General features: G+C 56.1%; 55 protein-coding genes, 3 tRNA genes, 1 pseudogene and 1 other annotated feature (2 of these 60 only partly in view). Of the genes and pseudogenes, 40 read left to right on the plus strand and 19 right to left on the minus strand.

Annotated elements, in window-relative coordinates:
• Both LBF07_RS14255 and LBF07_RS14260 read left to right on the plus strand, forming a co-directional pair.
• Positions 1-275, plus strand: a protein-coding gene (locus tag LBF07_RS14255) for an IS1-like element IS1B family transposase (protein ID WP_103178130.1); it begins 423 nt to the left of the window's first position. Within the gene, positions 1-275 belong to an annotated coding region that runs on past the window's edge; the region does not span the whole gene.
• Positions 276-290: 15 nt separating this feature from the next.
• Positions 291-533 (plus strand): annotated as a pseudogene (locus LBF07_RS14260) (LuxR C-terminal-related transcriptional regulator); the annotation flags it as partial.
• Positions 534-571: 38 nt separating this feature from the next.
• Here LBF07_RS14260 and LBF07_RS14265 read toward each other — a convergent pair.
• The gene (locus LBF07_RS14265) at positions 572-1,030 is read right to left on the minus strand and encodes a YbaK/EbsC family protein (RefSeq protein WP_008502085.1); all 459 of its coding nucleotides are present in this window, start codon (positions 1,028-1,030) and stop codon (positions 572-574) included.
• Between the two features lie 328 nt (positions 1,031-1,358).
• Between LBF07_RS14265 and LBF07_RS14270 the strand changes: the two genes are divergently transcribed.
• Positions 1,359-2,705 carry a PTS sugar transporter subunit IIC gene (locus LBF07_RS14270; RefSeq protein ID WP_094935759.1) on the plus strand — a complete coding sequence of 449 codons (1,347 nt, stop codon included), beginning with the start codon at positions 1,359-1,361 and terminating at the stop codon, positions 2,703-2,705.
• Between the two features lie 95 nt (positions 2,706-2,800).
• Here LBF07_RS14270 and fhuF read toward each other — a convergent pair whose 3' ends face one another.
• Both fhuF and LBF07_RS14280 read right to left on the minus strand, forming a co-directional pair.
• Positions 2,801-3,589 (minus strand): siderophore-iron reductase FhuF, encoded by a 789-nt coding sequence (gene fhuF / locus LBF07_RS14275; protein WP_033144570.1) that lies wholly within the window; start codon positions 3,587-3,589, stop codon positions 2,801-2,803.
• A 95-nt stretch (positions 3,590-3,684) separates the two neighbouring features.
• Positions 3,685-4,749: a diguanylate cyclase gene (locus LBF07_RS14280; RefSeq protein WP_047060227.1), complete on the minus strand. Its 1,065-nt coding sequence runs from the start codon at positions 4,747-4,749 to the stop codon at positions 3,685-3,687.
• 215 nt (positions 4,750-4,964) lie between these two features.
• Between LBF07_RS14280 and LBF07_RS14285 the strand changes: the two genes are divergently transcribed.
• Positions 4,965-5,234, plus strand: coding sequence for a DUF1435 domain-containing protein (locus LBF07_RS14285; protein ID WP_176690109.1), 270 nt, complete (start codon positions 4,965-4,967; stop codon positions 5,232-5,234).
• Positions 5,235-5,275: 41 nt separating this feature from the next.
• Here LBF07_RS14285 and LBF07_RS14290 read toward each other — a convergent pair.
• From LBF07_RS14290 to rsmC, 4 genes are all read right to left on the minus strand, one after another.
• Positions 5,276-5,361: transfer RNA gene (locus LBF07_RS14290), tRNA-Leu, on the minus strand.
• 33 nt (positions 5,362-5,394) lie between these two features.
• Positions 5,395-5,481, minus strand: a tRNA-Leu gene (locus LBF07_RS14295).
• Between the two features lie 28 nt (positions 5,482-5,509).
• Positions 5,510-5,596: transfer RNA gene (locus tag LBF07_RS14300), tRNA-Leu, on the minus strand.
• Between the two features lie 172 nt (positions 5,597-5,768).
• Positions 5,769-6,797 (minus strand): 16S rRNA (guanine(1207)-N(2))-methyltransferase RsmC, encoded by a 1,029-nt coding sequence (gene rsmC / locus LBF07_RS14305; RefSeq protein ID WP_094935758.1) that lies wholly within the window; start codon positions 6,795-6,797, stop codon positions 5,769-5,771.
• Between the two features lie 102 nt (positions 6,798-6,899).
• Here rsmC and LBF07_RS14310 point away from each other — a divergent pair, with 102 nt between their 5' ends.
• From LBF07_RS14310 to LBF07_RS14345, 8 genes are all read left to right on the plus strand, one after another.
• Complete coding sequence (locus LBF07_RS14310; protein WP_033144572.1) at positions 6,900-7,313, plus strand: DNA polymerase III subunit psi; 414 nt, start codon at positions 6,900-6,902, stop codon at positions 7,311-7,313.
• A complete protein-coding gene (gene rimI / locus LBF07_RS14315) occupies positions 7,282-7,725 on the plus strand; it encodes a ribosomal protein S18-alanine N-acetyltransferase (protein WP_033144573.1) in 444 nt (147 codons plus the stop codon). Before LBF07_RS14310 ends, rimI begins: the two co-directional genes overlap by 32 nt.
• A 19-nt stretch (positions 7,726-7,744) precedes the next feature.
• Positions 7,745-8,422, plus strand: a complete 678-nt coding sequence (yjjG, locus tag LBF07_RS14320) for a pyrimidine 5'-nucleotidase (protein ID WP_039260913.1) — start codon at positions 7,745-7,747, stop codon at positions 8,420-8,422.
• 91 nt (positions 8,423-8,513) lie between these two features.
• Positions 8,514-10,103, plus strand: a complete 1,590-nt coding sequence (gene prfC / locus LBF07_RS14325) for a peptide chain release factor 3 (protein ID WP_112778043.1) — start codon at positions 8,514-8,516, stop codon at positions 10,101-10,103.
• A gap of 299 nt (positions 10,104-10,402) precedes the next feature.
• Positions 10,403-11,020, plus strand: coding sequence for a molecular chaperone OsmY (gene osmY, locus LBF07_RS14330; protein WP_028015434.1), 618 nt, complete (start codon positions 10,403-10,405; stop codon positions 11,018-11,020).
• A gap of 127 nt (positions 11,021-11,147) precedes the next feature.
• Positions 11,148-11,309, plus strand: a complete 162-nt coding sequence (locus LBF07_RS14335; RefSeq protein ID WP_003856556.1) for a DUF1328 domain-containing protein — start codon at positions 11,148-11,150, stop codon at positions 11,307-11,309.
• 120 nt (positions 11,310-11,429) lie between these two features.
• Complete coding sequence (locus LBF07_RS14340; RefSeq protein ID WP_064673199.1) at positions 11,430-12,482, plus strand: patatin family protein; 1,053 nt, start codon at positions 11,430-11,432, stop codon at positions 12,480-12,482.
• Positions 12,479-13,261 carry a TatD family hydrolase gene (locus tag LBF07_RS14345; protein ID WP_039260898.1) on the plus strand — a complete coding sequence of 261 codons (783 nt, stop codon included), beginning with the start codon at positions 12,479-12,481 and terminating at the stop codon, positions 13,259-13,261. Before LBF07_RS14340 ends, LBF07_RS14345 begins: the two co-directional genes overlap by 4 nt.
• On the opposite strand, the gene LBF07_RS14350 is transcribed toward LBF07_RS14345, so the two are convergent.
• Complete coding sequence (locus tag LBF07_RS14350; protein ID WP_094934488.1) at positions 13,256-14,116, minus strand: YjjW family glycine radical enzyme activase; 861 nt, start codon at positions 14,114-14,116, stop codon at positions 13,256-13,258. The genes LBF07_RS14345 and LBF07_RS14350 overlap by 6 nt on opposite strands.
• The gene (locus LBF07_RS14355) at positions 14,091-15,638 is read right to left on the minus strand and encodes a YjjI family glycine radical enzyme (RefSeq protein ID WP_094934489.1); all 1,548 of its coding nucleotides are present in this window, start codon (positions 15,636-15,638) and stop codon (positions 14,091-14,093) included. Before LBF07_RS14355 ends, LBF07_RS14350 begins: the two co-directional genes overlap by 26 nt.
• Before the next feature lie 262 nt (positions 15,639-15,900).
• Here LBF07_RS14355 and deoC point away from each other — a divergent pair, with 262 nt between their 5' ends.
• From deoC to deoD, 4 genes are all read left to right on the plus strand, one after another.
• Positions 15,901-16,680, plus strand: coding sequence for a deoxyribose-phosphate aldolase (gene deoC, locus LBF07_RS14360; RefSeq protein WP_048975088.1), 780 nt, complete (start codon positions 15,901-15,903; stop codon positions 16,678-16,680).
• 109 nt (positions 16,681-16,789) lie between these two features.
• Positions 16,790-18,112 (plus strand): thymidine phosphorylase, encoded by a 1,323-nt coding sequence (deoA, locus tag LBF07_RS14365; RefSeq protein WP_033144578.1) that lies wholly within the window; start codon positions 16,790-16,792, stop codon positions 18,110-18,112.
• A 53-nt stretch (positions 18,113-18,165) separates the two neighbouring features.
• Positions 18,166-19,389 carry a phosphopentomutase gene (gene deoB / locus LBF07_RS14370; RefSeq protein WP_033144579.1) on the plus strand — a complete coding sequence of 408 codons (1,224 nt, stop codon included), beginning with the start codon at positions 18,166-18,168 and terminating at the stop codon, positions 19,387-19,389.
• Between the two features lie 125 nt (positions 19,390-19,514).
• Entirely contained in the window at positions 19,515-20,237 is a 723-nt protein-coding gene (deoD, locus tag LBF07_RS14375) for a purine-nucleoside phosphorylase (protein WP_010427122.1), read from the plus strand.
• 61 nt (positions 20,238-20,298) lie between these two features.
• On the opposite strand, the gene lplA is transcribed toward deoD, so the two are convergent.
• Positions 20,299-21,315, minus strand: a complete 1,017-nt coding sequence (lplA, locus tag LBF07_RS14380; RefSeq protein WP_094934490.1) for a lipoate--protein ligase LplA — start codon at positions 21,313-21,315, stop codon at positions 20,299-20,301.
• Between the two features lie 39 nt (positions 21,316-21,354).
• Positions 21,355-21,999, minus strand: a complete 645-nt coding sequence (locus LBF07_RS14385; protein WP_033144581.1) for a YtjB family periplasmic protein — start codon at positions 21,997-21,999, stop codon at positions 21,355-21,357.
• Positions 22,000-22,116: 117 nt separating this feature from the next.
• On the opposite strand from LBF07_RS14385, the gene serB reads away from it, so the two are divergent.
• The 3 genes from serB (at position 22,117) to nadR (ending at position 25,815) form a co-directional block, all read left to right on the plus strand.
• Positions 22,117-23,085 (plus strand): phosphoserine phosphatase, encoded by a 969-nt coding sequence (gene serB, locus LBF07_RS14390; protein WP_023310325.1) that lies wholly within the window; start codon positions 22,117-22,119, stop codon positions 23,083-23,085.
• A gap of 74 nt (positions 23,086-23,159) precedes the next feature.
• Complete coding sequence (gene radA, locus LBF07_RS14395) at positions 23,160-24,545, plus strand: DNA repair protein RadA (RefSeq protein WP_014068810.1); 1,386 nt, start codon at positions 23,160-23,162, stop codon at positions 24,543-24,545.
• 37 nt (positions 24,546-24,582) lie between these two features.
• The gene (nadR, locus tag LBF07_RS14400; protein WP_015572616.1) at positions 24,583-25,815 is read left to right on the plus strand and encodes a multifunctional transcriptional regulator/nicotinamide-nucleotide adenylyltransferase/ribosylnicotinamide kinase NadR; all 1,233 of its coding nucleotides are present in this window, start codon (positions 24,583-24,585) and stop codon (positions 25,813-25,815) included.
• Between the two features lie 96 nt (positions 25,816-25,911).
• Here nadR and LBF07_RS14405 read toward each other — a convergent pair whose 3' ends face one another.
• Positions 25,912-26,913 carry a zinc-binding alcohol dehydrogenase family protein gene (locus LBF07_RS14405; protein WP_112778042.1) on the minus strand — a complete coding sequence of 334 codons (1,002 nt, stop codon included), beginning with the start codon at positions 26,911-26,913 and terminating at the stop codon, positions 25,912-25,914.
• A 108-nt stretch (positions 26,914-27,021) separates the two neighbouring features.
• Here LBF07_RS14405 and LBF07_RS14410 point away from each other — a divergent pair, with 108 nt between their 5' ends.
• Positions 27,022-27,921, plus strand: a complete 900-nt coding sequence (locus tag LBF07_RS14410) for a LysR family transcriptional regulator (RefSeq protein ID WP_094934492.1) — start codon at positions 27,022-27,024, stop codon at positions 27,919-27,921.
• Positions 27,922-28,050: 129 nt separating this feature from the next.
• Here the strand turns inward: LBF07_RS14410 and ettA are convergent, their stop codons facing one another.
• A complete protein-coding gene (gene ettA / locus LBF07_RS14415; RefSeq protein WP_047060206.1) occupies positions 28,051-29,718 on the minus strand; it encodes an energy-dependent translational throttle protein EttA in 1,668 nt (555 codons plus the stop codon).
• 227 nt (positions 29,719-29,945) lie between these two features.
• On the opposite strand from ettA, the gene sltY reads away from it, so the two are divergent.
• Together sltY and trpR are read left to right on the plus strand one after the other, a co-directional pair.
• The gene (sltY, locus tag LBF07_RS14420) at positions 29,946-31,883 is read left to right on the plus strand and encodes a murein transglycosylase (protein WP_094934493.1); all 1,938 of its coding nucleotides are present in this window, start codon (positions 29,946-29,948) and stop codon (positions 31,881-31,883) included.
• Between the two features lie 55 nt (positions 31,884-31,938).
• Positions 31,939-32,268, plus strand: a complete 330-nt coding sequence (gene trpR / locus LBF07_RS14425) for a trp operon repressor (RefSeq protein ID WP_039260875.1) — start codon at positions 31,939-31,941, stop codon at positions 32,266-32,268.
• A 27-nt stretch (positions 32,269-32,295) separates the two neighbouring features.
• Here trpR and yjjX read toward each other — a convergent pair whose 3' ends face one another.
• A complete protein-coding gene (gene yjjX, locus LBF07_RS14430) occupies positions 32,296-32,811 on the minus strand; it encodes an inosine/xanthosine triphosphatase (protein WP_023334447.1) in 516 nt (171 codons plus the stop codon).
• Between the two features lie 50 nt (positions 32,812-32,861).
• On the opposite strand from yjjX, the gene gpmB reads away from it, so the two are divergent.
• The gene (gene gpmB / locus LBF07_RS14435) at positions 32,862-33,509 is read left to right on the plus strand and encodes a 2,3-diphosphoglycerate-dependent phosphoglycerate mutase GpmB (protein WP_023310332.1); all 648 of its coding nucleotides are present in this window, start codon (positions 32,862-32,864) and stop codon (positions 33,507-33,509) included.
• On the opposite strand, the gene robA is transcribed toward gpmB, so the two are convergent.
• Positions 33,506-34,375, minus strand: coding sequence for an MDR efflux pump AcrAB transcriptional activator RobA (gene robA / locus LBF07_RS14440; RefSeq protein WP_033144587.1), 870 nt, complete (start codon positions 34,373-34,375; stop codon positions 33,506-33,508). The two genes, gpmB and robA, sit on opposite strands and share 4 nt — an antisense overlap.
• Positions 34,376-34,586: 211 nt before the next feature.
• Between robA and creA the strand changes: the two genes are divergently transcribed.
• The 4 genes from creA to creD are packed head-to-tail and all read left to right on the plus strand — an operon-like array spanning position 34,587 to position 38,594.
• Positions 34,587-35,057 carry a protein CreA gene (gene creA, locus LBF07_RS14445; protein ID WP_023334448.1) on the plus strand — a complete coding sequence of 157 codons (471 nt, stop codon included), beginning with the start codon at positions 34,587-34,589 and terminating at the stop codon, positions 35,055-35,057.
• 14 nt (positions 35,058-35,071) lie between these two features.
• A complete protein-coding gene (gene creB / locus LBF07_RS14450; protein ID WP_112778041.1) occupies positions 35,072-35,761 on the plus strand; it encodes a two-component system response regulator CreB in 690 nt (229 codons plus the stop codon).
• Positions 35,761-37,185, plus strand: a complete 1,425-nt coding sequence (gene creC, locus LBF07_RS14455; protein WP_094934495.1) for a two-component system sensor histidine kinase CreC — start codon at positions 35,761-35,763, stop codon at positions 37,183-37,185. The genes creB and creC overlap by 1 nt, the downstream gene beginning before the upstream one ends.
• Positions 37,186-37,241: 56 nt before the next feature.
• On the plus strand, positions 37,242-38,594 hold the full coding sequence (creD, locus tag LBF07_RS14460) for a cell envelope integrity protein CreD (protein ID WP_094934496.1): 1,353 nt from the start codon (positions 37,242-37,244) through the stop codon (positions 38,592-38,594).
• Between the two features lie 45 nt (positions 38,595-38,639).
• On the opposite strand, the gene arcA is transcribed toward creD, so the two are convergent.
• Complete coding sequence (gene arcA / locus LBF07_RS14465) at positions 38,640-39,356, minus strand: two-component system response regulator ArcA (RefSeq protein WP_003856501.1); 717 nt, start codon at positions 39,354-39,356, stop codon at positions 38,640-38,642.
• Between the two features lie 95 nt (positions 39,357-39,451).
• Between arcA and yjjY the strand changes: the two genes are divergently transcribed.
• The 7 genes from yjjY to LBF07_RS14500 all read left to right on the plus strand — a co-directional run bounded on the left by yjjY (position 39,452) and on the right by LBF07_RS14500 (position 46,280).
• Positions 39,452-39,592, plus strand: coding sequence for a protein YjjY (gene yjjY, locus LBF07_RS14470; protein ID WP_085928893.1), 141 nt, complete (start codon positions 39,452-39,454; stop codon positions 39,590-39,592).
• A 399-nt stretch (positions 39,593-39,991) separates the two neighbouring features.
• On the plus strand, positions 39,992-40,678 hold the full coding sequence (locus LBF07_RS14475) for a tRNA/rRNA methyltransferase (RefSeq protein ID WP_033144591.1): 687 nt from the start codon (positions 39,992-39,994) through the stop codon (positions 40,676-40,678).
• Between the two features lie 211 nt (positions 40,679-40,889).
• A complete protein-coding gene (thrL, locus tag LBF07_RS14480) occupies positions 40,890-40,958 on the plus strand; it encodes a thr operon leader peptide (protein ID WP_015572623.1) in 69 nt (22 codons plus the stop codon).
• Positions 40,897-41,013, plus strand: a sequence feature (Thr leader region). (Overlaps the previous gene by 62 nt.)
• Before the next feature lie 24 nt (positions 41,014-41,037).
• Positions 41,038-43,500, plus strand: a complete 2,463-nt coding sequence (gene thrA, locus LBF07_RS14485) for a bifunctional aspartate kinase/homoserine dehydrogenase I (protein WP_039260867.1) — start codon at positions 41,038-41,040, stop codon at positions 43,498-43,500.
• A 1-nt stretch (position 43,501) separates the two neighbouring features.
• Entirely contained in the window at positions 43,502-44,431 is a 930-nt protein-coding gene (thrB, locus tag LBF07_RS14490; RefSeq protein WP_032660770.1) for a homoserine kinase, read from the plus strand.
• A gap of 3 nt (positions 44,432-44,434) precedes the next feature.
• Positions 44,435-45,721: a threonine synthase gene (gene thrC / locus LBF07_RS14495; RefSeq protein ID WP_064673211.1), complete on the plus strand. Its 1,287-nt coding sequence runs from the start codon at positions 44,435-44,437 to the stop codon at positions 45,719-45,721.
• A gap of 256 nt (positions 45,722-45,977) precedes the next feature.
• On the plus strand, positions 45,978-46,280 hold the full coding sequence (locus LBF07_RS14500) for a DUF2502 domain-containing protein (RefSeq protein ID WP_039260862.1): 303 nt from the start codon (positions 45,978-45,980) through the stop codon (positions 46,278-46,280).
• 31 nt (positions 46,281-46,311) lie between these two features.
• Here LBF07_RS14500 and yaaA read toward each other — a convergent pair whose 3' ends face one another.
• Both yaaA and LBF07_RS14510 read right to left on the minus strand, forming a co-directional pair.
• Positions 46,312-47,085 carry a peroxide stress protein YaaA gene (yaaA, locus tag LBF07_RS14505; RefSeq protein ID WP_039260860.1) on the minus strand — a complete coding sequence of 258 codons (774 nt, stop codon included), beginning with the start codon at positions 47,083-47,085 and terminating at the stop codon, positions 46,312-46,314.
• 66 nt (positions 47,086-47,151) lie between these two features.
• Positions 47,152-48,582, minus strand: coding sequence for a sodium:alanine symporter family protein (locus tag LBF07_RS14510; protein WP_094934498.1), 1,431 nt, complete (start codon positions 48,580-48,582; stop codon positions 47,152-47,154).
• Between the two features lie 262 nt (positions 48,583-48,844).
• Here LBF07_RS14510 and tal point away from each other — a divergent pair, with 262 nt between their 5' ends.
• The 3 genes from tal to LBF07_RS14525 all read left to right on the plus strand — a co-directional run bounded on the left by tal (position 48,845) and on the right by LBF07_RS14525 (position 51,941).
• The gene (gene tal / locus LBF07_RS14515; protein WP_023310342.1) at positions 48,845-49,798 is read left to right on the plus strand and encodes a transaldolase; all 954 of its coding nucleotides are present in this window, start codon (positions 48,845-48,847) and stop codon (positions 49,796-49,798) included.
• A gap of 110 nt (positions 49,799-49,908) precedes the next feature.
• Positions 49,909-50,496, plus strand: a complete 588-nt coding sequence (gene mog / locus LBF07_RS14520; RefSeq protein ID WP_094934499.1) for a molybdopterin adenylyltransferase — start codon at positions 49,909-49,911, stop codon at positions 50,494-50,496.
• Between the two features lie 122 nt (positions 50,497-50,618).
• A complete protein-coding gene (locus tag LBF07_RS14525) occupies positions 50,619-51,941 on the plus strand; it encodes an MFS transporter (protein ID WP_048975063.1) in 1,323 nt (440 codons plus the stop codon).
• Here the strand turns inward: LBF07_RS14525 and satP are convergent.
• Positions 51,918-52,484, minus strand: coding sequence for an acetate uptake transporter (gene satP / locus LBF07_RS14530; protein ID WP_023334461.1), 567 nt, complete (start codon positions 52,482-52,484; stop codon positions 51,918-51,920). The two genes, LBF07_RS14525 and satP, sit on opposite strands and share 24 nt — an antisense overlap.
• 296 nt (positions 52,485-52,780) lie before the next feature.
• Between satP and dnaK the strand changes: the two genes are divergently transcribed.
• From dnaK to nhaA, 3 genes are all read left to right on the plus strand, one after another.
• Positions 52,781-54,694, plus strand: coding sequence for a molecular chaperone DnaK (gene dnaK / locus LBF07_RS14535; RefSeq protein WP_023310346.1), 1,914 nt, complete (start codon positions 52,781-52,783; stop codon positions 54,692-54,694).
• 87 nt (positions 54,695-54,781) lie between these two features.
• Positions 54,782-55,927: a molecular chaperone DnaJ gene (gene dnaJ / locus LBF07_RS14540; RefSeq protein WP_094934501.1), complete on the plus strand. Its 1,146-nt coding sequence runs from the start codon at positions 54,782-54,784 to the stop codon at positions 55,925-55,927.
• Positions 55,928-56,099: 172 nt separating this feature from the next.
• A protein-coding gene (gene nhaA, locus LBF07_RS14545; RefSeq protein WP_039260856.1) for a Na+/H+ antiporter NhaA crosses the window boundary here: on the plus strand, positions 56,100-57,099 show its 5' portion. Its footprint extends 176 nt past the window's final position; the window shows 1,000 of its 1,176 coding nt (coding positions 1-1,000); its start codon is at positions 56,100-56,102; its stop codon lies off the right edge, out of view.

Consider the following 57,099-nt stretch of genomic DNA (forward strand, 5'->3'; position numbering starts at 1 on the left):
AACGCACTATGGCGACGCTGGGGCGTCTTATGAGCCTGCTGTCACCCTTTGACGTGGTGATATGGATGACGGATGGCTGGCCGCTGTATGAATCCCGCCTGAAGGGAAAGCTGCACGTAATCAGCAAGCGATATACGCAGCGAATTGAGCGGCATAACCTGAATCTGAGGCAGCACCTGGCACGGCTGGGACGGAAGTCGCTGTCGTTCTCAAAATCGGTGGAGCTGCATGACAAAGTCATCGGGCATTATCTGAACATAAAACACTATCAATAAGTTGGAGTCATTACCAGCAGAATGTTAAGCCCAACGGAACGGGCAATATTGCGTTATATGTCTTGTGGCTATTCCATTCCTCAAATCGCGGCACAGCTTGAACGCAATATTAAGACCATCCGGGCGCATAAGTTTAATGCGATGGTCAAGCTGGGGGTGAACTCTGACGTAGGGCTGCTCGATGCGGCGGATATTATTACCCATCTTTCAGCAAGAGAACCGCGAAGTTCGATACTCAGCAAGCCGACTTTTTTATAACCTGTCTGTTGCGCGCCAGACAGGTTCTGGCGCATCAATCAGATGCAAACATCAACCCATTTTGCGGAAGTTAACTCTGCCATTCTGTCAGGTGAAATACGCACGGCACTATGAATTGCGCCTGCTGCGGGCAGAACTTCGGCGTACTGCTTTAATGAGATATCGCAGTAAACCGCGAGCGGGTTTTCAAGGCCGAACGGGCACACGCCGCCAACGGGGTGACCTGTGATGGTCACCACTTCATCACTGCTGAGCATGCGCGCTTTTGCACCAAACGTATCTTTCAGCTTTTTGTTATCCAGGCGCGCATCGCCTTTCGCCACCACCAGTATCACCTCATTTTTCACCTTTAATGACAAGGTCTTGGCGATTTGCCCCGGTTCAACACGATGGGCGGCAGCAGCCAACGCAACGGTAGCGGTACTCTGACTAAGTTCAATGACGTCTATATCCGGCGCGTTGTCGGCAAAAAACTGCTGTACAGACTGCAAACTCATTGTTTCCTCCTGACAAATATCCTGCGTAATCTGTCATAAGAATTTATGCTCTGTAAATATCTCTTCAGTAACAAATATCCCGAACGGCTGATTTCTGGATCCTCTTCACAATCACGGAAACCGGTTACAGTAACCGGTTGCAGAGCGAGATGCGTCGATTAATACTGAGTACGTAACGTCCCCTGTATCCAATAATAAGAGCAAATTATGAAACCATTCCGTCTGAGCAGTACTACTGGTCCACAAGCCAGCAAGGTTGTGAAGGTGATTTATGGAACAACGTGCGGCGCAAATGTGCCCGTAACAAACGTCTGACAGGAGATCTGCCATGTCTGCCAACCATGCTGCGTTTAACCTGATATTCCGTTTTGTTGAAAATTACGTGAGCCCGATTGCCGGGCGGATCTCTTCCCAGCGTCATGTCATGGCTATCCGTGATGGGTTTATCTCTGCGATGCCATTTATGATTGTGGGTTCGTTTCTGTTAGTGTTCGCATACCCACCGTTTTCGCCGGATACCACCTGGGGTTTCGCCCGAGCCTGGCTGGATATGGCGAAGCAGTTTGAAGGCCAGATCCTGACGCCGTTTGATATGACGATGGGCATTATGTCCATCTATATCTGTGCGGCCATCGCCTATAACCTTGGCAAACATTATGTCAAATCACACCAGTTAGACCCGTTTATGTGCGCCATGCTGTCGCTGATGGCGTTTCTGCTGGTCGCGGCACCGAAAACCAAAGGCACGCTGCCTGTCGATAGCCTGGGTGGGACGGGCATTTTTACCGCGATTCTGGTGGCGATCTACTGCGTTGAGATGATGCGTTTTCTCAAGGCGCATAACATCGGTATTCGCCTGCCAGACCAGGTTCCTCCGATGATCAAAAACTCGTTTGATCTGCTGATTCCGGTACTGGTAGTGGTGTTAACGCTCTATCCTCTCAGCCTGTTCATTCAGTCTCAGTTCGGCATGCTGATCCCGCAGGCCATTATGTCGGTCTTTAAACCTCTGGTTTCCGCAGCGGATTCCCTGCCTGCGATCCTGCTGGCCGTGTTGATTGGCCATCTGCTGTGGTTCGCCGGTATCCACGGCGCCGCCATCGTCTCCGGGATGCTGCAGATGTTCTGGCTGACCAACCTGGGTGCGAACCAGACCGCGCTGGCCGCCAGCCAGCCTCTGCCGCATATTTTTATGGAGGCGTTCTGGACGTTCTTTATCGTGATTGGCGGGTCGGGCGCCACGATGGGGCTGGTGATTTGCTATCTGCGTAGCCGTTCAGCGCATTTACGCTCTATCGGACGTTTGAGCGTGGTACCCAGCTTCTTCAACATCAATGAACCCGTTATCTTCGGTACGCCAATCGTGATGAACCCGGTGTTCTTTATTCCGTTCCTGCTGGCACCGATGGTAAATGCCGTGCTGGCCTGGGCGGCGATGACGTTTGACCTGATTGGCCGCGTCATCTCAGTGGTTCCCTGGACGGCACCGGCGCCAATAGGCGCAGCGTGGGCTCTGGGCTGGGATTTCCGCGCGGCTATTCTGGTTGTGGTCCTGGCCTGCGTATCGGCAATCATCTACTTCCCGTTCTTCAAAGTGTACGAGAAACAGCTGCTGGAGCAGGAAGCGGAAGAAGCACAGCGTAACGCGGAAGAGGACAATCAGCAGGTGGCTTAGGTTAAAGCAAAACGGCAACTCAGGTTGCCGTTTTTAGTGTTTGTTCCCTCTCCCTGTGGGAGAGGGGCAGGGTGAGGGCATCAGGCCGTGGCCGATTATTTCAGCGTGCAATCCCCGCACTGCTTAACGTCCGGCAGGCGATAGCGCTGGCAGCAGGTGCGGCGAACCAGAAGCCCATCACGGAGCACGACGGTACGGAATAACGGGTTGTCACGGCCATCGGAAAGCTGTTTTGCAAAGAAACAGGACTGACGCAGGGCATCAACGTTCTCATCACCAAGCAGAGGCTTCATTTCCGTTAAATACCAGTGGATTAAATAGCCCGTATTGCTCCAGATAAGCTTCGCGTTAATTTCTCCCGTCGCTTCAAGCGCGTCCACGACCGGGATCAGGGCCTGGGTGATAAGCTGCTCCATGCGTTCCTGAGCCGTCAGGCGTTCCGCGTTCTGATCTTCGTGCAGATCAATCCAGAAACAGGCTGCGCGCCCGGTTTCGTGAAACTCGACGTGGAAATTATCCGGCGAAAGTTCCAGCATGCTCTTCTGGGTTAACAGCGCCAGCATGAGGGGAGGCACCATCAGCCCGATATACCACTGCGCCCAAAGAGAGAGCAGTGGTTTATTTTCCCGCGTAAGAGTGGGCTGATTGCGATAGATATGGTCGGAATAGGTGGCCAGCAGCGACTGCAGTTTTGTCGGTTGACGCCACTCTGAGAGCGTCATGGCGTGGTTCGGGTGCGCTTCATCAAGGCGGATAAAGTCCAGCAGGTGGGCGCGCGTCTCCGCAATCTTATCCCGTATGGCATCCGCAAGCGAAGCATTCCCGCTGGTGAGGGGCGCTCGCCAGAGGAGGGGTTCGACGATGTGTGCGGTATGCGTAGCCATAGTATAGATAGAAATCTAAATGATAATGATTGCTAATCCTAACTATTGCTCATATCAATGGCAAGACTTTTGTCTTTAAGACACCGCCGTGATGTTTATGCCGTCTGCAGCTCTTCACTCAACAGAATGTTATTGCGCCCCATATGCTTTGCTTCGTAGAGGGCTTTGTCCGCTTTTTCCAGCGCGCCTTCCACGTCTTCATCCTCGAAAATAGCAATACCAATGCTGATGGTGACGTTTGTCGCGACGCTCTCGTTAAACAGATGCGGGATTTTCAAATCGTAGACTTTCTGACGGATCCGCTCGGCCGTCTGGCGAGCATGTTCGAGTGAAATATTGGTCAGCAGCACCATAAACTCTTCTCCGCCAAAACGCGCCACAATATCGCGAGAACGCACGGCGTCGCGAATTGCCGCAGAGACGCGCTTCAGCGCCTGGTCGCCCATCATATGGCCATAGTGGTCGTTATAGGCTTTGAAGTGATCGATATCCATCAGCAGGACAAAGTGCTCGCCATTTTCTACCGTCGGCAGGTTCTCCAGACGGCTTTGCAGACCGCGACGATTATAGAGCCCGGTAAGCGGGTCCATCATGCTGAGATCGGTAAGGGTTTCTCGCTCTTCCAACAGGCGCGAGAGCAATTCCTGAGCGAAACGGTCGTTACGCGTTTGCAAAATGTTATGAATAGCAATTGCCACCACAGGAAGTGCGAAAGAATAGGTCATTCTCAGCCATATATCGTGATCGCTTAGCCACAGGCAGACAATAAAGGTGGGCAATGAGTGCAGCGTAAATGCTTTGATATTACTCGCGAATGCCAGCGTTCCGATAAAAAGTACCGTTAATAGAGCGATTAACAAATACGTCGCGTGGTCGTGGGTAATTAAGGCGAATTTAGACTCAATTTGCCAGGCCCACAAAATACCGAAGATCCCTGAAACAACGGGAATATTTATCTTCCGCGCGCGCTTTCTCCAGTGCCAGACGAACAGGCCGGTGCTGATGGAGAAAATAGCAATAAGTGGGGCAGATAACAGGCGTACAGAATTGAGCGGATTTGTTACCGAGAACACTGCCGAGGTTGCGTTCAGAAATAAAAATAAACGTAACGACAATTGATATTTTCTGTGAACCAAAGACCGCCAGGATTGTGATGTCATAGTCGTGCGTTTTTATTAAAATTTAATTAAAACAAATAAGTAGGTGCCGTTTCGCAATAAAACATGCAAAAAACTCAAAGAGTAATTATCAGAAAATCTTTAGATGTTGTTAACAGGTGTGCAATTTATCACCTTAGGCAATTCCTGTCATTACGGGAAAGGTAAAGGTCGATGGATTTTGATTCATTCAGCTGACAAATGATAATGTATGTCATATGATAGTGGTTATCATTATCGTTGTGAGAGGGCAGATCATGTTGAACAGGGCGCTTGGCAGTGGTTGGGGGGTATTGCTACCGGGAGCCATTCTCGGCGGGTTGATGTTTGCCGATCTCTCCCTTGATACCTGGAAAGCGATCATTGTGTCAGGACTGTTAGTCACGTCAGGCATGATCTGGCATAAGCAGCTGCGCCACTTTGTTTTACTGCCATCATGCGTAGCACTGGTCAGTGGAATTCTGGTGATACTGATGAGTTTGAAATAATAGAGAAAACAAGAGGAACTTCAGAAGGGATGTAAGATAATTGGTGCGAGGGGGGGGACTCGAACCCCCACATCCTAAGGACACTAACACCTGAAGCTAGCGCGTCTACCAATTCCGCCACCTTCGCACAGTCATCTTACTATTTTTGATATCGCCTCGTTGGTGCGAGGGGGGGGACTCGAACCCCCACATCCGTAAGGACACTAACACCTGAAGCTAGCGCGTCTACCAATTCCGCCACCTTCGCCCAGTGCGAGCAATATCATTGTGATTTATGGTGCGAGGGGGGGGACTCGAACCCCCACATCCGTAAGGACACTAACACCTGAAGCTAGCGCGTCTACCAATTCCGCCACCTTCGCATACCATCGATACTGTAAAAGTATCGTAACCACGGAGGCGCATTCTAGATGTTTTCAGCTTTACGTCAACAGAAAAGTGCGCGCGACGCCTTGATTGCTGCAAAAATGGCCGATGCAGGCGCTATGCGGAGCCGGATGGCGCTTGCGCTTATCCGGCCTGCTGGAGCGGAGATTACTTTTTGGCCTGGCGCGTCATGACGGTACGGTAGACCTTAAAGCGGCCGGTCTGGGCGATCACTTCGTGGAAGCCGAAGGTTTCGTCCAGCACTTTCGGGTACGCCAGGAAGGCGTTCGCGACTATACGCAGCTCGCCGCCGCTGTTCAGATGACGGGTTGCGCCGCGGATCAGCGTTTGTGCCGCTTCAAGGCTGGTCTCCATGCCGTCGTGGAACGGCGGGTTGGAGATAATCATGTCGAAGCGACCGGTGACGTCGGAGAAGACGTTGCTGGCAATCACCTCGCCTTCAATGCCGTTTGCGGCAAGCGTTGCGCGGCTGGCTTCTACCGCCGGGGCGCTCACGTCACAGAGGGTTAAGCGCACTTTGGGTGAATGGCTGGCAAGCACGGTAGAGAGCACGCCCGCGCCGCAGCCGACGTCCAGCACTTTGCCTTTGGTGTGCGGCGTCAGGGTGGAGAGCAGCAGCTTGCTGCCCGTATCCAGCGCGTCGCGGCTGAATACGCCCGGCAGGGTTTTGATGGTCAAGCCGTCAAGCTGGTACTCGTCCCAGTATGCCTGTGGATCGAACGTTGTCTGTTTTTCCAGACGGCCATGGTACAGACCACAGCGGCGTGCGCTGTCGACTTTTTTCAGCGGCGCGTAGCCTTCCAGCATCTGTTCAGCGCTACGCACGCCGCTGCGGTTCTCACCCACCACGAAAATATCGCAGCCTACCGGCAGCAGGGAGAGCAGGTTCATCAGCTGAAACTGGGCTTCCGGTTTATTCTTCGGCCAGTAGTAGATCAGCGTATCGCAGTCGGCGATATCGCTCTGCTCCGCCACCAGGCTAAAGCGCGCGCGCTCGCCCATCTGGCGGCTCAGCACCTGCCAGTGGTGGTAGTATTGGGTGTGGGCACGGCTTTCAGCACAGTCGAAACGCGCAGGCAGGTCATCCTGCATATCTCCGGCAAACAGAATACGGCTTTCTTCGAAATCATCACTGTGACGCAGCAAGACTTCACTTGCCGGGGTAAATGCAGACATGAATTGTTCCTCAATAAACTCAGGCGGGGATTATAGTAGGTAGATGGCGCACTTTCGACACATTTGCTATATTTGCGCGCCTGAGAGACAGGAGTTTTCCCTATGACATCCCGACGAGACTGGCAGTTGCAGCAGCTGGGCATTACCCAGTGGGCTTTGCGTCGCCCGACGGCGTTGCAGGGCGAAATCGCCATTTCCATCCCTGCGCACGTACGCCTGGTGATGGTGGCGGAAGAACTGCCTGCCCTGAATGAACCCCTGATCGATGATGTCCTTCGCAGCCTGAAGATGACGGCCGACCAGGTTTTACAGCTGACGCCAGAGCGTGTCGCGATGCTTCCTCCTGATAGCCGCTGTAACAGCTGGCGTATCGGAGAGACAAACGAGATCCCCCTCCAGGGGAGCCAGATCTGCTCGCCAGCGCTGGACGAACTGAAAGCCAACCCAAAAGCGCGCAGCGCGCTATGGCAACAAATCTGCGAATATGAACACGATTTCTTCCCTCACGACGCCTGACCTGACCACAGCGTTTGCGATTGAAACACGCGCCCACGCCTTTCCGTGGAGCGAAAAAACCTTCGCCAGCAATCAGGGCGAACGGTATCTGAACTTCCGTCTGGACGTTGACGGCACCATGGCCGCCTTCGCGATCACGCAGGTTGTTCTTGATGAAGCGACGCTGTTTAATATTGCGGTTGATCCCGCGTTCCAGCGCCGTGGGCTGGGAAGAGAACTGCTCGAGCACCTCATCCGTGAGCTCGAAACCCGTGACGTTTTCACCCTGTGGCTGGAGGTGCGTGCGTCGAATGTCGCCGCCATCGCGCTCTATGAAAGCTTAGGCTTTAACGAGGCGACGGTCCGCCGTAACTACTACCCCACCGCAGAGGGACGTGAAGACGCCATCATAATGGCTCTGCCGATTGGATAACGAATATAAGGTTGTAACGATGAAATGGGACTGGATTTTCTTTGATGCCGACGAAACGCTGTTTACGTTTGACTCGTTCGGCGGCCTGCAGCGGATGTTTCTCGACTATAGCGTGACCTTCACCGCTGAAGATTTTCAGGACTATCAGGCGGTAAACAAGCCGCTGTGGGTGGATTACCAGAACGGTGCCATCACCGCGTTACAGCTTCAGCACCAGCGTTTTGACGTCTGGGCGGAACGCTTAAAGGTCAGTCCGGGAACGCTGAACGATGCCTTCCTGAACGCGATGGCCGATATCTGTGCGCCACTGCCGGGGGCGGTTTCCCTGCTGAATGCGTTGAAAGGCAAGGTGAAACTGGGGATCATCACCAACGGTTTTACCGCCCTGCAGCAGATCCGCCTCGAGCGCACCGGCCTGCGCGATCATTTCGACGCGCTGGTGATCTCCGAAGAGGTGGGCGTACCTAAACCGGATCCGCGTATTTTCGACTACGCGCTGGCCCAGGCCGGTCATCCTGACCGCGATCGCGTTCTGATGGTGGGTGATACGGCAGAGTCAGATATCCTGGGCGGCATGAAGTCAGGTTTGTCGACCGTCTGGCTCAACGCGCATGGCCGCGTGAAGCCTGAAGGCATCGAGCCGACCTGGACCGTGACGTCGTTGAACGAACTGGAGCAACTCCTGTGTAAACAATGATTGCCTGCCCCCCATTGATGGGTAAAATAGCCGCAATTTTGTATTCCATGATGCGTGGCGTGCTGCCGCGCTTATAAAAGAAGATTTAATTATGACGTTGTCTCCTTATCTGCAAGAGGTGGCCAAGCGCCGCACTTTTGCCATTATCTCGCACCCGGATGCCGGTAAAACGACCATCACTGAGAAGGTGTTGCTGTTCGGACAGGCGATCCAGACTGCGGGTACCGTTAAAGGCCGTGGCTCCAGCCAGCATGCAAAATCTGACTGGATGGAGATGGAAAAGCAGCGTGGTATTTCGATTACCACCTCCGTGATGCAGTTCCCGTATCACGACTGCTTGGTGAACCTGCTGGACACCCCGGGCCACGAAGACTTCTCCGAAGATACCTACCGTACCCTGACGGCGGTGGACTGCTGTCTGATGGTGATCGACGCCGCGAAAGGTGTAGAAGACAGGACCCGCAAGCTGATGGAAGTCACCCGTCTGCGCGATACGCCGATCCTCACCTTTATGAACAAACTCGACCGCGACATCCGTGACCCGATGGAAGTGATGGACGAAGTGGAAAGCGAGCTGAAAATCGCCTGTGCGCCAATCACCTGGCCAATTGGCTGCGGTAAGCTGTTCAAAGGGGTGTATCACCTCTATAAAGACGAAACCTACCTGTATCAGACCGGTAAAGGCCACACCATTCAGGACGTTCGCGTGGTGAAAGGTCTGGATAACCCTGAGCTGGACGCGGCAGTCGGCGAAGAGCTGGCCGCGCAGCTGCGCGACGAGCTGGAGCTGGTCAAAGGCGCGTCTCACGAATTCGACAAAGAGCTGTTCCTGAGCGGCGAAATTACCCCGGTCTTCTTCGGTACCGCACTGGGTAACTTCGGCGTTGACCACATGCTGGACGGTCTGGTGGAGTGGGCGCCGCGCCCGATGCCGCGTAAAACCGACACCCGTGAAGTGGAAGCGAAGGAAGAGAAATTCACCGGCTTCGTGTTCAAAATTCAGGCCAACATGGACCCGAAACACCGCGACCGCGTGGCCTTTATGCGCGTGGTGTCCGGTAAGTATGAAAAGGGCATGAAGCTGCGCCAGGTGCGTACCGGGAAAGACGTGGTGATCTCCGATGCGCTGACCTTTATGGCGGGCGACCGTTCGCACGTTGAAGAGGCGTATCCGGGCGACATCATCGGTCTGCACAACCACGGCACGATTCAGATCGGCGATACCTTCACCCAGGGTGAAATGATGAAGTTCACCGGTATTCCGAACTTCGCGCCGGAGCTGTTCCGTCGCATTCGTCTGCGCGATCCGCTGAAGCAGAAACAGCTGCTGAAAGGACTGGTTCAGCTCTCCGAAGAGGGCGCCGTGCAGGTGTTCCGCCCAATCGCGAACAACGATCTGATCGTGGGTGCGGTCGGCGTGCTGCAGTTCGACGTGGTTGTCGCGCGTCTGAAGAGCGAGTACAACGTGGAAGCGATTTACGAGTCTGTGAACGTCGCGACCGCGCGCTGGGTTGAGTGTTCTGACGTGAAGAAATTCGAAGAATTTAAGCGTAAGAACGAAATTCAGCTGGCTCTGGATGGCGGCGATAACCTGACCTATATCGCGCCAACCATGGTGAACCTGAACCTGACGCAGGAACGTTACCCTGACGTTCAGTTCCGTAAAACCCGCGAGCACTAATCCCCTCTCAGAGCACGGCTGCCGCCGTGCTCTTCTTTAATTCCTGTCTTATTAATCCCTTGCGGAATGTTCTTAATTCAACGCAATTTCACGCTATTCGCGCGTTTTTTACCCAATTCTGAAAGCGGCTCTGTGAGAGTGATCTATATTTAACTCAGTGTTTAACACCGGGCGTGGATAAATTAACTGTTCAATGCATGACTTTAGGTTATCCATTTTACCCGTGTGTTTATTCGCAATATATAAAACTACTAAGGAAGTATGTAGCCCGAATAACGGGTAAACACAGGAATAGATCGATGAATATGACAAGACTGAAGATTTCGAAAACTCTGCTGGCTGTAACACTGGGTAGCGTTCTGGTGAGCGGTTCCGCCCTGGCGGAAAGCAGCACAATGGATAAAGCCCAGTCCACGGCCGATACCGCAGGGCAAAAAATCGATAGCTCTATGAATAAAGTCGGCAACTTCATGGACGACAGCTCAATCACAGCAAAAGTGAAAGCCGCACTGGTGGATGATGAAGCCATCAAAAGTACCGATATTTCCGTTAAGACCGACAAGAAAGTGGTCACGCTGAGCGGCTTCGTGGAAAGCCAGGCTCAGGCCGAACAGGCGGTGAAAGTCGCGAAAGGCGTTGAAGGCGTTGCGTCCGTCAGCGATAAGCTGCACGTACGTGACGGTAAAAACGCGTCGGTGAAAGGTTATGCCGGTGATGCAGCCACCACCAGCGAAATCAAAGCTAAACTTTTAGCAGATGACATCGTGCCGTCCCGCAAGGTGAAAGTGGAAACCACCGATGGTGTGGTTCAGCTCTCCGGTACTGTAGATTCGCAGGCGCAAAGTGAACGCGCCGAGTCCATCGCGAAAGCGATTGACGGTGTGAAAAGCGTTAAAAACGATCTGAAAACGAAGTAAATCTGGACCATTCGCCCGTCTGGTTAAAACCTGCGGGCGAAATAAGAACGACTCTGGAAAAACGCCGGTGAGTGACCTGAGCGCTCACGTTTAGCGGCCGACATTAACTATGGTAAAGGAGAAGCTTATGTTTCGTTGGGGCATTATATTTCTGGTTATCGCGTTAATTGCCGCCGCATTGGGCTTTGGTGGACTGGCAGGTACAGCGGCATGGGCAGCTAAAATTGTCTTCGTTGTGGGTATTATTCTGTTCCTGGTCAGCCTGTTTACGGGTCGTAGACGTCCGTAGCAAACGCAATATTCCTTCAACAAAATAAAGCCAGTCACTGTGACTGGCTTTTTCTTATTTGCGTAACAGGTCGGGTGCGTTACTGTGGTGTTATAAAATAATCAAAACAGGAAAGCAGAGGTGGGGCAACGAATTCCCGTTACGCTCGGCAATATTGCGCCGCTGACGTTAAAGCCGTTTCGCTCAGGACAACTCGCACTGGTTTGCGAGGGGGGAGGGCAGCGCGGCATCTTCACCGCCGGCGTGCTGGATGAATTTATGCGCGCGCAGTTCAACCCGTTTGACCTTTACTTCGGCACCTCTGCCGGGGCGCAGAACCTCTCTGCCTATGTATGTAACCAGCCCGGCTACGCGCGAAAGGTCATCATGCGCTACACCACGGCGAAAGAATTTTTTAATCCGGTGCGCTTTGTGCGCGGCGGTAACCTGATCGATCTTGACTGGCTGCTGGAGTCGACCTCCAGCCAGATGCCTCTGGCCATGGATACCGCTGCCCGTCTGTTTGATAGCGGCAAAGAGTTCTGGATGTGCGCCAGCCGGGGCGATGACTATTCGCCGGGCTATTTTTCTCCTCAGAAGGAGAACTGGCTGGACATCATCCGCGCCTCCAGCGCGATCCCCGGCTTTTATCGTACCGGTGCCCTGCTGGACGGCATTAGCTATCTGGACGGGGGGATCAGTGACGCGGTGCCGGTGCAGGAAGCCGCCCGGCGCGGGGCGAAAACCATTGTGGTGATCCGTACCGTACCGTCGCAAATGTATTACACGCCCCAGTGGTTCAAACGGATGGAGCGCTGGTTGGGCGACAGCAGCCTGCAGCCGCTGGTGAACATCGCGAAGCAGCATGAAACCACCTACGGCGCGATGCAGCGCTTCATTGAAAAACCGCCGGGCAAGCTGCGTATTTTTGAAATCTATCCGCCTAAGCCGCTGCTGAGCATGGCCCTGGGCAGCCGCGTCCCTGCGCTGCGCATGGATTACAAAACGGGGCGGCTGTGCGGGCGTTACTTCCTGGCGACGGTGGGGAAAATGCTGGCGGAGCAACCGCCGCTTCATCGCCATAAACGCATTATTTTGCCGCCTGCGATTGTCGCCAACGACGCCCTGACGATGCCGCTGGTGGATATTCCGCAGGCGAATGACGCTTTACTGGATAACGAGGATCTGGCGTGACGCTCCGCTTTGTCGATACCCACTGCCACTTTGATTTTCCGCCGTTTACGGGGGATGAAGCGCAAAGCATAGCGAAAGCGGCTGAGGCAGGGGTTCAGGCCATCATTGTGCCGGCAGTGGAAGCGGCCTATTTTTCCCGGGTGTTGGATCTTTCCATGCGGCACCCAGCGCTCTATGCCGCGCTCGGCCTGCATCCGATTGTTATTGAACGGCATCTTGATGAGCACATTGAGAGGCTTGATGAGGTCGTGCAGACCGCAGGAGACAAACTTGTCGCCATCGGTGAGATCGGCCTCGATCTTTATCGCGAGGATCCGCAGTTTGAGCGCCAGCAGACGATCCTCGACGCGCAGCTCAGGCTGGCGAAGCGCCACGATCTGCCGGTGATCCTCCATTCGAGACGCACGCACGATAAGCTGGCGATGCACCTGAAACGCATCGATCTGCCGCGCAGGGGCGTCGTACACGGTTTCTCCGGCAGCCTGCAGCAGGCGCAGCGTTTTATTGAGCTGGGCTATAAAATCGGCGTCGGTGGCACCATTACCTATCCGCGCGCCAGTAAAACCCGTGACGTGATGGCCCAGCTGCCGCTGTCGGCGCTTCTGCTGGAAACCGACGCGCCGGATATGCCGCTGAATGGTTTTCAGGGCCAGCCGAATCGCCCGGAACAGGCGGCGCGCGTGTTTACCACCCTGTGTGAACTGCGAAAAGAGCCTGAAGAGGTGATTGCCGATGCGCTGCTGGAAAATACCCGTTCGGTATTTGGCATCACGCTATAGGTAAAGTGCCGGACGAATCACCGTTATCTTCTGTTTTTCCAGCGCCCGCGCCAGCGGTTCAACGTCCTCGGGCGTGGCGCTGCGCCACGACGCAGCCTCACCGTAAACGCCATGCGCATGAAATGCGTTGATGCGTACCGGAACATTTCCAAGCCCGTGGATAAAGGTCGTTAGCGGTTTGAGATGTTCCAGATAATCACACAGCTCCGGAATCACCAGCAGGCGGAGTTCCGTCAAACGGTGACGATCTGCCAGCCAGCGGATGCTCTGCTTGATCTGCGGGTTTTCGCGTCCGGTCAGGAAACGGTGATGCTCGTTCCCCCACGCCTTCAGATCCAGCATTGCGCCATCCAGTACCGGCAGCAGCTTTTGCCAGCCGGTTTCGCTTAACAGACCGTTGCTGTCTACCAGGCAGGTGAGGTGACGCAGGGCGGGATCGGCTTTGATCGCGGTGAACAGGGCGATCAAAAACGGCAATTGCGTTGTGGCTTCGCCGCCGCTGACGGTGATCCCTTCGATAAACGGTGCGGATTTGCGGACCTGAGTGAGGATCTCTTCCACGCTGAAGCGGTGCGCCATAGGCGTTGCCTGCTGCTGGCACAAATGCAGGCAGGTGTCGCACTGCTGGCAGTCATTCTCCTGCCACCAGACGCGTCCGGCCTGAATCGTCAGCGCGTCGTGCGGGCAGTGGGGCACGCAGTCCCCGCAGTCGTTGCAGCGGCCGATCGTCCACGGGTTGTGGCAGGTTTTACAGCGCAGGTTGCAGCCCTGCAGGAACAGCGCCAGGCGGCTGCCCGGCCCGTCCACGCAGGAAAAAGGAATGACCTGACTAACTAAAGCGCATCTGCTGTTCATGGCTAACCACGCGCGGCTGACGTTCCAGAATACGGGTATTGCGTGCGGCCTCTTCCCCCAGCCACGTGGTATTGGTGCGCGATCCGGCTTCCCGGTATTTCTCCAGGTCCGACAAGCGAACCATGTAGCCGGTCACGCGGACCAGATCGTTACCCGCTACGTTGGCGGTAAATTCACGCATACCGGCCCTGAACGCGCCCAGGCAAAGCTGAACCACCGCCTGCGGGTTGCGTTTGACCGTCTCCTCCAGGGTGAGAATATCGCTGATTCCGGAGTGATAGTGTTTGTGATGCGGCGCAACGGCCAGCAGATGGCTGATGGGATCCGGCTCGTCGCCGTAAGGCAGGCGCGCGCCCGGCGTGGTGCCCGAATCGGAACTGATCCCCGACTGCGCGTGAAGCATCGCGCGATGCTTCCAGCCGTGCTTCACCGGCGTGCTTTCAACGAACGCCGCGAGCTGCTCGCTGATGCGATAGCCCAGCGCGTTGGCCTGTTCATCCTTTCCGTAGCGTCCCGCTATTCCTGCTTTCTCACAGAGCGCGTTGACCGCTTCCGCCAGGCCGTACATGCCAAACATGGGTACAAACCGTTCCGCATCAATCAGCCCCTCTTTTACCAGGAAGCTATTCTCAAAGAAGCCAGATTGCTCGTAAAGGAAACCGCAGCGTGCATCGATGATGGCAATTTGCTGCTGGCAGTAGTGCGGGAGCGTGCGGGTGAAGAAGTCGTCAATGGATGCGCTGCGTTCAGCAATGGCTTTGAGGTTAAGGCGCACCAGGGTGCTGCCGCCGCCTGCAAGCGGCAGGGAGTTGTAACAGCTCACCACACCATAACGGCCTTTTGTGAAAATTTTATCATTCATCGGGCCATTAGAAATATGCGGTTTGCTGCATTCACAAATGTTTTTCGCCACCTCAAGCAGCAAATCATGTGGGGTGATATCGGGATCGTAGATAAAGGTCAGGTTCGGCGCGACCTGCTTCAGCTCTGCATCGGCACGCAGAATGGCGCGCGTGACGGGCGTATCTTCAGGCCCGATGTTTGCGTGCATAAACGCATCCGGCAGCGTACGGTCGAGATAGCGCCAGAAACGTTTTATTCGGCTATCGATCTCTTCTTGTGTTAGAATTCTAACATGTGGGGTCAATATCGCATCAAGCTGACCGAGATAGACCGGCATCGATGTGACGGACGGAACATGATGGTAGAGGATGGTTAACAGCGAGAGGGCGTCGTCGAGATCTTTCGCGCCTTCCAGCTCCAGCCACTCTGAACCGTTAGCCAGAAATTTTGCGTAATCCGGCAGAACGTAACGGGGTTTGTAAGGCGCATGGCCTTCGAACATGTCGCAGATAACCCCCTCGTCCAGCGCGGCTCGTGCGGCCTCAGGAAGTGCCGGGTAAGGCAGGTTGTTCTCCGCTTCCAGCGCCAGAAAATGACGTTTTTGTTCCGGGGTTAACACCGGGCTTGTCACAATGTGCTGGCAACGTTGTTGCAGGGCGTCGGGGCTGGAGTGGGGCATAGTCGCTTCCTTGAGTGTTCTGCGGATGATGAACGGATTGTAGAAAGCCAGCCTGTCGGGGCTTTTGATCCGACAGGGGGTATCGCTGCTTTAGTCAGCAATTTACGCGCTAAAGTTTGAAGAAGATCTCATTACAGTAATGCAAATTTGTATGCAGTTTTCATTAACTGTGATGAATGTCGAAGTGTGGATGCGGGTGAATGTTAGAATACTCACAGACCCGCAAGGTAAAATTTATACGGCACTGCCGTTGGAGAATGTTATGACCGATTTAACTGCAAGCAGCCTGCGCGCGTTGAAACTGATGGACCTGACCACCCTGAACGATGACGACACCAATGAAAAAGTCATCGCCCTGTGCCATCAGGCGAAAACGCCGGTGGGTAACACCGCAGCCATCTGTATCTACCCGCGCTTTATCCCGATTGCCCGTAAGACTCTGAAAGCGCAGGGTACGCCGGACGTGCGTATTGCAACCGTAACTAACTTCCCGCATGGCAACGACGATATCGAGATTGCGCTGGCAGAAACCCGCGCGGCGATTGCCTACGGCGCAGACGAAGTTGACGTTGTGTTCCCGTACCGTGCGCTGATCGCCGGCAACGAGCAGGTCGGTTTTGACCTGGTGAAAGCCTGTAAAGACGCGTGCGCGGCGGCAAATGTGCTGCTGAAAGTGATCATCGAAACCGGCGAGCTGAAAGAAGAGGCGCTGATTCGTAAGGCGTCTGAAATCTCCATCAAAGCCGGTGCGGATTTCATTAAAACCTCTACCGGTAAAGTGCCGGTGAATGCGACCCCGGAAAGCGCGCGCATCATGATGGAAGTGATCCGCGACATGGGCGTATCCAAAACCGTTGGTTTCAAACCTGCGGGCGGCGTGCGTACTGCTGAAGACGCGCAGCAGTTCCTGGCGATTGCCGACGAACTGTTTGGCGCCGACTGGGCCGATTCCCGTCACTACCGCTTCGGTGCGTCCAGCCTGCTGGCCAGCCTGCTGAAAGCGCTGGGTCACGGCGACGGTAAGAGCGCAAGCAGCTACTGATTGCCAGACAATGCCGGATGACGCTTCGCTCATCCGGTCGACAGGATCGTAGGGCGGGTAAGCGTAGCGCCACCCGCCACAACTCCCCCGATTCCGCATGGAGGTTACCGTGTTTCTCGCACAAGAAATTATTCGTAAAAAACGTGATGGTCATGCATTAAGCGATGAAGAGATCCGCTTCTTCATCAACGGCATTCGTGATAACACCGTCTCAGAAGGGCAGATTGCGGCTCTGGCGATGACCATTTTCTTCCACGATATGTCGATGCCTGAGCGCGTGTCGCTGACCATGGCGATGCGAGATTCAGGAACCGTTCTGGACTGGAAAAGCCTCAACCTTAACGGTCCGATTGTGGATAAGCACTCCACCGGCGGCGTGGGTGACGTGACGTCTCTGATGCTCGGCCCAATGGTTGCAGCCTGCGGCGGTTACATCCCGATGATCTCCGGGCGCGGCCTGGGCCACACCGGCGGTACGCTCGACAAACTGGAAGCCATTCCGGGCTTCGATATCTTCCCGGACGACAACCGCTTCCGCGACATTATTAAAGATGTTGGTGTGGCGATTATCGGCCAGACCAGCTCTCTTGCTCCGGCAGACAAGCGTTTCTACGCGACCCGCGACATCACCGCGACCGTTGACTCCATCCCGCTGATCACCGCCTCTATCCTGGCGAAGAAACTGGCAGAAGGGCTGGACGCGCTGGTGATGGACGTGAAGGTCGGCAGCGGCGCCTTTATGCCGACCTATGAACTTTCTGCTGCGCTTGCCGAAGCGATCGTTGGCGTCTCCAACGGCGCGGGCGTGCGCACCACCGCGCTGCTCACCGACATGAACCAGGTGCTGGCGTCCAGCGCCGGTAACGCCGTCGAAGTGCGTGAAGCGGTACAGTTCCTCACCGGTGAATACCGCAACCCGCGTCTGTTCGACGTCACCATGGCGCTGTGCGTTGAGATGTTAATCTCCGGCAAGCTGGCCAAAGATGATGCGGAAGCGCGCGCGAAACTGCAGGCGGTGCTGGATAACGGCAAAGCGGCGGATATTTTCGGCCGCATGGTTGCAGCCCAGAAAGGCCCGACCGATTTCGTCGAAAACTACGCGAAATACCTGCCAACCGCGACGCTTAGCAAAGCGGTGTATGCCGATAGCGAAGGGTATGTCTCTGCAATGGACACCCGTGCGCTGGGTATGGCGGTGGTCTCGATGGGCGGCGGCCGTCGTCAGGCGTCAGACACCATTGATTACAGCGTCGGCTTTACCGATATGGCCCGTCTGGGCGACAGCGTTGACGGTCAACGTCCGCTTGCGGTGATCCACGCGAAAGACGAAGCCAGCTGGCAGGAAGCGGCTAAAGCGGTGAAAGCGGCAATTACGCTTGACGATAAAGCGCCGGAAACCACACCGACTGTCTATCGCCGTATCACCGAATAGCGGTATACTGATCTGATCGATAATTTTTGAAGCACTACGTACGGAGAACAATTATGAAACGTGCATTTATTATGGTGCTGGACTCATTCGGCATCGGCGCAACCGAAGATGCAGAACGTTTTGGTGACGTGGGTTCCGATACCATGGGCCATATCGCGGAAGCCTGTGCAAAAGGCGAGGCGGACAACGGTCGTAAAGGCCCTCTGACTCTACCTAACCTGACCCGCCTTGGTCTGGTGAAAGCGCATGAAGGTTCTACCGGTAAAATCGCAGCCGGTATGGACGGCAACGCGGAAGTCGTGGGCGCCTACGCCTGGGCTCACGAGCTCTCCTCCGGTAAAGACACCCCGTCTGGCCACTGGGAAATCGCCGGTGTGCCGGTGCTGTTCGACTGGGGTTACTTCTCCGATCACGAGAACAGCTTCCCGCAGGAGCTGCTCGATAAGCTGGTGAAGCGTGCCAACCTGCCGGGCTACCTCGGTAACTGCCACTCTTCCGGTACCGTGATACTGGATCAGCTCGGCGAAGAGCACATGAAAACCGGCAAGCCGATTTTCTACACCTCTGCTGACTCCGTGTTCCAGATTGCGTGCCATGAAGAGACGTTTGGCCTGGATAAACTCTACGAGCTGTGCGAAATCGCCCGTGAAGAGCTGACCGAAGGCGGCTACAACATCGGCCGCGTGATCGCGCGTCCGTTCATCGGCGACAAAGCGGGTAACTTCCAGCGTACCGGTAACCGTCACGACCTGGCCGTTGAGCCACCGGCACCGACCGTACTGCAGAAGCTGGTTGAAGAGAAAGACGGCCACGTGGTTTCCGTGGGTAAAATCGCGGATATCTACGCCAACTGCGGCATCACCAAAAAAGTGAAAGCCACCGGTCTGGACGCGCTGTTTGATGCCACCATCAAAGAGATGAAAGAAGCGGGCGACAAGACTATCGTCTTCACCAACTTCGTGGACTTCGACTCCTCCTGGGGCCACCGTCGCGACGTTGCGGGCTATGCAGCGGGTCTTGAGCTGTTCGACCGCCGTCTGCCGGAGCTGATGGAGCTGGTAGGTGAAGATGACATTCTGATCCTGACCGCGGACCACGGCTGTGACCCAACCTGGACCGGTACCGACCACACCCGTGAGCACATTCCGGTGCTGGTGTACGGCCCGAAAGTGAAGCCGGGCTCGCTCGGTCACCGTGAAACCTTCGCGGACATCGGCCAGACCCTGGCGAAATACTTTGGTACGTCTGACATGGAATATGGCAAGGCCATGTTCTAAACGGATTGGGTGCGGCCTGATGCCCTCACCCCGACCCTCTCCCACAGGGAGAGGGAGAACAGAATGTAGGCCGGGTCAGGCGTAGCCGCCACCCGGCAAAAACAACAATGTAAAAGGAACTGAAGATGGCAACTCCTCACATTAATGCAGAAATGGGTGATTTCGCTGACGTCGTATTGATGCCGGGCGACCCGCTGCGCGCGAAGCACATTGCAGAAACTTTCCTGGAAGACGTGCGTGAAGTGAACAACGTTCGCGGCATGCTGGGCTTCACCGGTACCTATAAAGGCCGCAAAATCTCCGTTATGGGCCACGGTATGGGTATCCCATCCTGCTCTATCTACACCAAAGAGCTGATCACCGACTTCGGCGTGAAGAAAATCATACGCGTTGGCTCCTGCGGCGCGGTGCGTATGGACGTTAAGCTGCGCGACATCGTTATCGGTATGGGTGCCTGCACCGATTCCAAAGTTAACCGCATGCGTTTCAAAGACCATGACTTCGCGGCGATTGCTGACTTCGGCATGGTGCGTGACGCGGTTGACGCGGCAAAAGCGCTGGGCGTTGAAGCGCGCGTGGGTAACATCTTCTCTGCTGACCTGTTCTATGCCCCGGACGGCGGCGAGATGTTCGACGTGATGGAAAAATACGGTATCCTGGGCGTGGAAATGGAAGCGGCGGGTATCTACGGCGTTGCGGCTGAGTTTGGTGCGAAAGCGCTGACCATCTGCACCGTGTCTGACCACATCCGTACCCACGAGCAGACCACCGCTGCCGAGCGTCAGACCACCTTCAACGACATGATCAAAATCGCGCTGGAATCCGTTCTGCTGGGCGATAAAGAGTAATTCTGTCTCTTCCCTCCCTCTCCCTGTGGGAGAGGGCCGGGGTGAGGGCACCAGACCGCATCTAGCGCACTCCCTGTGCAATCCACGCCGACAGCTCCCGCAGCTCTTTTTCCTGCTCCGGGAAATCCCCAATCATCGTGTCGCATTCCTGCTGCAGCATATCTGCCCTGTACAAACAGCCCTGCAAACGTGCCGCCAGCGCCTCTAATGGTGCCGGGTTCAGGCTATCGGTAAACACCTGCGTGCGGGTGATATGGCCTTTCTCCACGTCAAAATGCAGCTCCACGCCGCCCCAGGTAAAACGCTCATCAAGCAGATGGGAAAACGCAGGAGCCTGACCGAAGTTCCATTCCCAGCTGCTCTGGCGGGCGAAGGTTTCGGCGAAGTTGGGCAGGTCCGGGGTTTTGTCAGGGGAGATGACTTCTGCTTCCACGCGCTCGCCGTAATGTTCAAAGAACGCGTCACGGATCGCATCGCAAATCTGCTCGTGCGTAATTCCCGGCAGCAGTTCCACCAGATTTGCCACGCGGCCGCGCACGGAGGTAATTCCTTTGGCCTGGAGCTTTTTCTTATCCGGATTCAGGTAGTTCGCCAGACGGCTCAGATCGGCGTTCAGCAACAGGGTGCCGTGGTGGAACCCGCGATCCATCGTTTCGCGGTAGGCGGAGCCGGAGACCTTCCGGTCGCCCTCGGGGGTTTTCACCACCAGATCGTTACGCCCGGACGCTTCCGCCGTTACGCCGAGTGAATTGAGCGCGTTGAGGACGATGGACGTTGAGATGGTTTTGTCGTATTCCGGTTTGCCCGCCATAAAGGTAAAGCAGGTATTGCCCAGATCGTGAAACACCGCGCCGCCGCCGCTGCTGCGGCGCGCGAGACGGACGTTGTCCTCTTCCATACGCCGCGTATTGCACTCTTTCCACGGGTTTTGCGCGCGGCCGATGACCACCGTATCGGCGTTCCGCCAGAGAAACAGTACGCGCTGGGTGGCGGGCATCTGGCGGAAGATGCACTCTTCTACCGCGAGATTAAACCAGGGATCGTAAGAGTCAGAGATAAGCAGGCGTAACGTCGTCATGGCAAAGTTCCTTTTCCGAATCGTTCGCCTACTTTATCACTAATCTTTCTTCTCGCTCTCTTCGTCTTCGGGGACGGAGTTGCTGGCGGTCAGCAGGAACGGGGATTGCTGCCAGCGCGAGCGCTTGCCGCGAAGCAGGGTGCGCGCCAGCACAACGCCGATGGCGAGTGAAAGCAGCAGCATCAGGCGCAGAATATTGGTGGTATTATCGACCTGTTTGGCTTCAGTAGGCAGGGTGTGGGTATCGAGGGTCAGGCGCAGATAGCCCAGCGGGCCATTCTTCCCCTGAATAGGTTCGACAATCTGCTGGTTAAAGTAGCCCCCGGCTTTTTTCCCGTCCAGCGCCAGCCTGTCGCGCACGTCGACGTGTTCGCCAGCGCGGGCAATCAGGTTGCCTTGCTCATCATAGACGCCGGCATCAAGAATGCGGCTATTCTCCGTGAGCAGGCGTAAAACCTGGCCTATCCGCTTCTCGTCCGGCGTTTCGGTACGCATGGACGGCGCGACGTTGAGCGTCACCTGGCGTGCCAGCGTGCGGGCCAGCTCTTCAAACTGCGGGTTGCGTTGCCGTTGATGGTTCTGGCTAAACCACGATGCCCCTTGCATCAGCACCACTAATAGTGCGAGACAGGAAAGGACAATCACGGCGCGATGGAGCCGGAATTTCAGTTTTGCGCGAGCCATATTCCACCTGCTGAAAATTTACGGCTTAATGTTGCCAGAAGTGATGGTTACAGGGTAGCCTCATGCGTTATTTTCCCTCTGCAACCTTCCGGCGCGAACGAAATTACAGGAGCTTTAATGCCGAACATTACCTGGTGTGACCTGCCAACGGATGTCTCTTTATGGCCAGGATTGCCGCTCTCTTTAAGTGGCGATGAGGTGATGCCTCTGGATTACCACGCCGGTCGTAGCGGCTGGCTCCTCTACGGACGCGGTCTGGATAAGCAACGCCTGACCCAGTATCAAAGCAAGCTGGGTGCGGCAATGGTCATCGTCGCCGCCTGGTGCGTGGAAGACTACCAGGTTATTCGCCTGGCGGGTTCCCTGACGCAGCGCGCAACGCGTCTGGCGCATGACGCCGGGCTGGACGTCGCGCCGCTGGGTAAAATTCCGCATCTGAAAACCCCGGGCCTGCTGGTCATGGACATGGATTCTACGGCGATCCAGATCGAGTGTATTGACGAGATTGCGAAGCTGGCGGGCAGCGGCGAGCTGGTGGCGGAAGTCACCGAACGTGCGATGCGCGGCGAGCTGGACTTCACCGCCAGCCTGCGCCAGCGCGTGGCGACCCTGAAAGGGGCCGACGCCAACATTCTGCGCCAGGTGCGCGACGTGCTGCCGCTGATGCCAGGGCTGACGCAGCTGGTGCTGAAGCTGCAGTCCCTCGGCTGGAAGGTGGCGATCGCCTCCGGTGGCTTCACCTTCTTCGCGGATTACCTGCGGGAAAAACTGCATCTGACCACCGTGGTGGCCAATGAGCTGGAGATCATGGACGGCAAGCTGACCGGCCAGGTGATTGGCGATATCGTAGATGCCCAGTACAAAGCCAATACGCTGACGCGTCTGGCGGAAAAATATGAAATTCCGGTTGTCCAGACCGTCGCCATCGGCGATGGCGCGAACGACCTGCCGATGATCAAAGCCGCCGGTCTGGGCATTGCCTACCATGCCAAGCCAAAAGTGAATGAAAAGACGGAAGTCACTATCCGTCACGCTGACCTGATGGGGGTGTTCTGCATTCTCTCCGGCAGCATTAATCAGAAATAACGGTCTGCTTTGTAGGCCGGGTAAGCGTAAGCGCCACCCGGCACGCAGGCCGCACAGAAATAACGAGGTAAACCGTGGCGAAAGCTCCAAAACGCGCATTTGTCTGTAATGAATGTGGTGCGGATTATCCGCGCTGGCAGGGGCAATGCAGCGCCTGTCATGCCTGGAACACCATCACCGAAGTGCGTGGTGTGGCGGCTTCGCCGAGCGTGGCGCGCAATGAGCGCCTGAGCGGCTATGCCGGTAACGCGGGCGTGGCGAAGGTGCAAAAACTTTCGGACATCAGCCTCGAAGAGCTGCCGCGCTTCTCCACCGGGTTCAAAGAGTTTGACCGCGTGCTCGGCGGCGGCGTGGTGCCGGGTAGCGCGATCCTGATCGGCGGTAACCCGGGCGCGGGTAAATCGACCCTGCTGCTGCAAACGCTCTGCAAGCTTGCCGAACAGATGAAAACCCTGTACGTCACGGGCGAAGAGTCTCTGCAGCAGGTGGCGATGCGCGCGCACCGTCTGGGCCTGCCGACCGGCAACCTGAACATGCTCTCCGAAACCAGCATCGAGCAGATCTGCATGATTGCCGAAGAAGAGCAGCCGAAGCTGATGGTGATCGACTCCATCCAGGTGATGCACATGGCGGACATTCAGTCCTCGCCGGGCAGCGTCGCGCAGGTGCGTGAAACCGCGGCTTACCTGACGCGCTTTGCCAAAACGCGCGGCGTGGCGATTGTGATGGTCGGCCACGTGACCAAAGACGGCTCGCTGGCCGGACCGAAGGTGCTTGAACACTGTATCGACTGCTCCGTGATGCTCGACGGCGACGCGGATTCCCGTTTCCGTACCCTGCGCAGCCACAAGAACCGCTTTGGGGCGGTGAATGAACTGGGCGTGTTTGCCATGACCGAACAAGGGCTGCGCGAAGTCAGCAACCCGTCGGCCATCTTCCTGAGCCGTGGCGATGAGATCACCTCCGGTAGCTCGGTGATGGTGCTGTGGGAAGGGACGCGCCCGCTGCTTGTCGAAATTCAGGCGCTGGTGGACGTGTCGATGATGGGCAACCCGCGGCGCGTGGCGGTCGGTCTGGAACAGAACCGTCTGGCGATCCTGCTGGCGGTGCTGCACCGCCACGGCGGGCTGCAGATGGCGGATCAGGACGTCTTCGTTAACGTGGTCGGTGGCGTCAAAGTCACGGAGACCAGCGCAGACCTGGCGCTGCTGCTGGCGATGGTCTCCAGCCTGCGAGACAGACCGCTTCCGCAGGATCTGGTGGTCTTCGGCGAAGTGGGCCTCGCCGGGGAAATCCGTCCGGTACCCAGCGGCCAGGAGCGTATCTCCGAGGCGGCAAAACACGGTTTCCGCCGGGCGATAGTTCCAGCCGCCAACGTGCCGAAAAAGATCCCGGAAGGGATGCAGGTATTTGGCGTGAAAAAACTCGCAGATGCGTTAAATGTCTTTGACGACTTATAATTACGTAAATTTGATTTTGCAGGAGGCACCGTAATTTATGTCATCATTTGACTACATCAAGACCGCAATCCGCCAGAAGGGCTGCACGCTGCAGCAGGTGGCGGACGCCAGCGGTATGACCAAAGGCTACCTGAGCCAGCTGCTGAACGCCAAAATCAAAAGCCCCAGCGCGCAGAAGCTCGAAGCGCTGCACCGCTTTCTGGGGCTGGAGTTCCCGCGTATGCAAAAGAACATCGGCGTGGTGTTCGGCAAGTTTTACCCTCTGCATACCGGACATATCTATCTGATCCAGCGCGCCTGTAGCCAGGTTGACGAGCTGCACATCATCATGGGCTACGACGAAACCCGTGACCGTCAGCTGTTTGAAGACAGCGCCATGTCGCAGCAGCCGACCGTGCCGGACCGCCTGCGCTGGCTGCTCCAGACATTTAAGTACCAGAAAAATATTCGTATTCATGCCTTTAACGAAGAGGGCATGGAGCCGTATCCGCACGGCTGGGACGTGTGGAGCAACGGCATCAAAGCGTTTATGGAAGAGAAGGGCATTGCGCCTAACTGGATCTACACCTCTGAAGAGTCCGACGCGCCGCAGTTCCGCGAGCATCTGGGCATCGAGACGGTGCTGATCGACCCGAAACGCACCTTTATGAACATCAGCGGGGCGCAGATCCGCGAAAACCCGTTCCGCTACTGGGATTACATCCCGACTGAGGTGAAGCCGTTCTTCGTGCGTACCGTCGCGATCCTGGGCGGCGAGTCGAGCGGTAAATCAACGCTGGTCAACAAGCTGGCGAACATCTTCAACACCACCAGCGCGTGGGAGTACGGCCGCGATTATGTCTTCTCGCACCTTGGCGGCGACGAGATGGCGCTGCAGTATTCCGACTATGACAAAATCGCGCTCGGACATGCCCAGTACATTGATTTTGCGGTCAAATACGCCAACAAAGTGGCGTTTATCGATACCGATTTCGTGACCACACAGGCGTTCTGTAAAAAATACGAAGGGCGCGAGCACCCGTTCGTGCAGGCGCTGATTGACGAATACCGCTTTGACCTGGTGATCCTGCTGGAAAACAACACCCCGTGGGTGGCCGACGGCATGCGCAGCCTCGGCAGCTCCGTGGACAGGCGAGAGTTTCAGACCATGCTGGTGGAGATGCTCAATGAGAACAACGTTGAGTTTGTCCATGTGGAAGAGTCTGACTACGACTCCCGTTTCCTGCGCTGCGTCGAGCTGGTGAAGGAGATGATGGGGGAGCAGGGGTAAAAACTTACCCCTCACCCTAACCCTCTCCCAAAGGGAGAGGTGACTTTAACCTCCCTCTCCCTGTGGGAGAGGGCCGGGGTGAGGGCATCAAGCCACTCAGAACTCAACCACCACTTTCCCCCGCATATGTCCCTCCAGCACTTTACGGTGCGCCTCGGTAATGCTTTCCACGCTCAGCCCGTGCAGCGTTTCGCTGAGCGAACTTTCAACCACGCCGTTATCCACCAGTTTTGCCACCTCATTGAGGATCTCCCCCTGACGCGCCATATCCGCGGTCTGGTACATGCTGCGGGTGTACATAAACTCCCAGTGCAGGGCGGCGGATTTGGACTTCAGCTTGTCCTGGTTCAGCGGACGTTCATTTTCAACGATGGAACAGATATGCCCCTGCGGCGCAATCAGTTCGCTGACCGCATCCCAGTGCCCGTCGGTGTCGTTGAGGATGAAAATGTAATCCACAAAGGTGAGCCCCTGTTTCGCCAGCTCGCCTTTCAGATCGCGGTAGTTGACGACAATATCAGCCCCGCGATCGCGGCACCACCGGGCGGAATCTTCTCGTGAAGCCGTTGCGACGATCTTCACCTTGCTGTTGTGCTTCGCAAAGGGGATCGCCAGCGATCCCACGCCGCCCGCGCCGCCGATGATCAGCAGCGTTTTGTCCGCCCCGGCATCCTGAATGTTCAGGCGTTCAAACAGACCTTCCCACGCGGTGAGAGCGGTCAACGGCAGTGCAGCGGCAGCCGCCCAGCCGAGGCTGGCAGGCTTGTGGCCGACTATGCGTGCATCAATCAGCTGGTGCGTGGTGTTGCTGCCCGGGCGGGTGATGTCGCCCGCGTACCAGACCTCGTCACCCGGCTTAAATCCGGTCACGCCAGCCCCCACCGCTTTGACGATCCCGCTGGCATCCCAGCCGAGGATGCGCGGCTCGTTCAGCCCGTTTTTAGCGATGCCCGCGTGGACTTTGGTATCGACCGGGTTAACGGAGACGGCCTTCACCTCTACCAGCAGATCGTGCTCGCCGGGCTGCGGCATTGGCGGGGTGATTTCAATGAAGATGGACGGATTTTCTGGGTTAACGGCAATAGCTTTAACAGACATGGTGTGTTCCTCAATAGCATGCGTTTTGTTGAGGCTAGTCTATAAAGTGGCCAGCTGCGTGATAAGATGGACAATCAAGAACTCAGCGTTCGTACAGGATGAACAATCATGTTTAAGCAGCTGCAGGATATGGCGCTGTTCGCGCTGGTGGCGGAGATGGGCAGCTTTACCGCTGCCGCGCAGAAAGCCGAACTGCCGAAATCCAGCGTTAGCCAGCGAATTAGCCAGCTGGAGCAGCAGGTGGGGATCCGCCTTCTGAACCGCACCACGCGCAGGATCAGCCTCACGTTTGCGGGCGAGCACTATCTGGTGCACTGTCGCGAGATGCTGGCGGCCAGCGAGCGGGCCGAGTACGCCATTCAGCGGCTGCGCGAAAATCCCAGCGGGCGGCTGCGGATCACCTGTCCGGCGGGAATTGGGGCGACGCTGCTGGCGCACATGAATGCCGAGTTTCAGCTTCGCTATCCTGACGTTTCGCTGGATGTGTCGATCTCTGATGACGTGGTGGATCTGGTCGAGGCCGGTTTTGACGTGGCGCTGCGCACCGGCAAGCCGCAGGACTCCTCCCTGATTGGCCGGATGATCGGGCACTGCCCGCGCTACATGCTGGCCTCACCGGACTATCTGGCGCGTCGGGATCCGCTGACGCATCCCCGTCAGCTGGTGGAGCACTGCTGTATCACGCACCGGGCGTGGTCGGAGTGGCTTCTGCGAAGCGAGAGCGAGGATTACCGCTACCTGCCGGATAACGCGCACATGACCGATAATCTTGTCTACGCCCGCGAATGTGCGATTGCAGGGGCGGGGATCACGCTGTTACCCGCATTTCTGCTGGAGGATAAGATCGAAAAGGGCGCGCTGGTACAGGTACTGCCGGAGTGGAATGTTGAAGGTAACGATCTGTGGCTGGCCTATCCGAGCCGCAAGCTGAATTCGCCCGCGCTAATGAGCTATATCGAGTTTGCAATGCAGTTTGATGAGGTGAAGCGGTATTACGTGGGCAAATAAAAAAAGCCGGGTGGCGGCTTCGCCTTACCCGGCCTACAAAGTGCGCAGCCTGATGCCCTCACCCTGGCCCTCTCCCACGGGGAGAGGGTACAAACATAAAAAACGGCAACCGAGGTTGCCGTTTTGCTTTTATTTCGAAATACGCTTGTACTTAATACGCTTCGGCTCCAGCGCGTCGGCGCCCAGCGTGCGTTTCTTGTACTCTTCGTATTCGGTGAAGTTACCTTCGAAGAACTCCACCTTACCTTCGTCCTGATAGTCCAGGATGTGGGTCGCGATACGGTCCAGGAACCAGCGGTCGTGCGAGATAACCATCGCACAGCCCGGGAACTCCAGCAGGGCGTTTTCCAGCGCGCGCAGGGTTTCGATATCCAGGTCGTTTGTTGGTTCATCGAGCAGCAGAACGTTACCGCCCACCTGCAGCAGCTTCGCCAGGTGCAGACGACCGCGCTCACCGCCGGACAGCTCGCCCACGCGTTTGCCCTGGTCGGTGCCTTTGAAGTTAAAGCGGCCAACATAGGCGCGGCTTGGCATCTCGGTGTTGCCGATACGCATGATATCCAGACCGCCGGAGACTTCTTCCCACACGGTTTTGCTGTTATCCATCGCGTCACGGAACTGGTCAACGGAGGCCAGCTTCACGGTTTCACCCAGGGTGATAGAGCCGCTGTCAGGCTGTTCCTGACCGGACATCATGCGGAACAGGGTCGATTTACCCGCGCCGTTCGGACCGATGATACCAACGATAGCGCCTTTCGGTACGGAGAAGGTCAGGTCGTCGATCAGCAGACGGTCGCCGTAGGATTTACGCAGGTTGGTAACTTCAACCACTTTATCCCCCAGACGTGCTCCAGGTGGAATAAACAGTTCGTTGGTTTCGTTACGTTTCTGGTATTCGGTGTTGTTCAGCTCTTCGAAGCGTGCCAGACGGGCTTTGCCCTTAGACTGACGGCCTTTCGCGCCCTGACGAACCCACTCTAGCTCTTTCTCGATAGACTTACGACGCGCCGCTTCCTGAGAAGCTTCCTGCGCCAGACGCTGATCTTTCTGCTCCAGCCAGGAAGAGTAGTTGCCTTCCCACGGAATGCCTTCACCGCGGTCCAGCTCCAGGATCCAGCCGGCGACGTTGTCGAGGAAGTAACGGTCGTGGGTAATCGCCACAACGGTGCCTTCGAAGTCGTGCAGGAAGCGTTCCAGCCACGCCACGGATTCTGCGTCCAGGTGGTTAGTCGGTTCGTCGAGCAGCAGCATGTCTGGTTTTTCCAGCAGCAGGCGGCACAGCGCCACGCGGCGGCGTTCACCCCCGGAGAGGTTCGCGATTTTCGCATCCCAGTCCGGCAGACGCAGGGCATCAGCCGCGCGCTCCAGCTGCACGTTCAGGTTGTGACCGTCGTGCGCCTGGATGATCTCTTCATACTTGCCCTGCTGCGCGGCCAGCTTGTCGAAGTCCGCATCCGGCTCAGCGTATTTGGCATACACTTCATCCAGACCTTTCAGCGCGTTAACCACTTCGGATACCGCTTCTTCAACGGATTCGCGAACGGTGTGTTCCGGGTTCAGCTGAGGTTCCTGCGGCAGGTAACCAATCTTGATGCCAGGCTGCGGACGGGCTTCACCTTCGATGTCTGTATCAATGCCGGCCATGATGCGCAGCAGGGTGGACTTACCGGCACCGTTGAGACCCAGAACACCGATTTTTGCGCCCGGGAAGAAGCTCAGCGAGATATTTTTAAGAATATGACGTTTCGGCGGGACAACTTTGCCGACACGATGCATGGTATAAACGAATTGAGCCACGTTGGACTTCGCCTCTTTTATCGTAATGAGAAGGAATTTCAGCCTCGAAGTGTAGCCTTTTTCACGTCCTAATCCCAGCCAGGAACGTCGGGAGTGTTAAAACGCGCAGGAAAGGTAAAAAAGTGTCCATGACGTGGCGCGTTGAAGGATGCCTGGTTAGCATAAGTTAATTAGACTTTAACGTGGCAAGACGCTGCAATTGACGAAAAAACAATGAGGAAGAGCTTGTGGAAAAAGCCAAACGGGTGGTCTGGCGTCTGCTGGCTGCCAGCGTATGCGTAATGGCGGTAAGCCAGGCGGTGCATGCCGATTCACTGGATGAACAACGTAACCGCTACGCCCAGATTAAACAGGCGTGGGACAACAAGCAGATGGATACCGTGCAGGCGCTGATGCCGACGCTAAAGGATTATCCGCTGTATCCGTATCTGGAGTATCGCCAGATAACCGACGATCTGATGAACCAGCCTACCGTCACCGTGAATAACTTCATTCAGGCGAACCCGACCCTGCCGCCTGCCAGAAATCTCCAGTCTCGTTTTGTGAATGAGCTGGCGCGTCGTGAAGACTGGCGCGGCCTGCTGGCGTTTAGCCCGGAAAAGCCGAACGCCACCGAAGCGCAGTGTAACTATTACTACGCAAAATGGGCGACCGGCCAGCAGGAAGAGGCCTGGACCGGAGCTAAAGAGCTCTGGCTGACCGGAAAAAACCAGCCGAACGCCTGTGATTCCCTGTTTAGCGCGTGGCGTGCTTCCGGCAAGCAGGATCCCCTGTCCTACCTTGAGCGCATCCGTCTGGCGATGAAAGCCGGTAACACGCGTCTGGTGACCACGCTGGCGGGGCAGATGCCGTCCGATTACCAGACGATCTCCACGGCGGTTATCTCACTGGCTAACGATCCAAACAGCGTCCTGACCTTTGCCCGCAGTACGGGCGCGACCGATTTTACCCGCCAGATGGCGGCGGTGGCCTTTGCCAGCGTGGCGCGTGACGATGTCGAAAACGCGCGGCTGATGATCCCGCAGCTGGTGCAGGCGCAGCAGCTCAATGAGGAGCAAACCCAGGAGCTGCGCGACATCGTGGCGTGGCGACTGATGGGCACCGATGTGACCGATGAACAGGCGCGCTGGCGTGACGATGCCATTATGCGTTCGAACTCCACGTCGCTGGTGGAACGCCGCGTGCGCATGGCGCTGGGCACGGGCGATCGCCGTGGGCTGAATACCTGGCTCGCGCGGTTGCCTATGGAGGCCAAAGAGAAAGACGAATGGCGCTACTGGCAGGCCGATCTGCTGATGGAGCGCGGTCGTGATGATGAGGCCAAAGAGATCCTCCATTCGCTGATGCAGCAGCGCGGATTTTACCCAATGGCTGCCGCGCAGCGTCTGGGCGAGGAATACACTTTCCGTATAGATAAAGCGCCTGCCAACGCGAACCCGGCGCTGACGCAGGGGCCTGAAATGGCGCGCGTTCGCGAGCTGATGTACTGGAATATGGATAACACCGCGCGCAGCGAGTGGGCGAATCTGGTGACCAGCCGCACCACCGATGAAAAAGCCCAGCTTGCCCGCTATGCGTTTGATAATCACTGGTGGGATCTCAGCGTGCAGGCGACGATCGCCGGCAAGCTTTGGGATCATCTGGAAGAGCGTTTCCCGCTGGCGTACAAAGATCTGTTCGATCGCTACACCAGCGGCAAAGATATCCCGCAAAGCTACGCGATGGCGATTGCCCGTCAGGAGAGCGCGTGGAACCCGAAAGTCCGTTCCCCGGTGGGCGCCAGCGGCCTGATGCAGATTATGCCGGGCACGGCGACGCACACGGTGAAGATGTTTAATATTCCGGGCTACAGCAGTCCGTCGCAGCTTCTGGATCCGGATACCAACATCAACATCGGTACCAGCTATCTCCAGTACGTGTATCAGCAGTTCGGCAATAACCGCATCTTCTCTTCTGCGGCGTATAACGCGGGTCCTGGGCGCGTGCGGACCTGGCTCGGCAACAGCGCCGGACGCATCGACGCCGTGGCTTTTGTGGAGAGCATTCCGTTCTCGGAAACGCGCGGCTACGTGAAGAACGTGCTGGCCTATGACGCTTACTATCGCTACTTCATGGGGCAGAAAGATACCCTGATGAGCGATGCCGAGTGGCAGAGACGTTACTGATCGGCGTGGGTTGTGTTATGCTGTACTCGCTAAAGAGTACAAGAGGCAGCATAACATGACCCAGCATTCCCCGTATTCCTCGGCAATGGCCGAACAACGTCATCTGGAGTGGCTTCGTTTTGTGGAGCTGCTGCGTCAGTCTTACGAACAGGATCTGCATTTACCCCTTATGCAGCTGATGCTCACGCCGGACGAGCGCGAGGCGCTGGGCACCCGCGTGCGGATCATTGAAGAGTTGCTGCGCGGGGAGATGAGCCAGCGCGAGCTGAAAAATGAGCTCGGCGCGGGTATTGCAACGATCACCCGAGGCTCGAACAGCCTGAAGTCGGCCCCGGTTGAGCTGCGCCAGTGGCTGGAAGCGGTATTGCTGAAAGACGCCGGATGACGGCTTTGCCTTATCCGGCCAAAAAACTTACCGATAAATCGCGTTATGGAACGGGCTTAATGCCAGAATCACGGCCTGGTGATAAACGCCTGAACGCGTCAGCGCGCCTGCGGTAAAGACGCCAATCGCCCCTTCTTTACGGCCAATCTCATCGATTCCGGTGTACTGCGACATCACTGGCCCGAGCGCTTCACCCGCACGGACTTTTTCCAGAATGATCTCCGGCAGCGGCAGGGTGGCCGAACGCGCTTCACCGCGCTGCTCGCGGCTTTCGATAACCACCCAGCTAAAGGTTGCGCCTTCGTCGATGCCTGCTTCAATCGCTACCCAAAAGTCAGCATTCGGTGCCGCGGCTTTAGCGTTTGCCACGCGATTTCGTGCGCCAGCGCGCGTTTCCTCGCTGCCAAACGGCTGTTCAGGAACGCCACTCTCGACGCCGATGGCCTCAATATGGCAGGATCCTGCGCCGAAGATCTCGTCAAATGCCCTTAGAATTGCCTGAATTTTGGCAGGATTAGTGGTAGCAGAGACAACATGGTGCATAATTAAGCTCGATTCAAAAAAAACTCATCGCAGTATAACGGAAAAAAAGCATGTTACAGGTATACCTTGTTCGCCACGGTGAAACGCAGTGGAACGCCGAGCGACGTATTCAAGGCCAGTCAGACAGTCCTCTCACCGAGAAGGGTGTGCAGCAAGCGTGGCAGGTGGCGGAACGCGCCAGAACGCTGGGCATTACCCACGTGATTACCAGCGATTTAGGTCGCACACAGCAGACGGCGCGCATCATCGCAGATGCCTGCGGCTGCGACGTCATGCTGGAGCCGCGCCTGCGCGAGCTGGATATGGGCGTGCTGGAGAAACGCCATATCGATACGCTGACGGAAGCGGAGGAGGGCTGGCGCCGCACGCTGGTGAACGGTACCGAAGATGGCCGTATTCCTGAAGGCGAGTCCATGCAGGAGCTTAGCGTACGCATGCATGCCGCGCTGGCGGAATGCCTGAAGCTGCCGGCGGGAAGCCGTCCGCTGCTGGTGAGTCACGGGATTGCGTTGGGTTGCCTGGTGAGCACCATTCTGGGGTTACCGGCTTACGCTGAGCGCCGTTTGCGCCTGCGCAACTGCTCCATTTCCCGGATTGATTATCAGGAAAGCGCGTGGCTGGCGTCGGGCTGGGTAGTAGAGATGGCAGGGGACATTTCGCATCTTGATGCCCCTGCGCTTGACGAACTGCAGCGTTAACGACGTATCGGAATCAAGAATTCCATACGCAGATTGATTGGGCCTTCTTCCGGCTTGGCATCCTGCGCCGGGTAGTAGCGCTCAATGTCCTGACCTTTACGGCGATTCAGATTCAGCATCGGCATGCAGGTTCCGTAAACGGTCAGGATAAACTCCTGAACCCCCGTTCCCAGCCCTTCATAGGCGAACATCACGTATTCGCCGCCTTCCAGCACGACTGGCTTCGAACCCTGAATATACCCATTGGCCATCTCTGGCGTCAGCGCGGTGGTGTAGAACACCTCCTGCTCGTCGTCTTTTTCCTGGCTTGGGTGCGTTTCGTTGAGGCCATACAGGATTGGCGGGATCGTCGGTGCGTGGCTCAGGAAGTCGCGCCAGAACTGGACGCGCATCTGATGACGGAACTCTGAAATCTGCTCCAGTGAACAGGAGTAGCTTTGTGTCGTGCCGATCAGATGGGTTTCAGGCAACGTGACAATTTCGTATTTCGGCATTGCGAATTCGCCCAGACGCAGCGGCGGACGCATGCCAAACGAGCTCCAGTCAGGCGAGCGACGATAAAGCGCTGGCGTCAACGAGAACTGTTTTTTAAAGGCGCGGGTGAAGGTCTGCTGTGAATCGAAACGATATTGCAGGGCAATATCCAGAATAGGCCGCGCGGTCAGGCGCAATGCCACAGCAGATTTTGATAAACGACGTGCGCGAATATAGGCCCCGATAGCATGACCGGTGACATCCTTGAACATCCTTTGCAGATGCCACTTGGAATAGCCTGCTTTAGCCGCCACATTATCCAGTGACAAAGGCTGGTCGAGATGACCTTCCAGCCAGGTGAGCAGGTCGCGAATAATTCCAGCCTGATCCATATACTATCCTCATCCTTAAAACAGCAGGTGCCTGATAACAGGTTAGCGGATAATAGCATTTTTTGATGTTTTAGCATTCAGTGTTTTTTTTGCGCATTCATGCTTTTTAGAGCACATTACAGGCAGATATATTCTAATCCTGTGATCTTGCTACATTTTTGTCTAAAGTGTTGAATAATCGCTCAGTGTAATTTTAAAGAATGGTAACAATATGAAATACAAGACTTTGATCTTCACCGCGTTGATGCTGATGGTCGGGCGCGTGGCGCAGGCAGAACAGATTGGCTCCGTCGATACCGTGTTCAAAATGTTCGGCCCGGACCACAAAATCGTGGTGGAGGCGTTTGACGATCCGGACGTGAAAAACGTCACCTGCTACGTCAGCCGCGCGAAAACCGGCGGTATCAAAGGCGGGCTGGGACTGGCGGAAGATACCTCCGATGCGGCGATTTCCTGTCAGCAGGTGGGGCCGGTTGAGTTGAGCGATAAAATTAAAAACGGCAAAGCGCAGGGCGACGTGGTGTTCCAGAAACGGACCTCACTGGTGTTCAAAAAGCTGCAGGTGGTGCGTTTCTATGATGCCAAACGCAACACCCTGGCGTACCTCGCCTATTCCGACAAAGTGGTGGAAGGCTCGCCGAAAAACGCGATCAGCGCGGTGCCGATTATGCCGTGGCATTAATTCAGGGATGAACTATGCAACAACCTGTGGTCTGGCTGGTTGAAGACGAAACCAGTATCGCCGATACGCTGATCTACATGCTTCAGCAGGAAGGATTCGCGGTAAAGGCGTTTGAACGCGGTTTACCCGTGCTGGAGGAGGCGCGGCGGCAGGCTCCGGCGCTCGCCATTCTGGACGTCGGGCTGCCGGATATCAGTGGATTTGAGCTTTGCCGCCAGCTGCTGGCGCAGCATCCCTCACTGCCCGTGCTGTTTCTGACGGCGCGCAGTGATGAGGTAGACAAGCTGCTTGGCCTGGAAATGGGGGCTGATGACTACGTTGCGAAACCTTTCTCCCCTCGTGAAGTCTGCGCCCGGGTGCGGACGATTTTACGGCGCATGCAGAAATCCGTCGCACCATCAGAAACGTTGCGTATCGGGCAGTTTGAACTGAACGAGCCTGCCGCGCGAATTAGCTGGTGCGGTGAAGCACTGCCCCTGACCCGCTATGAATTCTTGCTGCTCAAAACCTTGTTGCAGGCCCCCGGGCGGGTCTTTTCTCGTCAGCAGCTCATGGACAAGGTGTGGGGTGAAGACGGCGACAGTTTCGACCGTACCGTGGACACCCACATCAAAACCCTGCGCGCCAAGCTGCGGGCGGTGAACGAGGAACTGTCACCCATCAGCACCCATCGCGGTATGGGCTATAGCCTGGGGCTGTATTAATGCGCATTGGGATGCGTCTGCTGCTGGGGTATTTCCTGATCGTGGCCATCGCCGCGTGGTTCGTGCTGTCGATCTTTGTTCAGGAAGTGAAGCCCGGCGTGCGCAGGGCAACCGAGGGCACGTTAATCGATACCGCGACCCTGCTGGCTGAAATTGGGCGTGATGATTTGCTTTCGGGCCATGCGCAGCAGGGCAAACTGGCGCAGGCCTTTTCTCAGCTACATCAGCGCCCTTTCCGCGCCAATATCGGCGGGATCCATAAAGTGCGTAACGAGTACCACGTCTACATGACCGATGCGCAGGGCCGCGTCGTGTTTGATTCCGCCGGTCTGGCCGTGGGTCAAGATTACTCGCGCTGGAACGATGTCTGGCTGACGCTTCGCGGCGAATACGGCGCGCGCAGTACGCAAAGCCATCCCGACGATCCGGAGAGCACAGTGATGTATGTTGCCGCGCCGGTTGTGGAGCAGGGCAAGATTATCGGCGTGCTGTCGGTCGGGAAACCTAACAGCGCGATGGCTCCGGTTATCCATCGCAGCGAGCGGCGGATCCTGTGGGCAGGCGGGGCGCTGCTCGGCATTGCCCTGCTGATCGGTCTTCTCGTCGCCTGGTGGATCAATCGATCTATCGCGACGTTATCGCGCTATGCCGACTCGGTGACCACGGACACGCCTCTCCCGCTGCCTAATCCTGGCAGCAGCGAACTGCACAAGCTGGCCCTAGCGCTGGAAAATATGCGCATTCGCCTTGAGGGGAAAAACTACATTGAACACTATGTCCATGCGCTGACCCACGAGCTGAAAAGCCCCATCGCCGCCATACGCGGCGCGGCGGAAATTCTCGCCGAGCAGCCGCCGCCGCAGGTGGCCGCGCGGTTTATCGATAATATTCTGGTGCAAAACGCGCGTATGCAGTCGCTGGTTGAAAAACTGCTCACTCAGTCGCGTCTTGAAAATCGGGTCGAAATTACGCCTCAGATCGTCCGTGTCGACCTGCTGTTTACGCGTCTTGCCGACGCGCGCTCGGCGCTGTTGGCAGCAAAAGAGATTGTACTGACCCTTCAGCCCGCTTCGATTCATGTTGAAGGCGATCCCGACCTTCTCGAACAGGCACTCGGTAATTTACTGGATAACGCTATCGATTTTACGCCGCAGGGCGGCGCCATTGAACTGGCGGCCCGGGAAGAGCAGGGGCAGATACAGCTGATCGTCACCGACAGCGGAAGCGGGATCCCGGATTACGCGCTGGATCGTATTTTTGAACGCTTTTATTCTCTGCCGCGGGATAACGGGTTGAAGAGCAGCGGGCTCGGGCTGGCGTTTGTTCAGGAGGTGGCGCGTCTGCATCAGGGAGAGATTATATTGCGTAATCGTGATGAAGGTGGCGTGATGGCCACGCTGATACTTCACCGTCCCTTCACATAACTTCAAACTGACCCCACACAGCCTGGTTACGCTCTCCTCATCATAAAGGAGACGTAATGATGAAATCCCCACTGTTCTGGAAAATTAGCACCCTGCTGGGGTGCATCCTGCTGCTGTTAGTCCCGCTTTTTATGGTCAGTAACCTGATATCAGAGCGGGAGAACTACCGCAATGATGTCGAAAATACGCTTCGCCAGAGTACCAGCGGACCGCAAAAACTGGTCGGCCCGATGATTGCGATTCCGATGACGGAGATCTTTTACAAGATAGAGGATGAGAAGAAGGTCGAATACAAGAAAAGCTACATGCATTTCATTCTGCCGGAATCTCTGGTTGTTGAAGGGAACCAGCGCGTTGAGTCGAGAAATATTGGTATCTATGACGGGCAGATCTGGAACACGGACCTGAAGATAAAAGCGCAGTTTAATACCGAAGAGCTGAAGCAGTTGAAAGGGGAAACGATCGCGACAGGGCAGCCGTTTATCGTGACGGGCGTTGGCGACGCGCGGGGTATTGGCACGGTTAGTATCTCTAAAATCAATGGTGAGACCCTAAGCGTGGAACCCGGTTCAGGCGTCTACGGTGCGCTTGCTGGGATCCACATCCCGCTGACCGACAAAGCGCTGGAAGCCAAAACGTTTGCGCTTGATATGTCCCTCAGCCTTGCGGGAACCGGCAGTTTTGCGGTGGTGCCGGTAGGGCGTAATAGCGAGATGACGCTCAACAGCAACTGGCCGCATCCGGGCTTTATGGGCGATTATCTCCCCGTTAAGCATCAAATAGGCGAGTCTGGTTTCCAGGCGAACTGGCAGAGCAGCTGGTTTGCAAATAACCTTGAGAGCTGGTTCTACGGCAAGGAATCGCCGGAGTGGGAGGCGCTCCCGGCCTTTAGCGTGACGGTAGCGACGCCGGCTGACCAATATCAATTGACCGACCGGGCAATTAAATACGCTATTTTGCTTATTGCGCTGACGTTTATGGCTTTCTTTGTCTTCGAAACCTTAACCGGATTACGCCTTCATCCGATGCAGTATCTGCTGGTGGGGCTGTCGCTGGTCCTGTTCTATCTGGTGTTGCTGGCGCTGTCTGAACACATCGGGTTTACGCCAGCCTGGGTTGTTGCAAGCCTGGTTGGCGCAGCGATGAACGGAATGTACCTGCAGGCCGTGCTGAAAAGCTGGAAACGCAGCGGGCTGTTTGTGCTGGCACTACTCGGACTGGATGTCGTGATGTGGTTCCTGCTGCGCTCAGAGGACAGCGCATTGCTACTGGGCTCTGCTGTTCTTGCCCTGGCGCTGTTCGCGGTGATGTACCTGACCCGGCATTTCGACTGGTACTCGCTCTCTCAGCCGAAGCGACCAGAGCCACCCGCAGCATCTGATAACGATACGATGCGGATCTGGAAATAAAAAAACGGCGCAAATGCGCCGTTTTTTAATGCGTTAACTGCGGGATTACTCTTGCAGATCGCCGCAGAAACGATACCCTTCGCCGTGGATCGTGGCGATGATTTCCGGCGTATCTGGCGTAGATTCGAAATGCTTACGAATACGACGAATGGTCACGTCTACGGTACGGTCGTGCGGTTTCAGCTCACGGCCGGTCATTTTCTTCAGCAGCTCTGCACGGGACTGAATTTTGCCCGGGTTTTCGCAGAAGTGCAGCATCGCACGGAATTCACTGCGCGGCAGTTTATACTGCTCACCGTTCGGGCTAATCAGCGAACGGCTATTGATATCAAGTTCCCAGCCGTTGAATTTGTAGCTGTCTACGCTACGACGCTCTTCGCTGACCGTACCCAGGTTCATGGTGCGGGACAGCAGGTTGCGTGCACGAATGGTTAACTCGCGAGGATTGAACGGCTTGGTGATGTAGTCATCCGCACCGATTTCCAGGCCAAGAATTTTATCAACTTCGTTATCACGGCCCGTCAGGAACATTAACGCGACGTTCGCCTGCTCGCGCAGTTCGCGCGCCAGAAGAAGACCGTTTTTGCCCGGCAGGTTAATATCCATGATCACCAGGTTGATATCATTTTCAGAAAGGATCTGATGCATCTCTGCGCCATCGGTCGCTTCAAAGACATCGTAGCCTTCTGCTTCGAAAATGCTCTTTAACGTGTTGCGTGTTACCAACTCGTCTTCAACGATAAGAATGTGCGGGGTCTGCATGTTTGCTACCTAAATTGCCAACTAAATCGAAACAGGAAGTACAAAAGTCCCTGACCTGCCTGATGCATGTCGCAAATTAACATGATCGGCTTAACGTGACTAAAGTACGTAATTGCGTTCTTGATGCACTTTCCATCAACGTCAACAACATCATTAGCTTGGTCTTGGGTACTTTCCCTTTGGACCCGACAGTGTCAAAAACGGCTGTCATCCTAACCATTTTAACAGCAACATAACAGGCTAAGTGACACCAGACACCCAATAAAACTACGCTTCGTTGACATATATCAAGTTCAATTGTAGCACGTTAACAGTTTGATGAAATCATCGTAGCCGAATGCTAGCCTTTGTCACAATTTTTCAATAAACCAACTAGTTGCGGACATTGATTTATAAACGAAGCGAATCCAATCAGAATAGGGTATTCATGTCGCTATTATCATTATAAAACATGGGGATAATAGTGTTCTGTTAACATTCTAACTGATTGTTCAGACAAGGAATAGTTTAGCGTTTTTAATTTGTTATGAAACGCTATTTCGGTGATTTGTGTTGCATTTTTGTAAATTCGCGCCGCGTAATATGTTGAAGTGCATCACATTTTTGCCCGCTAACTGATTAAAAAGAGAGCATAAATGCATCTGTCGATTGTACTGGTTGCCCCAGCCAGAGCCGAAAATATAGGCGCTGCCGCGCGCGCCATGAAGACCATGGGATTCACCGATTTACGTATCGTGGACAGCGCTGCCCACCTGGAGCCTGCGGCTCGTTGGGTCGCGCACGGATCGGGCGATATCCTCGATAATATAACCACTTACGCGACGCTTGCTGATGCGCTGCACGACATTTCGTTTACCGTTGCGACCACCGCGCGCAGCCGTGCGAAGTTCCATTACTATGCCACGCCAGCGGAGCTGGTGCCGATGTTGAGCGAGAAAAGCCAGTGGCTGGATAAAGCCGCGCTGGTGTTTGGTCGTGAAGATTCCGGATTAACCAACGAAGAGCTGGAGCTGGCGGACGTTCTTACCGGTGCGCCGATGGTCGCCGATTATCCCTCCCTGAATTTAGGCCAGGCGGTCATGGTTTATTGCTATCAATTAGCCTCCCTAATACAAATCCCCCAGCCTCCGGCAGAAGGGGCAAATGAAAATCAGCTGGCTGCGCTGCGCGCTCGCGTTGAGCAACTGTTGTCTCAGCTGGGTGTGGCGGACGATCAAAAAATGGCTGACTGGCTGCAGCAGCGTTTGGGGCGTCTTGAGCAGCGGGACACCGCAATGCTGCACCGTTTGCTGCACGATATTGAAAAAAAATTGGCGGAGTAAAATCCTGTCATAAGTTTTTACTATGGTGAATAAGTCTGTACTGATGGGTTGCACTTGGGCGAATCGGATGAAAATAAATCTGCAAACAGCGGGACGTGAGAGTCTCCCGAATTGTGATCAAATTAAAAATTCGTTGACTTAAGGTGCCCGATCCTTTAACCCTAAAAGAATACAGGACAGACAGATAATAATGACAGAGTACACAACATCCATGAAACGCATCAGCATCACCACCATTACTACAACCATCATCATTACCACAGGTAACGATGCGGGCTGACGCGTACAGGAAAAACAAAAAAAGCCCGCACCTGAACAGTGCGGGCTTTTTTTTCGGCTAAAGGAAACGAGGTAGAACCATGCGAGTGTTGAAGTTCGGCGGTACATCAGTGGCAAATGCAGAACGTTTTCTGCGTGTTGCCGATATCCTGGAAAGCAATGCCAGGCAGGGGCAGGTTGCTACCGTGCTCTCTGCCCCGGCAAAAATCACGAACCATCTGGTGGCGATGATTGAAAAAACCATCGGTGGCCAGGATGCACTCCCGAACATCAGCGACGCAGAGCGTATCTTCGCTGACTTGCTGCAAGGGCTGGCAGAGGCGCTGCCTGGCTTCCCGCACGCTCAGCTGAAGTCCTTCGTTGAGCAGGAATTCGCACAAATCAAACACGTCCTGCACGGCATCAGCCTTCTCGGCCAGTGCCCGGACAGCGTCAACGCGGCGCTGATCTGCCGGGGCGAAAAACTCTCTATCGCCATCATGGCCGGCGTGCTGGAAGCGCGCGGACATAGCGTGACCGTGATCGACCCGGTTGAAAAACTGCTGGCGGTGGGCCACTACCTCGAATCCACCGTTGATATTGCCGAATCAACCCGCCGTATCGCCGCAAGCAAAATTCCTTCTGACCATATGATCCTGATGGCAGGCTTCACCGCCGGTAACGAGAAGGGCGAGCTGGTGGTGCTGGGCCGTAACGGCTCCGACTACTCCGCCGCCGTGCTGGCCGCCTGTTTACGCGCGGACTGTTGTGAGATCTGGACTGACGTCGACGGCGTTTATACCTGTGACCCGCGCCAGGTACCCGATGCCAGACTGCTGAAATCGATGTCGTACCAGGAAGCGATGGAGCTTTCCTACTTCGGCGCCAAAGTGCTTCACCCTCGTACCATCTCCCCGATTGCCCAGTTCCAGATCCCTTGCCTGATTAAAAACACCGGTAACCCGCAGGCGCCGGGTACGCTGATTGGCGCGAGTACCGATGAAGACGGTCTGCCGGTCAAAGGCATCTCCAACCTGAACAACATGGCGATGTTCAGCGTCTCCGGCCCGGGGATGAAGGGGATGGTCGGCATGGCGGCGCGCGTCTTTGCGGCTATGTCCCGCAACGGTATCTCGGTGGTGCTGATTACCCAGTCTTCTTCCGAATACAGCATCAGCTTCTGCGTGCCGCAGGCTGACTGCCTGCGCGCCCGTCGCGCGCTGGAGGAGGAGTTCTATCTGGAACTCAAAGAAGAGCTGCTGGAGCCGCTCGCCATTCAGGAACGCCTGGCGATTATCTCCGTGGTCGGCGACGGCATGCGCACGCTGCGTGGTATTTCCGCCAAGTTCTTTGCCGCGCTGGCGCGCGCCAATATCAATATCGTGGCGATTGCCCAGGGCTCGTCAGAGCGTTCAATTTCCGTTGTTGTGGACAACGATGACGCCACCACCGGCGTACGCGTGGTTCACCAGATGCTGTTCAACACCGACCAGGTTATCGAACTGTTCCTGATTGGCGTCGGCGGTGTGGGCGGCGCGCTGCTGGAGCAGGTGAAGCGTCAGCAGGAGTGGCTGAAGAAGAAACATATCGATCTGCGCGTCTGCGGGATTGCCAACTCCAGAGCGCTACTCACCAACGTTCACGGTCTGAACCTGGAGAACTGGCAGGCCGAGATGAACGAGGCGAAAGAGCCGTTCAACCTGGGCCGCCTGATCCGTCTGGTGAAAGAGTATCATCTGCTTAACCCGGTGATTGTCGACTGTACCTCGAACCAGGCGGTGGCCGACCAGTACGCCGACTTCCTGCGCGAAGGGTTCCACGTGGTGACGCCGAACAAAAAGGCCAACACCTCGTCGATGGATTACTATCACCAGCTGCGTCTGGCGGCGAGCAAGTCGCGCCGCAAGTTCCTGTACGACACCAACGTGGGCGCGGGCCTGCCGGTTATCGAGAACCTGCAGAACCTGCTGAACGCGGGCGACGAACTGCAGCGTTTCTCCGGCATTCTCTCCGGCTCGCTGTCGTTTATCTTCGGCAAGCTGGATGAGGGGATGAGCCTCTCGGACGCGACCCGCGCCGCGCGCGAGCTGGGCTATACCGAGCCGGATCCGCGTGACGATCTCTCTGGTATGGACGTGGCGCGTAAGCTGCTGATTCTGGCACGTGAAACGGGCCGTGAGCTTGAGCTTTCCGATATCGTGATAGAACCCGTGCTGCCGGCAGAATTTGACAGCAGCGGTGATGTCGCTGCCTTCATGGCAAATTTGCCGCAGCTTGACGATGCTTTTGCCGCGCGCGTTGCGAAAGCCCGTGATGAAGGTAAGGTATTGCGCTATGTTGGCAACATTGAAGAAGATGGCGTGTGCCGGGTGAAGATTGCCGAAGTGGATGGCAACGACCCGCTGTACAAAGTTAAAAACGGCGAAAACGCCCTCGCGTTTTACAGCCACTATTATCAGCCATTGCCGCTGGTGCTTCGCGGCTATGGCGCAGGGAACGATGTTACGGCGGCGGGTGTGTTTGCCGATCTGCTGCGTACCCTGTCATGGAAGTTAGGAGTTTAACATGGTCAAAGTTTATGCCCCGGCTTCCAGCGCGAATATGAGCGTCGGATTTGACGTGCTGGGCGCGGCGGTGACGCCGGTGGATGGTTCACTGCTGGGCGATACGGTCACGGTGGAAGCGGCAGACAGCTTCAGCCTGAACAACGTGGGCCGCTTCGCCAGCAAACTGCCGTCTGAGCCGCGCGAAAATATCGTCTATCAGTGCTGGGAACGCTTCTGTCAGGAGATCGGCAAAAACGTGCCGGTTGCCATGACGCTGGAAAAAAGTATGCCGATTGGCTCGGGGCTGGGTTCCAGCGCTTGTTCGGTGGTCGCCGCGCTGGTGGCGATGAACGAGCACTGCGGCAAGCCGCTGAACAACAACCGCCTGCTGGGGTTGATGGGCGAGCTGGAAGGGCGCATCTCCGGCAGCATTCACTATGACAACGTGGCGCCGTGCTTCCTCGGCGGCATGCAGCTGATGATCGAAGAAAATGGCATCATCAGCCAGCAGGTGCCAGGGTTTGATGAGTGGCTGTGGGTGCTGGCCTATCCGGGCATTAAGGTCTCTACCGCGGAAGCGCGTGCGATCCTGCCCGCGCAGTATCGTCGCCAGGACTGTATCGCCCACGGGCGTCATCTGGCGGGCTTTATTCACGCCTGCTACACCCGTCAGCCGCAGCTGGCGGCGAAGCTGATGAAGGACGTCATTGCCGAGCCTTACCGCACGAAGCTGCTGCCCGGCTTTAACGAGGCGCGACAGGCATCGATGGATATCGGCGCGCAGGCGTGCGGCATCTCCGGCTCCGGCCCGACGCTGTTCGCCCTGTGCGACAAGCCTGACACCGCGCAGCGCGTGGCGGACTGGCTCTCTAAACACTACCTGCAAAATCAGGAAGGCTTTGTTCATATTTGCCGTCTGGACACGGCTGGCGCACGAGTACTGGGATAATTAATGAAACTCTATAACCTTAAAGATCATAACGAGCAGGTCAGCTTCGCGCAGGCGGTAACTCAGGGGCTGGGCAAAAATCAGGGGCTGTTCTTCCCGCATGACCTGCCGGAATTCCAGCTGACCGAGATTGATGAGCTGCTGAAACAGGACTTCGTCACCCGCAGCACCAAAATTCTGTCTGCGTTTATCGGCGACGAAATTCCGCAGGAGCTTCTGGAAGAGCGCGTGCGTGCGGCGTTCGCTTTCCCGGCGCCGGTGAAGCAGGTTGAGCCTGACGTTGGCTGCCTGGAGCTGTTCCACGGTCCGACCCTGGCGTTTAAAGACTTCGGCGGCCGCTTTATGGCGCAGATGCTGACCCACATCAGCGGCGACAAACCGGTGACCATCCTGACCGCGACCTCCGGCGATACCGGTGCGGCGGTGGCGCATGCCTTCTACGGACTGAAAAACGTCCGCGTGGTGATCCTCTATCCGAAAGGCAAAATCAGCCCGCTGCAGGAAAAACTGTTCTGTACGCTCGGCGGCAACATTGAAACCGTGGCGATCGACGGTGATTTCGATGCCTGCCAGGCGCTGGTCAAGCAGGCTTTCGACGACGAAGAGCTGAAGGTGGCCCTGGGTCTGAACTCTGCCAACTCCATCAACATCAGCCGTCTGCTGGCGCAGATCTGCTACTACTTCGAAGCGGTGGCGCAGCTGCCGCAGGAAGCGCGCAACCAGCTGGTGATCTCCGTGCCGAGCGGTAACTTCGGTGACCTGACTGCAGGTCTGCTGGCGAAATCCCTGGGTCTGCCGGTGAAACGCTTTATCGCCGCGACCAACGCCAACGACACCGTGCCGCGCTTCCTGAAAGACGGGAAGTGGGCACCGAACGCCACGCAGGCGACGCTCTCCAACGCGATGGATGTGTCACAGCCGAACAACTGGCCGCGCGTGGAAGAGCTGTTCCGCCGTAAGATCTGGCGTCTGGGTGACCTGGGTTACGCCGCGGTGACGGATGAAACCACCAAAGAGACCATGCGCGAGATGAAAGCGGTGGGGTATATCTCTGAACCGCACGCGGCGATTGCCTACCGCGCGCTGCGCGACCAGCTTAACCCGGGTGAATATGGCCTGTTCCTGGGCACCGCGCATCCGGCGAAGTTCAAAGAGAGCGTGGAAGCGATCCTGGGCGAAACGCTGCCGCTGCCGAAAGAGCTGGCCGAGCGCGCCGACCTGCCGCTGCTGTCACATGAGCTGCCCGCGGATTTTGCCGCGCTGCGTAAGCTGATGATGACGCGCGCGTGATTGTGTTGCCCGGTGGCGGCTACGCCTTACCGGGCCTACAACGACCACGACGACCTAATCGTAGGCCGGGTAAGGTGAAGCCACCACCCGGCTTTTTTATGGAGAAATTAAGGAGAGAAAAAGCAGGAAAAAAGCAGAAATTCCCAATAAATGCGGTCACTTAGCGTTTAGGATTGCAGAGAATAACATCCCCCGTTCCCCTCGCGTACTCTCCTTACATCGGCCCACGTTGGGCAAGAAGAATAAGGAGTCACCTGTGTCTACACTGAAACCTGCACTCATCGCGCTTTCACTGGTGCTGGCCGCCCCCATGGCGGTTCAGGCATCTGAAATTACCCTCGTACCGGCGGTCAAACTGCAGATTGGCGACCAGGATAACAACGGGCATTACTGGGACGGCGGCCGCTGGCGCGACCACGACTGGTGGAAGGCGCATTATGACTGGCGTGATAACCACTGGCGCCCACATGATGAGCATCGTAAACACGACGATCGTCACGATGACCATCACCACGATGACCGCCGCGACGATCGCGGCCCGGACTGGAAACACCATTAATGCAAAACCCCGCCAGCTGGCGGGGTTTGTTTTACTGCTCGTGGCGCTTAAACACCAGCTCGCCTTTCCCCGACGACGCCTCGTCAAAGAAATAGCCTTCGCTGTTAAATTTGGTTAACTGCTCCGGCTTCGTCAGGCGGTTCTGGATGATGTAGCGGCTCATCAGGCCGCGCGCTTTCTTAGCGTAGAAGCTGATCACTTTGAACTTACCGTTCTTCTCGTCGAGGAACACCGGCTTGATAATCTCCGCATCCAGCTTTTTCGGCTTCACCGACTTGTAGTATTCGTCGGATGCCAGGTTAATCACCACGTTATCGCCCTGAGCGTGCAGCGCCGCGTTCAGCTTGTCGGTAATGATATCGCCCCAGAAATGATACAGGTCTTTGCCTTTGGCATTTTCCAGGCGAATCCCCATCTCCAGACGATACGGCTGCATCAGATCCAGCGGGCGCAGTACGCCGTACAGACCCGACAGCATGCGCAGATGCTGCTGGGCAAAATCGAAATCGGCTTCGCTAAAATCTTCCGCCTGCAGGCCGGTGTAGACATCACCTTTAAACGCCAGAATCGCCTGGCGAGCGTTAGCCGGGGTGAAATCCGGGTGCCACTCGTGAAAGCGGGTCGCGTTAAGATCGGCCAGCTTGTCGCTGATGCTCATCAGCGAGGCGATTTGCGGCGCAGAGAGCTTACGCGCTTCGCGGATCAGCTGTTGCGAGTAGTCCAGCAGTTCAGGCTGGGTATAGCGCTCGGTGGCGAGCGGGCTCTGGTAGTCGAGCGTTTTTGCAGGTGAAATCAGAATCAGCATATCCAGTCCTTGCAGGAAATTTAGAGCGACTTTAGCAAAAAATCGCCCTGAATTGATCGATAGCTGTTATTGCCGCGGCAAATCATCCCACGTGCCGGGGGCAAGCTGCGCCTTAATATCGGGATAGCGGGCGGGATCAAATACCGGCGGAACGCCGAGTTTGCGCTGACGCAGATAGTCTCTGGCAATCAGGGTCACAACGGGCGAGAGCAGCAGGATAGCGGTGAGGTTCGTGATCGCCATTAGCGCCATAATGATATCGGCCAGCTGCCAGACCAGCGGCATACTGAGGAAGGGGCCAGCGATGATCATCAGAATGACCGCGAGCCGCAGGGCTCCGATTGCGGTACGGGAGTCGAGCTTCAGGAAAATAAGGTTATTTTCGGCGTAGAGGTAATTCACCACAATCGAGCTGAAGGCAAACAGCACCAGGACGAGCGAGACAAAACCTGCACCCCAGCCGCCGGTCAGGTTCACCAGCGCCTGCTGGAGAAGCTGTATCCCGGCGGTTCCTGAGGAGTGCGGGACGGGGCCTGCCAGCAGCAAAATCATGGCGCTGGCGGAGCAGATGATAATGGTATCGGTAAAGACGCCAATCATCTGCACAATGCCCTGTGCCGCCGGGTGCGGCGGCCAGGAAGAGGCGGCAGCGGCCGCGTTGGGGGTTGACCCCATTCCGGCTTCATTGGAGAACATTCCCCGTTGAAAACCCGCCATCAGCGCCTGGCTGAAGGTATAGCCCAGCGCCCCGGAGGCCACCTCGCGCCAGCCAAAAGCGCTTTTGACGATGGTCGCAATCACGCCAGGCACCTGGTCGATATGCAGGGCGGCGACGAACAGGCTCGCGACCACCCAAAGCAGCGCCATAACGGGAACCAGCCACTGCATCAGGCGGGCAACGCCCCTGAGACCGGCAGAAATGGTGAGTAGAACGACGAGGGCTAAAGCAATACCGGCGACCCACTCCGGGCAGGAGAAGGCATAGCGCAGGGCATTGGCGACAGAATTTGCCTGGACGGTATTAAAAATAAGGCCGTATGCGAGCAGTAAAAAAAGCGAGAACAGAACGCCCATCCAGCGCATACCCAAGCCACGCGCCATGTACCAGGCAGGACCGCCGCGAAACTGGCCGTTTTTATCTTTCTCTTTATACAGCTGGGCGAGCGAACTTTCGGCAAAGGAGGTGGCCATTCCGAGTAGCGCCGTCACCCACATCCAGAAGACCGCGCCTGGCCCGCCGGCGCTGATGGCCAGCGCAACGCCCGCCAGATTCCCGCTGCCGAGGCGTGCCGCCAGGCTGGTACAGAGTGCCTGGAACGACGTTAATCCGCCCGGCTGGGGCGTAACGCTGTTTTTCAGACTTCTGCCAAACTTGCGAATATAACGAAACTGGATAAACCCACTGCGTAGCGTAAACCAAATACCTGCTCCCAGAAGCAGGTAAATCATTATCGAACCCCACAGGACTTCGTTAATAAAGAAAAAGAAATCAGGCATTAACGTCCCTCTTGTTGATGCCAAAGTGAATATGTAAGCGCTACCACTGATTGGGCATGCTGTTGCTTAGCAGCCTGTTAATCTTCCGAGTTTACCATACTCTACCTAAGCGCACTGTCTGCGGTTGCGCTACCCCTCCGTCGTGTTATCATCAGGGCAGACCGGTTACATCCCCCTAACAAGTAAACCTGTCATTTTTCCGCTGCAGGCATGCTGTCGGTAGCGTGAATTATCCAGGGCACGTTAAAAGAGAAACACTATCATGACGGATAAATTGACCTCCCTTCGTCAGTTCACCACTGTCGTAGCTGACACCGGAGATATCGCGGCAATGAAGCTGTACCAGCCGCAGGATGCCACAACTAACCCTTCTCTGATCCTTAACGCCGCACAGATCCCTGAGTATCGCAAACTGATTGACGACGCAGTGACCTGGGCGAAAGCACAGAGCAACGACCGCGCGCAGCAGGTTGTGGATGCCACCGACAAACTGGCAGTGAACATCGGTCTGGAAATCCTGAAGCTGGTTCCTGGCCGTATCTCTACCGAAGTGGATGCACGTCTCTCCTACGACACCGAAGCGTCTATCGCCAAAGCGAAACGTCTGATCAAAATGTACAACGATGCAGGCATCAGCAACGACCGTATCCTGATCAAACTGGCTTCTACCTGGCAGGGTATCCGCGCGGCAGAGCAGCTGGAAAAAGACGGTATCAACTGTAACCTGACCCTGCTGTTCTCCTTCGCGCAGGCGCGTGCATGTGCAGAAGCAGGCGTATACCTGATTTCTCCGTTCGTGGGCCGTATTCTGGACTGGTACAAAGCCAACACCGATAAGAAAGAGTACGCGCCGGCTGAAGATCCAGGCGTGGTTTCTGTTACTGAAATCTACGAATACTACAAACAGCACGGCTATGAGACTGTAGTTATGGGCGCAAGCTTCCGTAACGTCGGTGAAATCATCGAGCTGGCTGGCTGTGACCGCCTGACCATCGCCCCTGCGCTGCTGAAAGAGCTGGCAGAAAGCGAAGGTACCATCGAGCGTAAGCTGTCTTACACCGGTGAAGTGAAAGCACGCCCAGAGCGCATCACTGAATCCGAGTTCCTGTGGCAGCACAACCAGGATCCAATGGCTGTAGACAAGCTGGCGGACGGTATCCGTAAGTTTGCTGTTGACCAGGGCAAACTGGAAAAAATGATCGGCGACCTGCTGTAATCATTCTGCGTGACCGGGCTCCCGGTCACGCGACTTCTTTCGTACCCTGTCTGAATCTCCTCTCTGCGTGTATCATTCCCTTTAATCAGTACTTTTTGAATGGAATGGATATGAATACCTTACGCATCGGCTTAGTGTCGATTTCTGACCGCGCCTCCAGCGGTGTTTACCAGGATAAAGGCATCCCCGCTCTGGAAGAGTGGCTTGGCAGTGCGCTGACCACCCCGTTCGAGGTCCAGACTCGCCTGATCCCTGACGAACAGCCGATCATCGAGCAGACGCTCTGCGAGCTGGTGGATGAGATGAGCTGCCACCTTGTTCTGACGACGGGCGGAACCGGCCCCGCGCGCCGCGACGTGACGCCGGACGCAACGCTGGCGATTGCCGATCGTGAAATGCCGGGCTTTGGCGAGCAGATGCGCCAGATAAGTCTACACTTTGTCCCGACGGCCATTCTCTCCCGTCAGGTGGGCGTAATCCGCAAACAGGCATTGATTCTGAACCTGCCGGGGCAGCCGAAGTCGATCAAAGAGACGCTGGAAGGGCTGAAAGCGGAAGATGGCAGCGTCCTCGTTCACGGCATCTTTGCAAGTGTACCGTATTGTATACAGCTCCTTGACGGCCCCTATGTGGAAACCGATGAGAAAGTGGTAGCAGCTTTTCGCCCGAAAAACGCACCTCGCGAAACAATCTCCTGAAATTAACCAATATGTGACATTAGCTGAAGCGGCGATAGCGTGGTAAAGCTTTTACGGTATAGTAATTTTTTCTTTACGACTGCTGTAAAAATAAATCCACAACAAACGCAAAATGGTTCGCTATGTCACATAACACACGACCTCTGAATCGACAGGACTACAAAACTCTCACGCTCGCGGCCTTAGGCGGTGCGCTGGAGTTTTACGACTTTATCATCTTCGTCTTCTTCGCCGCCGTCGTGGGAGAACTCTTCTTCCCGGCGGATATCCCGGATTGGCTGCGTCAGGTGCAAACCTTCGGCATTTTTGCCGCCGGGTATCTGGCGCGTCCGCTGGGCGGCATTATCATGGCCCACTTTGGCGATCTGGTCGGGCGCAAGAAGATGTTTACCCTTAGCATCCTGCTGATGGCCGTGCCGACGCTGGCTATTGGTCTGCTGCCCACCTATGCCTCGATGGGCATTCTCGCTCCGTTGCTGCTGTTGCTGATGCGCGTTCTTCAGGGCGCGGCGATTGGCGGTGAAGTGCCGGGCGCGTGGGTGTTTGTCGCGGAGCATGTTCCGGCGCGCCGCATTGGAATCGCCTGCGGAACCTTAACCGCGGGCTTAACGGTAGGGATTTTGCTCGGTTCCGTCGTCGCGACAATTGTAAACACCAGCATGACGCAGCAGGCCGTGCACGACTGGGGCTGGCGTATTCCGTTCCTGCTGGGCGGGGCGTTTGGTCTGGTCGCGATGTACCTGCGCCGCTGGCTGCAGGAGACGCCGATTTTCCTCGAGATGCAGCAGCGCAAAGCGCTGGCGCAGGAGCTGCCGGTGAAGGCGGTCGTGGTACGTCATAAAAAAGCGGTGGTGGTGTCGATGTTGCTCACCTGGCTGCTTTCGGCGGGCATTGTGGTGGTGATATTGATGTCCCCGGTGTGGCTGCAAAAGCAGTACGGTTTCGCCCCTGCCGTGACGTTACAGGCGAACAGTATCGCGACAATCATGCTCTGCTTTGGCTGTCTGGCCGCCGGGCTGGCGGCAGATCGTTTCGGCGCCAGCGTTACCTTTATCGTCGGCAGCCTGTTACTGGCCGCATCAAGCTGGGCGTTTTACCATCTGGCAGGCAGCCATCCTGAACAGCTGTTCCTGCTGTACGGCGTGGTGGGGCTGTGCGTGGGCGTAGTGGGTGCTGTGCCTTACGTCATGGTGCGAGCTTTCCCGCCGGAAGTACGCTTCACCGGGATCTCATTTTCCTACAACGTGTCGTATGCCATTTTCGGCGGGCTGACGCCGATTGCGGTGACGGTGCTGATGGGCGTTTCGCCGATGGCACCAGCCTGGTATGTACTCGCGCTCTCGCTGATGGGGCTGGGATTAGGGATTTGGCTGGGGCAGATGAAGGGATGTCGTGCCCGCGAAGCGGACACGACAGAGGGATCAGTGTTTTTCACCAATCGGTAGAATGGTGCGGTCAAACTGCTCGTTCAGCACTTCACCCATTGCGAGGTAGATAGCGCTTGCGCCGCAAACCAGACCAATCCAGCCTGCAACATGAACGATGCCTTCGTTATCCACCAGGTGTCCGATCGCCAGCAGGGCGAACAGCACGGTCAGGCTCAGGAAAACGAACTGCAGCATGCGGTTACCTTTCAGGGTACCGAAGAACATGAACAGGGTGAAGACGCCCCACAGGCCCAGGTAAACGCCCAGGAAGTGGGCGTTTGCCGCGTCTGCCATGCCCATTTTAGGCAGCAGCAGAATGGCAACCAGGGTCAGCCAGAAAGAACCGTAAGAGGTGAAGGCGGTTAAGCCGAAGGTATTGCCTTTCTTATATTCCAGCAGGCCCGCGAAGATTTGCGCGATACCGCCGTAAAAAATGCCCATCGCCAGGATGATGCCATCCATCGGGAACATCCCGATATTGTGCAGGTTCAGCAGGATAGTGGTCATGCCAAAACCCATCAGGCCCAGCGGAGCCGGATTAGCCAACTTAGTGTTGCCCATAAGTCCTCAAAAAAATCATCATTAATATGGTGAAATGGTTAAACCCGCGTCAGTTCTCCCTGACTGGGCGCGGCATCATAATGGGCGCAATCGGTGGCGTCTATGATCTCATCAGGGTGAAATTAAAATTTTTTTTATGCTTGCCCCTTGATGGATGCCGTCGCGACCCCATCTTGTAGTCAACCGCAGTGTGTGGACCTGAAAAAAATCAAATCTGGGCAGTTGAAAAAGCACGTTCTGCCCTTATTACAGGTACACAACCACATGTTGACTGAATTTTTAGTGGAGACGTTTAGATGGGTAAAATTATTGGTATCGACCTGGGTACTACCAACTCTTGTGTAGCGATTATGGATGGCACTACTGCACGCGTGCTGGAGAACGCCGAGGGCGATCGCACCACGCCTTCTATCATTGCTTATACCCAGGATGGTGAAACTCTGGTTGGTCAGCCGGCTAAACGTCAGGCAGTGACAAACCCGCAAAACACCCTGTTTGCGATTAAACGCCTGATCGGCCGCCGCTTCCAGGACGAAGAAGTTCAGCGTGACGTTTCCATCATGCCTTACAAAATCATCGCGGCAGATAACGGCGATGCATGGCTTGATGTGAAAGGCACCAAAACTGCACCACCGCAGATTTCTGCTGAAGTGCTGAAAAAAATGAAGAAAACCGCTGAAGATTACCTGGGTGAACCGGTAACTGAAGCTGTTATTACCGTTCCTGCGTACTTCAACGATGCTCAGCGTCAGGCAACCAAAGATGCTGGCCGTATCGCAGGTCTGGAAGTAAAACGTATCATCAACGAACCAACCGCTGCTGCACTGGCTTACGGTCTGGATAAAGAAGTTGGCAACCGTACTATCGCGGTTTACGACCTGGGTGGTGGTACTTTCGATATCTCTATTATCGAAATCGACGAAGTTGATGGCGAAAAAACCTTCGAAGTTCTGGCAACCAACGGTGATACCCACCTGGGTGGTGAAGACTTCGATACCCGTCTGATCAACTACCTCGTTGACGAGTTCAAGAAAGATCAGGGCATTGACCTGCGTAACGACCCGCTGGCCATGCAGCGCCTGAAAGAAGCCGCTGAGAAAGCGAAGATCGAACTTTCTTCCGCTCAGCAGACCGACGTGAACCTGCCGTACATCACTGCAGACGCGACCGGTCCTAAACACATGAACATCAAAGTGACCCGTGCGAAACTGGAAAGCCTGGTAGAAGACCTGGTGAACCGTTCAATCGAGCCGCTGAAAGTTGCTCTGCAGGACGCTGGCCTGTCCGTATCCGATATCCAGGACGTTATCCTGGTCGGTGGTCAGACGCGTATGCCAATGGTTCAGAAGAAAGTGGCTGAGTTCTTTGGTAAAGAGCCACGTAAAGACGTTAACCCGGACGAAGCGGTCGCAATCGGCGCTGCGGTTCAGGGGGGCGTACTGACCGGTGAAGTTAAAGACGTACTGCTGCTGGACGTTACCCCGCTGTCTCTGGGTATCGAAACCATGGGCGGTGTGATGACTGCGCTCATCAACAAAAACACCACCATCCCAACGAAACACAGCCAGGTGTTCTCTACCGCTGAAGACAACCAGTCTGCGGTAACCATTCATGTGATTCAGGGTGAGCGTAAGCGTGCGGCGGATAACAAATCTCTGGGTCAGTTCAACCTGGACGGTATTAACCCGGCACCGCGCGGCATGCCGCAGATCGAAGTGACCTTCGACATCGATGCTGACGGTATCCTGCACGTGTCTGCGAAAGACAAAAACAGCGGTAAAGAGCAGAAGATCACCATCAAGGCATCTTCTGGCCTGAACGAAGCGGAAATCGAAAAAATGGTTCGCGATGCCGAAGCTAACGCGGAATCCGACCGTAAGTTCGAAGAGCTGGTTCAGACCCGTAACCAGGGTGACCATCTGCTGCACAGCACCCGTAAGCAGGTTGAAGAAGCAGGCGATAAACTGCCAGCGGAAGACAAGACTGCTATCGAAGCTGCACTGAGCGCGCTGGAATCCTCACTGAAAGGTGAAGATAAAGCAGACATTGAAGCGAAGATGCAGGAACTGGCACAGGCTTCTCAGAAGCTGATGGAAATCGCTCAGCAGCAGCACGCTCAACAGCAGGCGGGCGCTGACGCTTCGGCGAACAACGCGAAAGACGACGACGTTGTCGACGCTGAGTTCGAAGAAGTTAAAGATAAAAAATAATCGCCCTGATGCAGGGTAATTAATCGGCACGGGCGTAGGAGAACTCTCCACGCCCGTGCTCGCATGTTAAGGGGCTTAAAAAAACCAATGGCAAAGCAAGACTATTACGAGATTTTAGGCGTTCCGAAAACTGCGGAAGAGCGTGAAATCAAAAAGGCGTACAAGCGCCTGGCCATGAAATTCCACCCGGACCGTAACCAGGGTGACAAAGAGGCTGAAGCCAAATTTAAAGAGATCAAAGAAGCCTACGAAGTCCTGACCGATGCACAAAAACGTGCGACCTATGACCAGTACGGTCACGCTGCCTTTGAACAGGGCGGCATGGGCGGCGGTGGATTCGGCGGCGGCGGCTTTGGCGGCGGCGCTGACTTCAGCGATATCTTTGGCGATGTATTTGGCGACATTTTCGGCGGCGGCCGTGGTCGTCAGCGCGCGGCGCGCGGCGCGGACCTGCGCTACAACATGGAGCTGACGCTGGAAGAGGCCGTTCGCGGCGTAACCAAAGAGATCCGTATCCCGACGCTGGAAGAGTGTGACGTTTGCCACGGCAGCGGCGCGAAAGCGGGCACACAGCCTCAGACCTGTCCAACCTGTCACGGCTCTGGTCAGGTACAGATGCGCCAGGGCTTCTTCGCGGTACAGCAGGCCTGTCCGCACTGTCACGGTCGCGGCACGCTGATTAAAGATCCGTGCACCAAATGCCACGGCCACGGTCGCGTTGAGAAAACCAAAACTCTGTCCGTTAAGATCCCAGCTGGCGTCGATACGGGCGACCGCATCCGTCTGGCCGGTGAGGGCGAAGCAGGCGAGCACGGCGCACCGGCAGGCGATCTGTACGTTCAGGTGCAGGTGAAACAGCACGCCATCTTCGAGCGTGAAGGTAATAACCTGTACTGCGAAGTGCCGATCAACTTCGCGATGGCGGCACTCGGTGGCGAAATCGAAGTGCCAACGCTGGACGGTCGCGTGAACCTGAAAGTGCCTGGCGAAACCCAGACCGGTAAGCTGTTCCGCATGCGCGGGAAAGGCGTTAAATCCGTTCGCGGTGGCGCCCAGGGCGACCTGCTTTGCCGCGTCGTCGTCGAAACGCCGGTTGGCCTGAACGACAAGCAGAAACAGCTGCTGAAAGAGCTGCAGGAAAGCTTTGGCGGCCCGACGGGCGAGAAAAACAGCCCGCGTTCCAAAAGCTTCTTCGATGGCGTCAAAAAGTTCTTCGATGATTTGACCCGCTAATTCGTTAGCTGGTTTTCATCTTCTCAAAGCCCGGAAGCGATTCCGGGCTTTTTTATTTGCGCGTATAGCTCGGTTAAACTGAGTCTATACTCAACATTAATCTGTTTTTGCCGAGCTATTTGGCTTGGTATTATGGTTTTATCGAGGTATTGTTGTAAAAGAGAGAACTTAAATGAAATTACTACACCGTTTCTTTAGCAGTGAGGCGTCCGGTGGTGTGATCCTGATTATTGCCGCAGCGGCCGCGATGGTGCTGGCTAACCTTGGCATCACGCAGGATCTCTACCATGCATTTCTGGAAACGCCCGTTGAGCTGAAGGTCGGGGCGCTGGAAATTAACAAGAACATGCTGCTGTGGATCAACGATGCGCTGATGGCGGTGTTCTTCCTGCTGGTGGGTCTTGAGGTTAAGCGTGAGCTGGTTCTGGGCTCGCTTGCCAGCCGCCAGCGCGCGGCGTTTCCGGTGATCGCAGCGATTGGCGGAATGGTCGTTCCGGCGTTGCTCTTCCTGGCGTTCACCTGGCAGGATCCTGTTGCGCGTGACGGCTGGGCGATCCCGGCCGCGACGGATATCGCCTTTGCGCTCGGTGTCTTAGCCTTGCTCGGTAGCCGCGTGCCGGTAGCCCTGAAAATCTTCCTGATGGCGCTGGCGATCATCGATGACCTGGGCGCCATTGTGATTATCGCGCTGTTCTACACCAGCGATCTGTCGATCCTGTCCCTGAGCGTCGCCGCCGGGGCGATTGCGGTGCTGGCGCTGCTGAATATCTTCAATGTTCGCCGCATCGGTATCTATATCCTGGTGGGGATGGTGCTGTGGACGGCGGTGCTTAAATCCGGCGTGCACGCCACGCTGGCAGGCGTGATTGTGGGCTTCTTCGTGCCGCTTAAACCGCAGGACGGCAAGTCGCCTGCCAAACAGCTGGAGCACGTGCTGCACCCGTGGGTTGCCTTTATGATCCTGCCGCTGTTTGCGTTTGCCAACGCGGGCGTTTCCCTCGGCGGCGTGACGCTGGACGGGCTGACGTCCGTGCTGCCGCTGGGCATCATTGCCGGGCTGTTTATCGGTAAGCCGCTGGGCATTAGCCTCTTCTGCTGGCTGGCGACGAAGCTGAAGCTGGCGTCATTGCCGCATGGCACCACGTTTTCGCAAATTATGGCCGTCGGCGTGC

Origin of the sequence: Enterobacter cloacae complex sp. ECL352 (genome assembly GCF_020149545.1) — a bacterium.
Classification (GTDB): domain Bacteria; phylum Pseudomonadota; class Gammaproteobacteria; order Enterobacterales; family Enterobacteriaceae; genus Enterobacter; species Enterobacter asburiae_B.

Coding starts and splice junctions, on each gene's coding strand:
- rimI (WP_033144573.1), top strand. CDS start 7,282: ATGAACACGATTTCTTCCCTCACGACGCCTGACCTGACCACAGCGTTT.
- nadR (WP_015572616.1), top strand. CDS start 24,583: ATGTCATCATTTGACTACATCAAGACCGCAATCCGCCAGAAGGGCTGC.
- gpmB (WP_023310332.1), top strand. CDS start 32,862: ATGTTACAGGTATACCTTGTTCGCCACGGTGAAACGCAGTGGAACGCC.
- LBF07_RS14265 (WP_008502085.1), bottom strand. CDS start 1,030: ATGAGTTTGCAGTCTGTACAGCAGTTTTTTGCCGACAACGCGCCGGAT.
- mog (WP_094934499.1), top strand. CDS start 49,909: ATGAATACCTTACGCATCGGCTTAGTGTCGATTTCTGACCGCGCCTCC.
- LBF07_RS14285 (WP_176690109.1), top strand. CDS start 4,965: ATGATAGTGGTTATCATTATCGTTGTGAGAGGGCAGATCATGTTGAAC.
- LBF07_RS14410 (WP_094934492.1), top strand. CDS start 27,022: ATGTTTAAGCAGCTGCAGGATATGGCGCTGTTCGCGCTGGTGGCGGAG.
- LBF07_RS14270 (WP_094935759.1), top strand. CDS start 1,359: ATGTCTGCCAACCATGCTGCGTTTAACCTGATATTCCGTTTTGTTGAA.
- deoD (WP_010427122.1), top strand. CDS start 19,515: ATGGCAACTCCTCACATTAATGCAGAAATGGGTGATTTCGCTGACGTC.
- deoB (WP_033144579.1), top strand. CDS start 18,166: ATGAAACGTGCATTTATTATGGTGCTGGACTCATTCGGCATCGGCGCA.
- creA (WP_023334448.1), top strand. CDS start 34,587: ATGAAATACAAGACTTTGATCTTCACCGCGTTGATGCTGATGGTCGGG.
- LBF07_RS14405 (WP_112778042.1), bottom strand. CDS start 26,913: ATGTCTGTTAAAGCTATTGCCGTTAACCCAGAAAATCCGTCCATCTTC.
- creC (WP_094934495.1), top strand. CDS start 35,761: ATGCGCATTGGGATGCGTCTGCTGCTGGGGTATTTCCTGATCGTGGCC.
- LBF07_RS14525 (WP_048975063.1), top strand. CDS start 50,619: ATGTCACATAACACACGACCTCTGAATCGACAGGACTACAAAACTCTC.
- LBF07_RS14350 (WP_094934488.1), bottom strand. CDS start 14,116: ATGAACAGCAGATGCGCTTTAGTTAGTCAGGTCATTCCTTTTTCCTGC.
- yaaA (WP_039260860.1), bottom strand. CDS start 47,085: ATGCTGATTCTGATTTCACCTGCAAAAACGCTCGACTACCAGAGCCCG.
- thrC (WP_064673211.1), top strand. CDS start 44,435: ATGAAACTCTATAACCTTAAAGATCATAACGAGCAGGTCAGCTTCGCG.
- serB (WP_023310325.1), top strand. CDS start 22,117: ATGCCGAACATTACCTGGTGTGACCTGCCAACGGATGTCTCTTTATGG.
- yjjX (WP_023334447.1), bottom strand. CDS start 32,811: ATGCACCATGTTGTCTCTGCTACCACTAATCCTGCCAAAATTCAGGCA.
- dnaK (WP_023310346.1), top strand. CDS start 52,781: ATGGGTAAAATTATTGGTATCGACCTGGGTACTACCAACTCTTGTGTA.
- creB (WP_112778041.1), top strand. CDS start 35,072: ATGCAACAACCTGTGGTCTGGCTGGTTGAAGACGAAACCAGTATCGCC.
- LBF07_RS14355 (WP_094934489.1), bottom strand. CDS start 15,638: ATGCCCCACTCCAGCCCCGACGCCCTGCAACAACGTTGCCAGCACATT.
- thrA (WP_039260867.1), top strand. CDS start 41,038: ATGCGAGTGTTGAAGTTCGGCGGTACATCAGTGGCAAATGCAGAACGT.
- robA (WP_033144587.1), bottom strand. CDS start 34,375: ATGGATCAGGCTGGAATTATTCGCGACCTGCTCACCTGGCTGGAAGGT.
- satP (WP_023334461.1), bottom strand. CDS start 52,484: ATGGGCAACACTAAGTTGGCTAATCCGGCTCCGCTGGGCCTGATGGGT.
- rsmC (WP_094935758.1), bottom strand. CDS start 6,797: ATGTCTGCATTTACCCCGGCAAGTGAAGTCTTGCTGCGTCACAGTGAT.
- LBF07_RS14510 (WP_094934498.1), bottom strand. CDS start 48,582: ATGCCTGATTTCTTTTTCTTTATTAACGAAGTCCTGTGGGGTTCGATA.
- arcA (WP_003856501.1), bottom strand. CDS start 39,356: ATGCAGACCCCGCACATTCTTATCGTTGAAGACGAGTTGGTAACACGC.
- LBF07_RS14335 (WP_003856556.1), top strand. CDS start 11,148: ATGTTTCGTTGGGGCATTATATTTCTGGTTATCGCGTTAATTGCCGCC.
- thrB (WP_032660770.1), top strand. CDS start 43,502: ATGGTCAAAGTTTATGCCCCGGCTTCCAGCGCGAATATGAGCGTCGGA.
- LBF07_RS14475 (WP_033144591.1), top strand. CDS start 39,992: ATGCATCTGTCGATTGTACTGGTTGCCCCAGCCAGAGCCGAAAATATA.
- yjjG (WP_039260913.1), top strand. CDS start 7,745: ATGAAATGGGACTGGATTTTCTTTGATGCCGACGAAACGCTGTTTACG.
- fhuF (WP_033144570.1), bottom strand. CDS start 3,589: ATGGCTACGCATACCGCACACATCGTCGAACCCCTCCTCTGGCGAGCG.
- osmY (WP_028015434.1), top strand. CDS start 10,403: ATGAATATGACAAGACTGAAGATTTCGAAAACTCTGCTGGCTGTAACA.
- LBF07_RS14385 (WP_033144581.1), bottom strand. CDS start 21,999: ATGGCTCGCGCAAAACTGAAATTCCGGCTCCATCGCGCCGTGATTGTC.
- lplA (WP_094934490.1), bottom strand. CDS start 21,315: ATGACGACGTTACGCCTGCTTATCTCTGACTCTTACGATCCCTGGTTT.
- tal (WP_023310342.1), top strand. CDS start 48,845: ATGACGGATAAATTGACCTCCCTTCGTCAGTTCACCACTGTCGTAGCT.
- LBF07_RS14280 (WP_047060227.1), bottom strand. CDS start 4,749: ATGACATCACAATCCTGGCGGTCTTTGGTTCACAGAAAATATCAATTG.
- trpR (WP_039260875.1), top strand. CDS start 31,939: ATGACCCAGCATTCCCCGTATTCCTCGGCAATGGCCGAACAACGTCAT.
- dnaJ (WP_094934501.1), top strand. CDS start 54,782: ATGGCAAAGCAAGACTATTACGAGATTTTAGGCGTTCCGAAAACTGCG.
- deoC (WP_048975088.1), top strand. CDS start 15,901: ATGACCGATTTAACTGCAAGCAGCCTGCGCGCGTTGAAACTGATGGAC.
- prfC (WP_112778043.1), top strand. CDS start 8,514: ATGACGTTGTCTCCTTATCTGCAAGAGGTGGCCAAGCGCCGCACTTTT.
- creD (WP_094934496.1), top strand. CDS start 37,242: ATGATGAAATCCCCACTGTTCTGGAAAATTAGCACCCTGCTGGGGTGC.
- LBF07_RS14310 (WP_033144572.1), top strand. CDS start 6,900: ATGACATCCCGACGAGACTGGCAGTTGCAGCAGCTGGGCATTACCCAG.